General features: G+C 55.4%; 43 protein-coding genes. 18 read left to right on the forward strand and 25 right to left on the reverse strand.

What is annotated here, in order from left to right:
- Window positions 1-287: 287 nt before the first annotated feature.
- Window positions 288-2384, forward strand: coding sequence for a hypothetical protein (locus HZB29_04365; protein MBI5814826.1), 2097 nt, complete (start codon window positions 288-290; stop codon window positions 2382-2384).
- Between the two features lie 250 nt (window positions 2385-2634).
- On the opposite strand, the gene HZB29_04370 is transcribed toward HZB29_04365, so the two are convergent.
- The 11 genes from HZB29_04370 to HZB29_04420 all read right to left on the reverse strand — a co-directional run bounded on the left by HZB29_04370 (window position 2635) and on the right by HZB29_04420 (window position 14105).
- Window positions 2635-3462 (reverse strand): glycosyltransferase, encoded by an 828-nt coding sequence (locus HZB29_04370; protein MBI5814827.1) that lies wholly within the window; start codon window positions 3460-3462, stop codon window positions 2635-2637.
- Window positions 3463-3519: 57 nt separating this feature from the next.
- Window positions 3520-5397: a hypothetical protein gene (locus HZB29_04375; protein ID MBI5814828.1), complete on the reverse strand. Its 1878-nt coding sequence runs from the start codon at window positions 5395-5397 to the stop codon at window positions 3520-3522.
- A gap of 15 nt (window positions 5398-5412) precedes the next feature.
- Window positions 5413-6615 carry a class I SAM-dependent methyltransferase gene (locus HZB29_04380; protein MBI5814829.1) on the reverse strand — a complete coding sequence of 401 codons (1203 nt, stop codon included), beginning with the start codon at window positions 6613-6615 and terminating at the stop codon, window positions 5413-5415.
- 1 nt (window position 6616) lies between these two features.
- Window positions 6617-7492 (reverse strand): sugar nucleotide-binding protein, encoded by an 876-nt coding sequence (locus HZB29_04385; protein ID MBI5814830.1) that lies wholly within the window; start codon window positions 7490-7492, stop codon window positions 6617-6619.
- A 61-nt stretch (window positions 7493-7553) separates the two neighbouring features.
- Complete coding sequence (locus tag HZB29_04390) at window positions 7554-8735, reverse strand: class I SAM-dependent methyltransferase (protein MBI5814831.1); 1182 nt, start codon at window positions 8733-8735, stop codon at window positions 7554-7556.
- A gap of 483 nt (window positions 8736-9218) precedes the next feature.
- Window positions 9219-9407 carry a twin-arginine translocase TatA/TatE family subunit gene (tatA, locus tag HZB29_04395; protein MBI5814832.1) on the reverse strand — a complete coding sequence of 63 codons (189 nt, stop codon included), beginning with the start codon at window positions 9405-9407 and terminating at the stop codon, window positions 9219-9221.
- Window positions 9408-9460: 53 nt separating this feature from the next.
- Window positions 9461-10447 carry a GTP 3',8-cyclase MoaA gene (moaA, locus tag HZB29_04400; protein ID MBI5814833.1) on the reverse strand — a complete coding sequence of 329 codons (987 nt, stop codon included), beginning with the start codon at window positions 10445-10447 and terminating at the stop codon, window positions 9461-9463.
- Between the two features lie 6 nt (window positions 10448-10453).
- Entirely contained in the window at window positions 10454-11566 is a 1113-nt protein-coding gene (locus HZB29_04405; GenBank protein MBI5814834.1) for a glycosyltransferase family 4 protein, read from the reverse strand.
- A gap of 214 nt (window positions 11567-11780) precedes the next feature.
- Window positions 11781-13085, reverse strand: a complete 1305-nt coding sequence (locus HZB29_04410) for a hypothetical protein (GenBank protein ID MBI5814835.1) — start codon at window positions 13083-13085, stop codon at window positions 11781-11783.
- A 352-nt stretch (window positions 13086-13437) separates the two neighbouring features.
- Window positions 13438-13854 carry a molybdenum cofactor biosynthesis protein MoaE gene (locus HZB29_04415; protein ID MBI5814836.1) on the reverse strand — a complete coding sequence of 139 codons (417 nt, stop codon included), beginning with the start codon at window positions 13852-13854 and terminating at the stop codon, window positions 13438-13440.
- Window positions 13854-14105 carry a MoaD/ThiS family protein gene (locus HZB29_04420; protein ID MBI5814837.1) on the reverse strand — a complete coding sequence of 84 codons (252 nt, stop codon included), beginning with the start codon at window positions 14103-14105 and terminating at the stop codon, window positions 13854-13856. Before HZB29_04420 ends, HZB29_04415 begins: the two co-directional genes overlap by 1 nt.
- A 374-nt stretch (window positions 14106-14479) precedes the next feature.
- On the opposite strand from HZB29_04420, the gene HZB29_04425 reads away from it, so the two are divergent.
- The 3 genes from HZB29_04425 to nrfD all read left to right on the forward strand — a co-directional run bounded on the left by HZB29_04425 (window position 14480) and on the right by nrfD (window position 17319).
- Complete coding sequence (locus HZB29_04425) at window positions 14480-15145, forward strand: cytochrome c3 family protein (GenBank protein ID MBI5814838.1); 666 nt, start codon at window positions 14480-14482, stop codon at window positions 15143-15145.
- 10 nt (window positions 15146-15155) lie between these two features.
- Complete coding sequence (locus tag HZB29_04430) at window positions 15156-16067, forward strand: 4Fe-4S dicluster domain-containing protein (GenBank protein MBI5814839.1); 912 nt, start codon at window positions 15156-15158, stop codon at window positions 16065-16067.
- Between the two features lie 61 nt (window positions 16068-16128).
- Window positions 16129-17319, forward strand: a complete 1191-nt coding sequence (nrfD, locus tag HZB29_04435; GenBank protein ID MBI5814840.1) for a polysulfide reductase NrfD — start codon at window positions 16129-16131, stop codon at window positions 17317-17319.
- Window positions 17320-17374: 55 nt separating this feature from the next.
- On the opposite strand, the gene HZB29_04440 is transcribed toward nrfD, so the two are convergent.
- The 9 genes from HZB29_04440 to HZB29_04480 all read right to left on the reverse strand — a co-directional run bounded on the left by HZB29_04440 (window position 17375) and on the right by HZB29_04480 (window position 27381).
- The gene (locus HZB29_04440) at window positions 17375-18100 is read right to left on the reverse strand and encodes a hypothetical protein (GenBank protein ID MBI5814841.1); all 726 of its coding nucleotides are present in this window, start codon (window positions 18098-18100) and stop codon (window positions 17375-17377) included.
- A 51-nt stretch (window positions 18101-18151) separates the two neighbouring features.
- Complete coding sequence (locus tag HZB29_04445; protein MBI5814842.1) at window positions 18152-18733, reverse strand: hypothetical protein; 582 nt, start codon at window positions 18731-18733, stop codon at window positions 18152-18154.
- A 112-nt stretch (window positions 18734-18845) separates the two neighbouring features.
- Window positions 18846-20090, reverse strand: a complete 1245-nt coding sequence (locus HZB29_04450; protein MBI5814843.1) for a c-type cytochrome — start codon at window positions 20088-20090, stop codon at window positions 18846-18848.
- A gap of 30 nt (window positions 20091-20120) precedes the next feature.
- Entirely contained in the window at window positions 20121-21662 is a 1542-nt protein-coding gene (locus HZB29_04455) for a cytochrome ubiquinol oxidase subunit I (GenBank protein ID MBI5814844.1), read from the reverse strand.
- Window positions 21663-21676: 14 nt separating this feature from the next.
- Window positions 21677-22207 carry a hypothetical protein gene (locus HZB29_04460; protein MBI5814845.1) on the reverse strand — a complete coding sequence of 177 codons (531 nt, stop codon included), beginning with the start codon at window positions 22205-22207 and terminating at the stop codon, window positions 21677-21679.
- Window positions 22195-22806 carry a 4Fe-4S dicluster domain-containing protein gene (locus HZB29_04465; protein MBI5814846.1) on the reverse strand — a complete coding sequence of 204 codons (612 nt, stop codon included), beginning with the start codon at window positions 22804-22806 and terminating at the stop codon, window positions 22195-22197. Before HZB29_04465 ends, HZB29_04460 begins: the two co-directional genes overlap by 13 nt.
- A 9-nt stretch (window positions 22807-22815) precedes the next feature.
- A complete protein-coding gene (locus tag HZB29_04470) occupies window positions 22816-25395 on the reverse strand; it encodes a molybdopterin-dependent oxidoreductase (protein ID MBI5814847.1) in 2580 nt (859 codons plus the stop codon).
- A 1-nt stretch (window position 25396) separates the two neighbouring features.
- Window positions 25397-25609, reverse strand: a complete 213-nt coding sequence (locus tag HZB29_04475; protein MBI5814848.1) for a hypothetical protein — start codon at window positions 25607-25609, stop codon at window positions 25397-25399.
- A 566-nt stretch (window positions 25610-26175) separates the two neighbouring features.
- Entirely contained in the window at window positions 26176-27381 is a 1206-nt protein-coding gene (locus HZB29_04480) for a molybdopterin molybdotransferase MoeA (GenBank protein ID MBI5814849.1), read from the reverse strand.
- A gap of 214 nt (window positions 27382-27595) precedes the next feature.
- Here HZB29_04480 and HZB29_04485 point away from each other — a divergent pair, with 214 nt between their 5' ends.
- Window positions 27596-28231, forward strand: a complete 636-nt coding sequence (locus HZB29_04485; GenBank protein ID MBI5814850.1) for a molecular chaperone TorD family protein — start codon at window positions 27596-27598, stop codon at window positions 28229-28231.
- 11 nt (window positions 28232-28242) lie between these two features.
- On the opposite strand, the gene HZB29_04490 is transcribed toward HZB29_04485, so the two are convergent.
- Window positions 28243-30063: a radical SAM protein gene (locus HZB29_04490; GenBank protein MBI5814851.1), complete on the reverse strand. Its 1821-nt coding sequence runs from the start codon at window positions 30061-30063 to the stop codon at window positions 28243-28245.
- Window positions 30060-31250 (reverse strand): universal stress protein, encoded by a 1191-nt coding sequence (locus tag HZB29_04495; protein MBI5814852.1) that lies wholly within the window; start codon window positions 31248-31250, stop codon window positions 30060-30062. The genes HZB29_04490 and HZB29_04495 overlap by 4 nt, the downstream gene beginning before the upstream one ends.
- A 341-nt stretch (window positions 31251-31591) precedes the next feature.
- On the opposite strand from HZB29_04495, the gene HZB29_04500 reads away from it, so the two are divergent.
- Complete coding sequence (locus HZB29_04500; GenBank protein ID MBI5814853.1) at window positions 31592-32461, forward strand: P-loop NTPase; 870 nt, start codon at window positions 31592-31594, stop codon at window positions 32459-32461.
- Window positions 32462-32506: 45 nt separating this feature from the next.
- Window positions 32507-32878 carry a PCP reductase family protein gene (locus HZB29_04505; GenBank protein ID MBI5814854.1) on the forward strand — a complete coding sequence of 124 codons (372 nt, stop codon included), beginning with the start codon at window positions 32507-32509 and terminating at the stop codon, window positions 32876-32878.
- A gap of 33 nt (window positions 32879-32911) precedes the next feature.
- Here the strand turns inward: HZB29_04505 and HZB29_04510 are convergent, their stop codons facing one another.
- Genes HZB29_04510 through phnD form a run of 3 tightly spaced genes read right to left on the reverse strand, consistent with a single transcriptional unit; the run spans window position 32912 to window position 37052 of the window.
- Window positions 32912-34294, reverse strand: a complete 1383-nt coding sequence (locus tag HZB29_04510; protein MBI5814855.1) for a sigma-54-dependent Fis family transcriptional regulator — start codon at window positions 34292-34294, stop codon at window positions 32912-32914.
- Window positions 34295-34335: 41 nt separating this feature from the next.
- Window positions 34336-36171: a PAS domain-containing protein gene (locus tag HZB29_04515; GenBank protein MBI5814856.1), complete on the reverse strand. Its 1836-nt coding sequence runs from the start codon at window positions 36169-36171 to the stop codon at window positions 34336-34338.
- Window positions 36168-37052: a phosphate/phosphite/phosphonate ABC transporter substrate-binding protein gene (phnD, locus tag HZB29_04520; protein MBI5814857.1), complete on the reverse strand. Its 885-nt coding sequence runs from the start codon at window positions 37050-37052 to the stop codon at window positions 36168-36170. The genes HZB29_04515 and phnD overlap by 4 nt, the downstream gene beginning before the upstream one ends.
- 461 nt (window positions 37053-37513) lie before the next feature.
- On the opposite strand from phnD, the gene HZB29_04525 reads away from it, so the two are divergent.
- The 11 genes from HZB29_04525 (at window position 37514) to HZB29_04575 (ending at window position 46033) form a co-directional block, all read left to right on the forward strand.
- Window positions 37514-38164: a 4Fe-4S dicluster domain-containing protein gene (locus tag HZB29_04525; protein MBI5814858.1), complete on the forward strand. Its 651-nt coding sequence runs from the start codon at window positions 37514-37516 to the stop codon at window positions 38162-38164.
- 15 nt (window positions 38165-38179) lie between these two features.
- A complete protein-coding gene (locus tag HZB29_04530; protein ID MBI5814859.1) occupies window positions 38180-40786 on the forward strand; it encodes a molybdopterin-dependent oxidoreductase in 2607 nt (868 codons plus the stop codon).
- Between the two features lie 90 nt (window positions 40787-40876).
- Entirely contained in the window at window positions 40877-41518 is a 642-nt protein-coding gene (locus tag HZB29_04535; GenBank protein MBI5814860.1) for a molecular chaperone TorD family protein, read from the forward strand.
- A gap of 7 nt (window positions 41519-41525) precedes the next feature.
- Window positions 41526-42677 carry a 4Fe-4S binding protein gene (locus HZB29_04540; protein ID MBI5814861.1) on the forward strand — a complete coding sequence of 384 codons (1152 nt, stop codon included), beginning with the start codon at window positions 41526-41528 and terminating at the stop codon, window positions 42675-42677.
- Complete coding sequence (locus tag HZB29_04545) at window positions 42667-43269, forward strand: hypothetical protein (protein ID MBI5814862.1); 603 nt, start codon at window positions 42667-42669, stop codon at window positions 43267-43269. The genes HZB29_04540 and HZB29_04545 overlap by 11 nt, the downstream gene beginning before the upstream one ends.
- Before the next feature lie 196 nt (window positions 43270-43465).
- Window positions 43466-44071 carry a NapC/NirT family cytochrome c gene (locus HZB29_04550; GenBank protein MBI5814863.1) on the forward strand — a complete coding sequence of 202 codons (606 nt, stop codon included), beginning with the start codon at window positions 43466-43468 and terminating at the stop codon, window positions 44069-44071.
- A gap of 54 nt (window positions 44072-44125) precedes the next feature.
- The gene (locus HZB29_04555) at window positions 44126-44329 is read left to right on the forward strand and encodes a hypothetical protein (protein ID MBI5814864.1); all 204 of its coding nucleotides are present in this window, start codon (window positions 44126-44128) and stop codon (window positions 44327-44329) included.
- Between the two features lie 155 nt (window positions 44330-44484).
- On the forward strand, window positions 44485-44769 hold the full coding sequence (locus HZB29_04560) for a type II toxin-antitoxin system RelE/ParE family toxin (protein MBI5814865.1): 285 nt from the start codon (window positions 44485-44487) through the stop codon (window positions 44767-44769).
- Window positions 44770-44789: 20 nt separating this feature from the next.
- Window positions 44790-45080 carry a HigA family addiction module antidote protein gene (locus HZB29_04565; protein ID MBI5814866.1) on the forward strand — a complete coding sequence of 97 codons (291 nt, stop codon included), beginning with the start codon at window positions 44790-44792 and terminating at the stop codon, window positions 45078-45080.
- Between the two features lie 354 nt (window positions 45081-45434).
- A complete protein-coding gene (locus HZB29_04570) occupies window positions 45435-45665 on the forward strand; it encodes a DUF433 domain-containing protein (GenBank protein ID MBI5814867.1) in 231 nt (76 codons plus the stop codon).
- Complete coding sequence (locus HZB29_04575) at window positions 45662-46033, forward strand: DUF5615 family PIN-like protein (protein ID MBI5814868.1); 372 nt, start codon at window positions 45662-45664, stop codon at window positions 46031-46033. The genes HZB29_04570 and HZB29_04575 overlap by 4 nt, the downstream gene beginning before the upstream one ends.
- The last annotated feature ends 391 nt before the right edge of the window (window positions 46034-46424 follow it).

The following is a 46424-nucleotide window of genomic DNA, read 5'->3' on the forward strand; positions in this document are numbered from 1 at the left end:
AAATTCTACAGATTCTGAGCCTCACAATGTTCGAGAAAACCCCGTTGGATCAACTGCTTGCGGAAACTGTCATAAACGGATTTCAGCCGGTTTCAGACAATCAGCTGTTTTTGTTCGACTAACGTTGGGACACTAGTGATATAAACATATGGTTCTCGCAGCATGATTTATGGAGTACCGATGTTGCCAGTTCGGGCATGTTGGGCATCCCTCACACTATTTTACGGTTAATCCTTGTATGTTACCTGCTTTGGGCTATTTATTGGACTGGGGCGGCGTTTCTCCGATTGATGGAAAGTGGCGGGGAGCGCATTGTTTCAGGATTTATCGAGAGAATCATCATAGGTTTTTTCACTGGCGCGGCGATCTTCAGGATCGTTATGCTGCTTTTGGGATACGCCAATCTTTACTACCGGCCAGCCGTTGTCCTCATATTATCGCCAATACTGCTGTTGTCATTTAATTCCCTGTTGGAAATGGCAAGAGAAGGGTTCAAGAGGGCCGCGGATTTATATGCCACTAGCCGTTTTGGCGGGAAAACACAGCTGCTTGCGCTAGGAGGCGCGTGGGGTTTCTGTGTCTTCGTGTTGTTTGTTAAATTCAGCCTTTATGATGGGGATGGAGATTATATAACTCACTACGGCCCATTCTATGATGAGGTGATATTTAACCACGGAATAAAGCCGAATTCCTGGTGGTATCAATATTATTATTCCCGTGGAGCAGGCATCACATATCTGGGCATGTTATTGACAGACAAGATGGCGCCAGGCCTGATTTCTTTTGCTTTCACGACAATGGCGTCTCTGATAATGTTCTCGCTTACGAAGCGTTTTTCGGGCAGCGTTTCCTGGGGAATGTTGGCCTCGATCTGTTATTTGTCCGCCATGGCTGCGGCGACAACAGTGTTTCCCACAAAGCATCACGAAACTATCGGGCCCACCATCATCTGCCTTGTGTGGATGACGTTGTGGCTTGGGGCCGGAGCCATGAGATTGAGCGCCGCCACTATTATTTCTGGTGTTCTGGGCATGATGTCGCTCGCTATTTTATCGGCGGAGGCGTCCGTGTACGCGCTAGGATTTATGGGAATTTATTTCCTCTGGTTCATAGCCAGCCGAAATCGCCTGGCGGCCTTGGCTCTGGGTGGTTGGATCACCGCTGGAGTGGTGATTGTTGCCGTGAACCTGGTGTTAAATCACTGGTTAACCGGACAGTACCTTATGACGCCATTTCGGTTGTGGTTCCCTAAACATATCGGATGGGAAACATTCGGCCAATTGGTCAGCCCGTATATGCTTTATTATCTGTCAGAAGCCGCCGGGCCGGATCTTGGGAAATATCTAATCGCCGATGTCCCCAATATGGATTCAAAATTCTACGGGCTTGTTCTGTACCTTACGGTTCGCGCGGAGCGGCTTCTCATTCTTTTTCCCAATCCGTATTTATACGCTGTTGCCGGCTGTCTAATTCTTGCAGGGCTGGTTCGCGGCATAAAATCTCGAACTCATCTGACATTCGCCGTTTGGCCGGCTGCGGCCATTTTGTTCCTTGTTTTGGCCTCCTTGCTGGTTGTGAATCAGGCCCAGTCGGTCATACGGGCCAGTGGTTTCGCGGGATTTTTCCTGGTGCTTGCCGGTGTTGCCGCTTATCATTATGGCGCGCTCAATTTGGGGAAGGCGCTGTCAGGCGTTTTCGTCGTTGTTCTCGCTGGTTACGCCTGCGTCATGTCTGTGAAGCAGGGACATACAATAAATAACCGCATAGGCTTTATGTCCGGGCGGACAAACATGTGGGAAGCGGTTGCCGCAGACGGGTGGAAGGACGCCAAGCCCATCATTGAGATAAGGCGGGAGATAGGGATGGATCCGCTGATCGCCTACATGAGTATTAACGGCGCCATCGGCCCTGGATATCTCATCGGACGCGGTTTGCTGAATCCAATATCCTACGCGTACGGGAATAAATGGCACTTGCTTGCATTTGAAGACGCTAAAACGGCCAAAGCGGCATTCAAGGAATTGGGGATCAACTATTTTCTTTTGGATACCGGAGCGCAAATTTACGAATGCGCCGCCTATGCTCCATTGTTTTCTCCGGAAACGCTCAAAAGCTATTTTGACGTTCGATGGAGCAACGGGCAGTTTTATCTGTTGACGTGGAAGGCGGCGGAGGGAACATACACGCCTGTTACCGATTCACTGGTGGAGCAATGGTCCACAGAGCGTGGGAAAAGCGAAAATGTCGCCAAAAGTTTCTGTAACAAGCTTAAGATGATATACGACGCCAATCATGGCAGCGTGAAAGAAATCAAGGTCCCTGACAATTTGCCTTCCGCGACATCTCTGCCGGCGCATATTTTGCTCTACCAGCAGACGAAATGACATGGACTTTTCGATCTCGCCGTTTTTTCCGGTGTTTCGGCAAGCGCGGCTTATGGCGCCAATTGTCCATGATCGTGTTCTCTTTCCTCGCCCCCGATAGACCATTGGCAGAAGAAAATCCACGCATACCATCATTCCAAGGCGCCGCGGACTAAATCCAGCTTGGGTGGTAATTTAAAGATATTTAAGCGGTCCTGCGGCGTCTTTTGCGTCTCGCTGCGCAGGGGAGGGGAGTGGCGCGAAACGTTGTCTATGCGTTGCGCCTGTAAACACGGTTGGCGATCCGGCGGATCATTATGTCCAGTAGCGTGTGTCCCACGGACAGGAAATTCTTCATCGTCAGCGAGCGGGACGGCGCGCGGTTGATCGCCGGCACCGAGACCTCGATGTAGCTGGCCCCGGAATCCAGGAGCATGCACAGGATGTCCGCCTGAAAGCCGAAGCCGCGCGTGTTCGGATGCCAGCGCATGACATTGTGGCGCAAATGTATGGCCAGCCCGTTGTAATAGGTGATGTAGTGCCCGCTCACCATGTTCACAAGCTGCGTGTACAGCCGCGACAGGCGCTTGCGGAAGGCGCCCTTGCCGGGAACGCTTGCATGGTTGGGGATAATTGTGTCGGCCTTGCCGATAAGGCTGCAGATGCTGATTATGCTTTCGATCGGCTCCGGATTGTCCCCGCAGAACAGCCTGTAGTATTTGCCCTTGCCAAGGAAGGCGGCGTCGATATAGTTCTGGGCGAGCCCCTTGTTCACAAGGTTCCGCTTGAGTATCATCTTTTTGTCAGGGTGGCTGTCTATATACTCCCTGACAATGCCGGCCGAATCGTCGCTTGAATTGTCGTCTATCACGATTATTTCATACGTAATGCCAACCTGGCCCAGGGCGCTGGTTATGGCGTCGAGCGTATGCGCGATATATTCAGATTCGTTATAGCACGACACAAACGCCGTCAGATCCAGACGGGAACCGGCCGACGGGTCTATCAGCCTTCCCACTTCGTGGTCTTCAAGCGCCGCTTTAGATATAGTGATCTCGCAAACGGAATTTCTTCCGGACATGCCCGTTTCCATAATCATACAGCGTTCCTCCGCCGTTCGCCCGGCGCCGCTATTGTCCTGCTTTGCAACAATGCATCATCGTGCAAACCAGACCGCCCTGTCAATTTGAAAATCGCTCAACAATGGACGCTGATAGCAGCTGTAAACCACAAATTTGCTGTCGTAATGGCCGGGATCGAATTCGTACATTCCCTTGAAAGGACCGCTGATTCCGGCGTCCACCCTGCCGTTAAAAACATTTTCGCCCCCTGCAAACTCGCCCATGAAAGTCCCCTTCCACAGAAATCCTTCAATCAATAATACCGACTTGCGGCCGATATCACCGATTTTAATCTCCAGAATGTCCGCGCAATCATTCCAGTCCCTAGACACGCCTTCGTAAAATATCTTTCCGTCCTTCCTTGACGTCCTTTCCTTGTCCAGGATATTGATGTCCGCCGCCTTCACAACAGGCGGAACCTCAACGTTCTGGAAATTATAAATGTATCTTATGGAATTGACCGGGTGGTTTTCCCGCGAATACTGGTATGAATAAAGGACATTCACCGCCACCTCATAAACGGCCAGGAGCGCGATAACCGAAAAAACGGAAAGCCTCCATGCTTTGCTGAAATTCACGTTGGCAAGGACCGACACCCCGGCGGCGGAGCTTAGGACAATGAACGGGTACATGTCATGCAAATACCTGAAGTCCAGGGAGCCAAAGCCCAAAACAGGGGCCGCGCCGCAAAACGCCGAAAGTATGATCAGGTAGCTGTAATTGATGAACGACCTTAGCCGGTGATAAATTCCAGCCAATCCCGCAATTGCCAGGAGCAACAGCAACGGGGCGCTGGCGGTCATGCTGATAAACGGCCTGTGGGACGCGGACCATCTGTTCTCTGGAAACGGCGTGACGTTCCGGGCCGGGAGTATCCATGGATACTCCCGCGAGAACCCGATTTTGTCCGGCGCGAAATAGTTATAAACGTTGCTTCGCACGTTGTAGATAGTGATGGACTGGAAATTCTTGTCGTTATGGGCCGCCCTGAGCATCTCCGCGGAGGCCTTGTCCACCGGCTGACCGCTGACCGATTCCCATTTCAGATAGTTGACAAACATGAACGACGCCGGCAACGCCAGCGCGCAAAGCAACAGCGCCAGCGGCCGCAATGCCGCGGCTGAACGTTCCACGGCGAAAATCCTTTTGATGTCCAGGCCGGCAGGCATGTCTCTGGTGAAGAAACTTGCCTGCGCGTCCGCGGGAGGGCCCTTTTTCCTCTGGAAAAGTCCGCTCAACAGTCCAAAAAGCGGGATGGCGAAAAAGGCGGCGAAGATTCCCAGCGAGACGGCGAAACGCGTGTGAGCGGCGAAAAGCGCCGCCACGAACGCAAGAAAGACATACCTGCCTGGAGATGATGGCCTGGTCTTGAGCTTAAGCAAAAAGAACAAGGCAATTAAAGTGAAGGTTGAGCCAAGCAAAACGGCCTCGTTATGTATCTCCGGAAATGACAGGAGGAAAATGTTGGTGGATCCCAGACTCAGAACAAGGATATACACTGAGAAAATGAAGGCATTTTTCCCGGTATCGAACTGGCGGCCGAACAGGATCACATGGGTCGTCCTGAGTATACAAACCGCCATCAACAATGCGGCGGCGCTGGCCAGCAGAAATATGACCCTGGACTGGTTGAACCCGTATTCCGGGAACAAAGCGATTACCGGGACCCTTAACAAGGCTGGCGCCAATCCCCAGTATAAATAAGCATTGCCTTTATCATAGAAAGCTTCCGGACGGGCGGCTTCGTCCGGGACGTCCAGGCGCCCCTCCAAAAGACTCTTCGCCTGCGCCTCATAGCGCGGCTGGAACGCCACGGGGGCGAACAGCTTCCATTGCCCCTGGGTCACAATCCAGAACGAAGCGATGAATATCGCGAGGCAGACCGCGGCCAGCGCCGCTTTATAGTTTTTCAACCAGGCTCCCCTTCGTCAAGGCCGGCGCCAGCCGATTTGCAACGGAGGCGGGGTTATGAACCTGCATGGCAGTCCTGAAAGGCGGGCGGCTATGGACCCGGCGATTGAAGGAGCCAGCGCCACAAAGACATTCCCGCCGTCTGGTATTCCGCCGGGCAGGACAATAGGCCTTCCCATATGCTCCCTGCCGGCGCGGCTCTCATCCTCGTCGACGAAAAACTCTATCTTCCCTTCCATCTGGCTTGCAAGCCAGGTGGACGCGATGGACGTGCCGAAAATCCCGAAGGGGGCTTTATCGCCTGCAAGGCCCGTTGCTGTGTCCACCATGGTTTTCAGCCATGCTGTGTAGCCGGACATCCGGCGATTGACAGTTTCTCCCAGCCCGTCTTCCGTGATTACGGAGGAGTCTGCTCCGGGCCGAAGGGCATCCCCTGCCATAGCCAGCGCCGATATCTCTTTTGGCGCCCAATCCGCCGCGACGGAGACATTGGTGTATCCCGCGCGCTCCAGCAGAATTCTTATGGAAACCGGACTCAGGTGGATCAAATGGTCCGCGATAAGGATATCGAACGGATTCTCATCGATGTTGCACACCTCTATGAACAGCCGCCCGGCCCCGACAATGGGGCGGAGCGCGGCAAGCGCGTCCATGGGCGAGGGGAAATGCTCCAGGGAGTGGATCATGGTCACCAGATCAAATGAAGTGTTTATGGCGGCAAGGGGGCCTGTGTACAATTTTGCGAAACCGGGAACGTCCGGCAACTGGAGCGGCGCCCCCTCCAGTTCATGCCCGCTCAAGGACCATCCCTCAAGCGCGGCGCTCATGGCCCGGATTGTCGCCCCGTTTCCGCAGCCCACGTCGAGAGCGGTTCCTTTCCCGCCAAATCCGCAGGCGGCGGCAAGCCGCCCGATTATCACTTCGCTGCGCCGCCTCGGGACGCCGGAGGCGCGGTCGAAAACAATCTGCTCTTCGCCGCCGGACTGATAATACACCTTATACCCGGAGTAAATCTCCCTGATCTCCCGCAGCCATTCGCCGTCGGGAAGCTTCTGGACGCCTCCGCAGGCCATGCACACAAAAAGCCGGCCGCCGGCCGGATAGCCCCGGCAGTCCGACGTGATGCGGGGAAGCGAATCGAAGCCTTCCACCGCGCGCAGCCTTTGCGCGCCGCATATCTGGCAGATCGGGCCGCCGCTGTTTTGTGTCTGTCCGCCCATATTAATTTTCACCGGAAAGGTTGGCCAGCATCTCTTCCAGAGGCTCCGGCGGGATTCCAAGCGCTCCGCTCGTCCGTTCCATCCCAAGCGCGGGATACCTTGGGCTGAAAAGCACCTTTACCCCGGCGTCCGAAGACGAGCATTGCCGCACCAGGGATGGATCGGCCCCTATACTCGCCGCCAGCCTGCCGGCGAAATCCGCGTATGACAGTTCCTCCGAGCCGGAAACATGGAAGATTCCGGACAATCCGCTGGAGGCGATCGCCAGCAAAGAACCAGTCACGTGCCCGAGGGAGATGGGGGACATCAGCAGGTCGGTGAAAGCCATGCACGGATTCCCCGCTTGAAGATGTTTCAAGAATTCAGAGGCCATTCCAGAGCGCGCCGACAATGTTTTGGTTATTCTCACAATGATAATATTATCACCTCCGCCCATGGACAACAGCCCTTCTTCCACCTCGGCCTTCTGCCGCCCGTATTCGACGACCGGGCAACGGGCGCAATTCTCGTCCGGATGAGGCGTGCCGCCGTCGAAGACCGCGTTGCTGGACAAAAACACGACCTTTGCCCCGGAGCCGAGAAGCTTGCGGGCCAGCAAAAGGGTATTGGTGACGTTCACCAGGCGGGTCCGCCCCGGATCGGCCTCGCACGCCGCCAGGCTGGTGATTCCGGCGCAAAGGAAAGCGACGGAACACCGCCCGGATCCAATATCAATATTATTACCATCGGCAAGGTCGAGAAAACGGAGGCCCGTCCCGGTCCGCTCTTTGCGCCGGGTGGTCCCGGCCACCTGTGCCCCGGACTTTTTCAGGGCTTCGAACAGGCTGGATCCGATAAGCCCGCCGGCGCCGGCCACAAGATAAGACAGATCGCTCATATATTAATCCGCCATTCCATCGCCGCCGGATCCGGCGCTGACATGAAAGGCCTGGTCAAAGTCATCCTTCATGAGGGGAATCAGGGACGGCATTGGACCGGATCAGCGAGAAATACAAGGTCTCCCTGCCAAACCAGTGCTTGAAATTCTCCATCTCTGACAAGGCGGAAGGGGTGACCTCGGGGGAGTCCAGCGCCCGGATCGCCTCGTCAATGGCCGCGCCCATTTCTCCGGAGACGGTATTGACATTGTCCTTTATCCGCCGTAATAGAATTATGATCTCGTCATATTTGGCCGATGGAACCTCAGCCCGGCCCATTGCGTCAATTCCGGCCAAAGCGGAAAGCAACGCGGCGGCAAGTCCGCTTAATTGAGCGTTGAGCCCGGCGTCCCTTTCTGGAAATGTCCTCCGATAGTCCAGAAAATTGTGCGTCAACCGCTCATAGCATTCCAGGGCATTCTCGTTCTTTTTCTTTCCTTCGCCGGTGAGCTGCTTGAACCAGCGCCACTCCGTGATAAAACCAGGGCTGGACCCAAAGACCGTAAAGCCTTTTGGCGCCGCTTCCTGGAGGATCATTTCCAGGGTGAGCCCCTGGACCAAATAGGTCGGATTCACCATATTGTCCTTCACCCAGTCCTCATGGCGCCTGGTCATCCCGGCTATCGTCCGCAGGTGGGGGGAGAACGCTTCCAGCGCCATCGCCACCCGTGTTTGATAATCGTCCGGCTTTCCGGCGGACATCTTCTGGACAAGCCCGTAGCGGATAAGGTTTGGCAGCCATCCTGCGATGGACAGGGCCGTGAGGACCATTGCGCCGCCCGGGGCCACGAGGTCCGCTATTGTCCCGGCAAGGGAACGCTCATGATCGGAAGCCCCCAGCCAGTTCTCGCAGATCACCACGTCGAATTTCCCGCCGGAGCCGTATTCCTCCAGCGTCACAGGCAGCACTTCAGGCCGGGTATGCGGGAAATTAAAATCGGCGTATGTCCCTTCAATCTGCTTCAAGGCTGCCGGGTTAGGCTCGATGATGACGTACTTTGAAGGAAGCTGCATTGAAACATACAAGCTGTTCTGGCCTGATCCGGCAGCTATTTCCAGGACTTTTGCGCCGCGGAACATAAGTCCGGGCAAACCGAGCATGTCGTAGAGTGACTGTCTGCGCTCCAGATGCTCCTGCACGCTGGACGCAAGGTAATGCACCGGGGATATCCCGCACGCGGTGTAATAATTAAGTAAAGACAATATGCTTTCTCTCAAAAGTTGGAGATGCATTATAACATTTATTCTAAATTCGCCGACGCCATGTTCTTCGCCGCGCATTGTCCTGATTGACCGGGACTTAAGCTTCAGACGGCAATGGCTCCATGGATCGGACGGACCGTAAAATTGGAAAAAAGCGCCCGAAAGAATATGTTGGAAAATCAGGGCCGCTACATCAACCGCCCCTCCGGGTAAGATTTGCGGCGCCAAAATGAAAACGCGCAAAGGGGTTGAAAGGCAATAATATGGGATTAAAAGCCATTTCAGACTGGGTATCGCTTAAGCGTCAGGATTGGTTCCCCGGCGAGGGCGTCCGCCGGAAAACCTTCACGTTGAATTTCGATTCCTGGATTCGCAAGAGCGGGGGAAATGGATGCAAAAGCTTTCCTGGATCGGCCAATAGGGCGAAGAATTTTCCGCGGTTTGCCCGGCTGGAGTTGGAGCCGTTCCCGAAAACGAAGTTAATTAAGCGTTATCCTTTGCCTCAGGAAGCTTTTCCCGCTCTGCGTCCATGGATTTTGAACTTAGCTGTTCCCTGAAATTTTTTATGCCTTTGCCAAGCCCGCCGCCGATTTCCGGCAGCCGTTTGGCCCCGAATACAAGCAGGACCAAAAGCAGAATAACCATCATCTCAGGCATCCCCAAACCCATCATTGCGATATCCTTCCATGTTGATTTTTAGCAAGACTTGAATGGTTTAAGCGCATTTATCCTCCAACCCCGATCATGCGGGGCTTTAATGCGCTGTCGCCGTTGGCTCCGCCATGAGAGCTGTTTTTTTCGAGCAAAGCCGGCAGGACGGCGGACGCAATATCTTCATCATCCGCTCCGGAACGTATCATCTGCCCGATGTCCAGGGCGGTTCCGCCGAAAAGGCATGTTAAAAGCTTTCCGCCCGAAGTAAGGCGCATCCTGTTGCAGGCGCCGCAAAAATGGCGGCTCATCGCCGAGATAAAGCCAAGTTCCCCTTTTGCCCCCTCAAGCCTGTAAACTTCCGCTGGGCCGCTCCAAGGGCGGGATTCAACACGTAAAAGAGGCCCAAGCGGGGTGATGTTCCGCTTTATTTCGCTCGCCGGGATGAACTTGTCCTCGTTCCAGTAATCACCGGACGCGGGCATCAGCTCTATGAACCGTATTTGAGCGTTTATCCCCGTTGATAAGCGCGCGAATTTCATGACTTCATCGCTGTTGACCCCGCGTATCGCGACCATGTTGATTTTTACGGATTCAAATCCGGCGCGCAACGCGGCCTTTATTCCGCGCATGACATCACCCAATCCCTGACGGCCTGTCAGCCGGGCGTATTTGTCCCTGCTCATCGTGTCCAGGCTTATGTTCACGTTTTTGACACCCGCGGAAACCAGGCTTGCGGACATCGAACGCATCAATATTCCATTTGTGGTGAGGGCGACCCGTTCTATTCCTTCGGTCCGCGCAACCTGCTCTATAAAGTTGATTATTCCTTTTCGCGTCAGCGGCTCGCCTCCCGTCACACGTATCTTGCGGATTCCAAGCCTGGCGAAAACGCGGACCAGGCGGAGCATGTCCTTCAGGGAAAGCATGTCGCAAGGATTGGGTTTGCGGACGTCCGTAACGGGGCGGCAGTATGCGCATGACAGGTTGCACCTGTCAGTCACCGACAGCCGGAGGTACTCGACGCTCCTGCCAGAACCGTCAACAAGTTGGCCGCTCATGGACATCTACGCATGGCCGCAGGCGATGGAATAAGCTCTGCAAGTGTATGCGGCCACCTGATCCCAGGAAAGCGGGGGGGGTTGATCGCTCTTGCCGTAAGGCGCGCCGCCCCGGCCCGAAAGCGCTTCGGTCATGGCGAGGGCCAGCCGCGAGGCTGGATTTTCAACGGCGGTGTTTTCGGATAAATAATCAGGCGAAGTTTTCGCCATTTCAAGCGACACCACCGGCTTGCCAAAAGCGGCTGCCAGCCGGTGGACCGGGCTTTGCGAGATTTTGGAGTACGGCAACACCACAGCGTCGCAGGCCGCCAGATAACGCAACAATTCCAGGAAAGGCACATACCGCAAGTCGAAGTGGACATCCTTGTCCAGATTGCCACGCGTGGCCAGTTCCAACGGGTCCGCGCAACCCTCCACCGGTTGCCCCGCGATCACAAGCTTCGCCTCTGGCACCTGGCATTTGGCCATGGCGAAAGCGCTGACCAGGTTTTCGATGCTTTTTCCCTTGTTCAGGTAGCCGATGAACAGCGCGATTTTCTCCGAGTGGCCCATGCCAAGCGCCAAGCGGGCCTCCTCGCGGCTCACAAGGTTGGCAAGGGTGTCGAAACATACATAATCAGGCACAACCTGTATCCGGGCGGAATCAATTTCGAATATATCCGCAAGGACGTCCTTGCAATAGTCTGAATGGGCGATTATGGCGTCCATCTCATTATATATTCCCGCCCACCATTTGACGTGTGCGAACCTGTTCCTGTGCGGCAGGATGTTGCCGGGGGTATATACGAGCTTGGCCGTGGCCGCCCGCCTGAGCAATTTGAGGAAGGCAAAGCCGATTGCCGCCGATGGAAACCATTTGAAATGCACGATGTCCGGTTTTATCTTCCTTATCAACGCGGCGGCGGAAAGAAAGTCGAAATAAATCCGGATCGAGTTTTTGTCCGAGAAAAGCTTTACGATTTCAAATTTTGCGGGGAGATTGTCCAGCTCATAATCCTTGGCGGTGATGAGGGTGACGTCGCAACCATACTCGGCAAGAGCGCAGCAAAGGCTGTACGCGGACTGGGAAAGCTTGCCCTTGCCGGCGGCTTCCACTATCACCACCTTTTTGACCGCCATGTCAGATTCTGTCCCCCATCAGGCGTTTGCAAGAAAATGGACAATTAAATGTCCCGCCGCCGTTCCAAATCGAGGAGGTCTTGCGGTTATCCACGGCAGCGGGCGCTTTACATGAAAGAAAAATATTCATTCAAAGCCGCATCAAAAGAGTTTAATCGCCAGGGGAGGTATTAACGCCTCCCCTGGCACTTAGTGAGGGTATCAGTCCGTCAGGTCAGTACTCCAACTGCAATCTGGAGAACACAGTCGTGATGTTACGCGACTTGTCCGCGGCGACGGTCATGTGGGACCCGGCGCCCAAAGCGGCGTAATCAACTCCGAACTCAAGATTGAGCGCTTCGCCCAGCTTGTACTTGCCCTGGGCGTAAACGTCCATCCCGATATCCTTTGAAGCGTTCGCCTTGGCGTCGTTGCTCTGGAACCAGCCGGCGGCCAGATATACCCCCAGCTTGTCGCTGACGGGAATGTCCAGGTTGGCCTGCACGGTGGTAAGCCCCATGCCAAGGTTTGCGTTGCCGTAGGAACCACCGTCAATATTGACCGGATCGTCAATGCCGGTGTCCGTCGGCCCCTGGATGTTCAGCTTGCCGGTGTATCCCCAGTAGCCATGGTGCCCGATAAGAGACATCGGGGTGATAAACGAACCAGTGGTCTTTCCAGCCGTGCCGTAATCCTTGTCGCCGGAAGCGTACAGGCCCATGACGCCAAGGGTCATTCCGCTAACGGGAACCTTTGCCTCCACCTTTGCCGCGACACCGTTGGCCTTGTTGTCGCCACCGGAAAGGCTCAAGCTTGAGCCCATGACAAAAGCGTTGAGTTTCACGCCGCCAAGGTCGGTTGCGTAGCGCAGACCGTAAATGGCCAGAGACCCGTCGCCAACACCCTTCTGGATGTCCAGGTAATACACAGAGGCTCCAAGCCCGCCGGCGTCAACGTCGAACACATAGGCGTCCAAGTCGTCCTTCACCTTTGCGCTGTCGGTGGTCATATCGTTCTCGGAGTTTTCAATCAATTTGGCCACCCCGATGCGATACCCTATGCCGCTTATGTCGCCAACAAAGGCCACGGTCAACGGATTGAAGTCCCAATCGCCTGAAAACAGCGTATCGCCGAACTTGTCGGAGACCGGAACCAGTCCCGCCACGCCGATCACATTGTCGGAAAGTTTCGCCTGTATGACCGCGTGGCGAAGGCCCACCGCCGGATCTCCGCTGTTGTTATATCTGGCGTTGCTGGTGTTTTCCTTGATGTGGCCGATATTCAACTGCATGTGCGTAGAAACGTCCTCGTTGATTTTCACATCGAACGTCGGACGGAAGCGAAGCCTGGCGGCGGCGGCGTTCTCGTCGCCGAATGTTTCCGTTTCACTTCTCGAATCGGTGTAATAGTTGATCCTGAACTGGCCGTGATATGTAAGTTCAGGGGCCGCAAACGCCTGGCCTCCGCTCACAAGCAGCAATGCGGCCGCAAACAAAACGGGATAAGCAATCCTGAATAAGCCCTTTTTCGTTTTCATCATTTAATTCGCCTCATAATGTTGACATAATCCTCGTAACCCCTGCTCCTCAAAAAGCTTAAGGCCGCCATCGCTCTGTGTTTAGAGAACAAAGTCAGGCACACCCCCGCTTCACTGATACCCTTTGGACAAAGGACGGAAAAACAACAGCCTTAATAAGCAATGATGGCGCCATGAAGGAATATCGCCGCCTCAAACAGTCTGGTATTCAAATAGAAGCGCGATTATCAAAAGGTTATTGGCAAAATCAATGTGGCGACACAGGCTCCGGCCATCGTTTTACACGCTCGTGTGTTACAAAGAAGACAGGGCCTGTTCCTTTTGGGAACATCGCCGCCAGTTCATCAAGTGAGCTTTATGGATGATCCTCGACCCAATGGCTGCCGTCGGCTGAGAACTCTTTTTTCCAGATGGGAGCGCGTTTTTTCAATTCGTCTATCAACCATTCGCACGCGTCAAAGGCGGACGCCCTGCTTACACATGACGCCCCGACAAACACAATAGGCTCGCCTGACTGGATTTCCCCGATCCTGTGGATTATATGGCAGCACAACACTCCGAATTTTGATTTCGCCTCGCGCTCGAGCTCATCGAGCTTCTTGACGGCCATGGAGGGGTAGCATTCAAACTCCAGCTTGGTTATTTCCATTCCTTTAGAAGGGGATTTGACGGTCCCAACGAATACCGCGACAGCCCCGGCCCTGGCGTCCTTGCGCATAAGTTCGCGCACCTGATGGTTGACGTCGAACTCCTCGCGCTGAATGACAGCCATCACACGCCACCCGAAAGGGGAGGGAGCACCGCCACCTCGTCCGAATCACACACCTGAGAATCAAGCCCGGACATTTCACCGTTGATGGCGTAAAGCAAGCTTGGAGACTTTAATAGCGATGGGAGCAAAGCCGCATTCTGCGCGGCCTTTTGCAGAAAAAGGTCAAGCTTCACCGATTCGTCCAGCGGGACCGATAATGAATCCACGCCCGCACGCTCCCTGATTGAAGCGAAAAGCAGCAACTTTGCCAAAATCACCTCCCCCAATTATCAAGCTATACTGATAAGCCAAATCCGTACCTTTCCTGGCCAACCATACGATAAGGGTTGTTAAATTGCGCTGTTCAAAAAACGGCAAAGAGGAGCAGTGAGTCAATATGGAACACAAGGACTCCCTGCTGGCGCTTTCACATCCAGATGGAAATGAAATCTGATAAACTCCAAACAGCCAATATCCATTAATTAAATGGCGTCAATCAATATCGGGAAACTTTTGAATAAACGACATTGGATTTACAAGCGCAAGTGGCCTGCATTTTGCACAAACCCGGCGTATTCATGAAATGGAGAAGTTTGAATTGGTTGCGAATTTAAGATTTTCGTTCAGGTTTTTGGCCGTATTGTCCATGGCTTTGCTTGTTTATTGGCATTCCCCGGCGCTGGCGGAGATTGTCGGCGTGATTGTCGGTGTGGAGGAAGAGGCTGCCTTGGAGGGAGAGGCGCTTCCGGAGGAAAAGCTGATTCCGTCACCGGATTACCCCAACCTTTTCCTCAACCAGGATGGGGAGCTTGTGGACGATCTTGGCATAGTCCTGCGGCTCGCCAAGAACGCAAACCTTTGCATCAAGTGCCACTACGGGAAATCCGAACATGAGAAGCTTATCCTGAACTGGGATAAAAGCAAACACGCGAAACGCGGCATATCTTGCACGAAATGCCATGGAGGCAAACCTGAAGCGGCAGTCCTCGCCGATGCGAAGAAGGAGGGGACTGGGTTTAAGCATATAAAGGACTCCATGACAACCCTGACTGGAGAAAGGGTCAGGCAGGTGGCTTTCGAGTATTGCGGCCAGTGCCATGGGGAAAAGTTCCGGGAATGGGAAGCCGGGGTCCACGGCAAACGGCTTGGACAATGGAATGGCGAAAAGCAGATGTGGGTGTGCATAAAGTGCCACAATCCGCACAATCCGAAATTCAGGAAAATAGCGCCCAAACCGGCGCCGGTGGCTCCTTCCGAAATGAGGACGACCAAGGCCAAAACCTGGTCCGCCAATACCGGCCAGCCGAAATAGGGGTGTGAAAATGACGATAGAAAAGGACAATATGAAAACTGGCGGCGGCGTCGAACGCAGGAAATTTCTCAAGGCGGCCGCCGCGGGGCTTGGCGCGATGGCTTTGCCGGCCTGCGGCTCGTCCGGATTCCAGAAGTTTTTCCAGAGCCATTTCCGGGAGATGAGCCCGGGTGAGCTTGAGACCGTCCTGAAAAGGATGGAGGAGGAATATGGCGCCAAGTATGGCAAAAAGTTCTCAGTCAACGCCGAAAAGCCGATGGAAAACGTGCTGTTCGGCTATGGGCTGGACTTGTCCCGATGCATCGGGTGCAGGCGCTGCGTTTACGCTTGCGTGGAGGAGAACAACCAGTCGCGCGATCCGCAGATTCACTGGATATCCGTGCTCCGCTTCAAGAAGGGAGACAAGTGGATGGACCTGGAAAACTCCACCAAGTACTATAATCCCGAAAAAGTGCCGGAGGAGGGCTACTTCTATGTGCCTATAGCCTGCCAGCAGTGCGAGAATCCGCCATGCACCAAGGTGTGTCCCGTGCAGGCTACATGGAAGGAAAAGGACGGGATCATCGTTGTTGACTACAACTGGTGCATCGGATGCCGATATTGCATGGCGGCCTGTCCGTATGGGGCGAGGCACTTTAACCTCACCGATCCCGGCCTGCCGCCGGAAGAGGCCAATCCCGCCACCCATTACCTTGGCAACAGGCCCCGGCCCCGGGGGGTCGTGGAAAAATGCACGTTCTGCGTCCAGCGGACGCGGCAGGGGAGGTATCCGGCATGTTCGGAGATTTGCCCCACGGGCGCCAGGAAGTTCGGGAACATGCTCGATCCGGAAAGCGAGATACGGTACTTGATAGACAAGAAACGCGTGTTCAGGCTCAAAGAGGATTTGAACACGGTACCCAAATTTTTCTATTTCCTGTGACCGGGAATAGCCGGGCCATGATTGGAAGGAGCGCAGGTTGAAACACAAAGTAAAGAATTTCATGTTGGCCCTTTCGGAGGTCAAGAAAGGGAGCAATCTGTATTATGGCTGGGTGGCGGGTCTTTCGGCTGTCATCCTGCTGGGGGTGATATCGTACGCCGTGCAGATGAGCAACGGCTTTATCGTCACCTCGATCAGGGACCAGGTCTCATGGGGCTTTTACATCTCAAACTTCACATTCCTTGTCGGCGTGGCGGCGGCGGCGGTGCTGCTGGTGCTTCCCGCGTACATTTATCATTTCAAGCCCATCAAGGAGATCGTGTTCCTTGGAGAAATGATGGCCATAACGGCCATTTGCATGTGCATCATGTTCGTCACGGTGGATTTGGGGCATCCGGAGCGGGTTTGGCACATGCTGCCGTTATTCGGTTCGCCAAACTTCCCCCGGTCAATGCTGACATGGGACGTGCTGGCGCTCAACGGTTACCTTATAATAAACGCCACTGTTTTCTTCTATATCATGTACAAGTTGTACGAGGGGGCGGACTATGACAAGATCATGCCCCTTGTGCTGCTGTCCATCCCATGGGCGGTGAGCATCCACACCGTCACCGCGTTCCTGTACAACGGCCTTGGCGCGCGCCCCTTCTGGAACGCCTCCATTCTGGCCCCCAGGTTTCTGGCTTCGGCGTTCTGCTCCGGCCCGGCGCTGATGATCATTGTCCTTCAGGCCATGCGCAAACTGGCGAAGGTGCCCATAGACAACAAGGCCATCTTCAAGCTGTCGGAGCTTATCGCCTTCACCATGGCCATCAACATTTTCCTGCTGGGGTGCGAGGTGTTCAAGGAGGTCTATTCCGACAGCATCCACCTGTACTCGCTCAAGTATCTTTATTTCGGGCTTCACGGCCACAACGGCCTGGTTTTCTGGATGTGGACCGCGCTTCTGTTCAACAGCGCAAGCCTGTTTTTGTTTCTATACCCCAAGACCTCGCAGAATATAAAATACGTCAACGCCGCATGTGTCATGACATTTATCGGCGTTTACATAGAGAAGGGGTTTGGACTGATCATCCCCGGGTTCGTGCCGGACACTCTAGGTGAGATATACGACTATTCACCTTCGTGGGTGGAAATCGGCGTGACGATGGGCATTTGGGCGGCGGGCGCGTTGATATACACAATGCTGTTCAAGTTCGCATACCCCATTTACAGCAAGAATTTGCGGGGCGTGGGGGAGGAGACCGTTTAGACGGAAATCCGGAGCTGAAGGGCGATTCTCCGGTCCGCAGGCCGGCAACGCACTTTTAATCAGCGGCCGGCGCGCGTTTTCCTGTCACCCAGATGTTCGCAATAAAGGCGCTGGAGGCGGCGTTAAGGCCCCAATCGAAGCCGCATCGCATATCAAAGGCTTCGATTGGAATTATCACTCCAAATCCGGCGTATGCCTGACTCTCACCGGATTCCGCGCCTTTACCGAAAATCTCGGCTCCCGGCCTCAATACACCGAAATCATTTTCGATGATATAGCCTGCTTTCCAGCCACGTTCAGGCCTCGCCGGCCTTTCATCGGAGAATCCGCCAGCGTTCATATGCATCGCCCATGACCCCCAATAGACCGACGCCAGGTACACGGCCTCCACTCCCGCGCGGTTCTCACCTTCGAGAGGCGGCGCAATCAATACTTCAACACCCATATTGACAGCGCCATGCAAAGGGACCCATTTCAGGCCCATGCCCATTTCATCTAGCTTTACAGGGGCGCCGCCGTATTTGAATTCCGAGATAATTTCCAGATGCGATGGAAGCCCAACGTTAAACCGGGCCAGGAGGCTGTTGGCGTGGTTTTCTCCGTCATTGTCAGACGAATGAGACGAACCGAGCCTCCATTCAATAGCCCATGTATCCGCGGTGCCGGCGTCAGTGGAATTATACGGCGGGAAAGCGTACGAATTCTGCGCCGCTGCGCATGTCAGCGACATGAAAGTGATAAACACTGGAAACAGACATGAACGGTTTTTAATGGCACTCATGCTCGCCGCCCCATGGCAGACATATGTGGAAACTATCGTGACGGAGCTTGATTATTTACCCTGTGGCGCAATGGCGTCATATGTAAAATCGTCAAACGAGGTGGCGCTGTCCGCTTTTGTCCATACCCCCACGGCTCCGGGCCCTTTTATGCTTTCATCTTCAACCCGCAGATACTCCTTGCCGTCCAAGGTGACGGTGATCGTCTTGCCGGAAAAACTCGCGCCCAAAACGGCCCATTTGCCTTTCTCCACCGTGGCGTGGGCGTACTTGATCAAATGGCGCAAGCCATCCTCCATATAGAACAGCCCCAGGTTCTGTTCAAGAGCGTTGACCCTGGCCACATAATAGTTGCCGCTGTTTTTCCAGCGGAAAATCACGCCCCCGGCCTGGTCCTCCCTGCCGGCGATGGGCTTTACCTTCACTTCAACATGGCCATCTTCGATATGGACATCTTTCTTGACACACCATGCAAACACGGCGGAGCCTGACTGATTCAGGACATTTTGGCGGCTTGGCGCCGTGGGGTCTTCTTTGACCGACCATTTCGTTGAGATCGAGCCGGTTGCCCCCGCCGTCCAACCGGCAGGCGGGGCGCCGGCCGGGACGTTGTCGAATGAATCCGTCTCGCTTATTGCGGCGGAGCTTAAAACAGCGGCAAGGGCGAAAGCAAAAAACGCCATTTTCATGATCTTTAAATCCATGCATTTGTCAAAATGCGGGACAGGAGACCGTCTCCCCCCCTCTTCAATCCCAATATTTTTCTTTTGCCTGGATTGCCGCCGTTCCCTCAGGCTTTGGCCGCTCAACAGGATCGGCCTTCCCAAGCTTTCCTTTTGAGTAGAAGGACCACTCGTAGGCGGCAACTTTCCAAATCTGCTCATCCGACAGCATCTCGCCCCAGGCGGACATCGGATTGTCCTTTGCGTACCCATACTTGATAATCTGGAACCACCGGGCCTCTGTGAGGTTCTCCATGTCCGGCGATTTGGTGAAGTCCGGCGCTCCCTCGAAAAGCGGCTTTCCATCCTTGCCGTGGCAGACATGGCAGGCCACGTCCGGATTGACCACCCCTTCGTACAGCTTCTGTCCCTCCGCCACTATCGCGGCGTTTGTCCACCATCCTTCGGGCATATTCTCCGTGGAGACATGCAACGCGCTTTTCAGGTTCTCAAGATAAGTGACCATCGCCACCAGCTCATCCTTTGAAAGCTGCTTGCCATAGTAGTCGGGCATGGAGCGTGCGACCTTTGGGTTGTCCGCGAAAGGCTTTAGCACTTCCTTGTACGGGTCCACTATGGACTCCGTGATCTTCTCCGGCTTGCCCATGTCTATTTCAGACAGGTTCGGCCCGCGTTTCACCTCGCCCCCCGGGGCGTTGTTGTGGCAGTTAAAGCACTCGAAGTCCTTGAACACCTGGGCGCCGGCCTTGATGACCGTCTCTTTGTCTGCGCCGGCCAGGGAAAGGGTGGCCTGCTTGAGCTTGGCTATCTCGTTCTCCGGCTCATATTGCGGCAGGACCGTGGACGTGAAAAGATACAGCGCCGACGTGCCGGCGTAGAGGATGAGCATGTTGTTCAAGCTTTTAAGCCCGGTGGGCTCGGCCATGTCCGGCTTGAATTCAAGGAAAATGAAAAGGAACAACCCAAGCAGGGCGAAGACTATCATGGTGGCGATGAATATGGGCGGGAACTTTAGCAGGCTGGCGGCGCCCCACAATGTCACAATCATGGCGGCGCCGGACAGCACGAAGTAATATCCAATGACCCTCGGCACGGACGTCCCCCCGGTGGCGGACCGCGCCGCGCCAAAGTCGGACAGGGCGAAATAGACGAGATACGGCAGCGTGAAAGCGGAGAACATCACGCCGAAGCTCGACGGCATTTTGTATATGGTGAAAGTCAGGGCCCAGACCAGGACATTGGCGGCCAAAAGTCCGATGGCCTTTTGTTTGAATTTATTCCTGGACTCGGCGTTCACGGTGAAACCCATTAAAATCGCCTCCCGGCATGCGGTCTTCCTTCAGTCATGCTTTTTCGCCTCCACGTTCACCCGCAGGCTGAACCAGATAATGAAACTGAACACCGTGAAAAAGCCGAGCGTGATCAGTGTGGTCATGGCTCCGGAATATTGCAGCGTGGGCGTGTAGGACTCCAGCGTGGTGTCTTTGACCTGCAGGTAAACGTGGTTGGACTTGCGCACAAGCTCCCTTACGGCGCCCATGAGGTTCATCAGCCATATGTCCGAAAACCCAAGGAAAATAAGGATGTATTGCGCCAGGGGATCCACCTTGCCCCAGGCCACCTGGCCTGTCTTGACCGACCGGTTGTACAGGAAGAAGTTGGCGAACGTGCAAAGGCAGATGATCACCGCCGCAAGGTTCTTGGCCTTCATGAGCGCCAGATAGCCCAGATGCGACGGCAGTTCCGTCCCAATGACCCTCATCCCCGGCTCCGGAACCATTGTCGCGAAATAGTGGCGCGGAAGGAACCAGATCATGGCCCCAAAGAAGATGAGGACATAGTTGACCTTCATCCACCCCTCAAACCTTTCCGCCCCGGTGATGCGCTTCATGGACAGCCACATGTACAGGTTGGAGGCCACAAAAAGAAACCCGACAAGCACCGCCTGCGCCTCGAAATACATCGAAAGCCTGTCGGACATCATGTACATGCCCAGGCTGGCGTCGTACATGTAAAACTCGTAGGCGTAGATATAGCCCATTATCGGCAGCGGGATCATGGCGCCAAGCCCGATAAGGTTTCCGATGTACCCCTGCCAGTCATAGTATTTCTTGTCCTCCACGTTCCTGGACATGAAGTACATGTATGCGGATATGATGCACACCATGTATCCGCCGAAAGTGATGTTGCCGATGAGCCGGTGGAAGTTCAGGGGCATCCATGTGAAGTTGTGGATGTTGTCCCACAGGGTGGGGTTGTCTATTCCCCTGGGCGGCGTGTTCATATAGCTGGACGGAGCGTTGAGGATAAAGAGGGTGAACACCCCCACGCAGTTGAGCAGGAAACCGATTCCGATGTGGGCCAGTTTCTTTGTTTTAGTTCCCGACAGCGGGCCCCAGCTGTAATAGTACATGTACATCAGGATGGTCTCGGCTATGAACGACGCGGGATATATGACAAGCCATATCAGGTCGAACTTGTAGAAAAGGTAGTATGTGATTTTCGGATAAAGCCCGAAAAGAAGCAACGCGAAAGACCCGCCCAGAAGCGCCGTGAGCGAGTAGCAGAACGCGGTGACCTTGATCACTTCCTTTGCCAGACGCTCGTACCTGTAGTCAGCGCTCCACAAATACAACGCCTCGGAGACGAGCACGAAAAAAGGCACGCCAAGTATGAACGAGGCGAAAAGAATATGCATCTGGGCGGCGATCCATATGATAGCCCTGTTGCCCATAAGGGGAAAATCAATGGAAGGCATGTGCTCCGGCACCGGCGGCACCTTCTGCGCCCACGCAGTTTCCGGAAACATCAACGCCAGCCCCGCCAGCGCAACTATGGCTCCGGCGCCAATCGCCATAGCGGCGGCGCTGCCTGCCCTCATCCCGTCCCCGGATTTCATAATCCCCTGTGCATATAAAGTTCCAGCGGCGCTCCGATGTCGAACGGGACCTTTTTCAGGTGCCTGTCCTTGTAGATATACTTGACCGTGGGCGTGTCTTTCTTTTCCGTGTTGCTTAACAGCAGCAAGCCGTCCGGTGTTTTCAGCGGAACATATTTCAAGAAGTCTTCCATGCCGTAAAAGAAAGTCCCCGGCCCTTCCTCCTGATGGCATTTAAGGCAGGGATCAGGTTTATAATAAAACACCGTCTTGACGTCGGACATTGTGGCCCTGCGTTGCGTGATGATGAGGAATGGCGCTTCCAAGTCAAACCAGTCGTCATCCCATGCCGAGCCGGCCGGCGGCTTTAGCACGGAGGCGGGAACCCTCTGGCCGAAAACCGGCGAGCCGCTGGCAGTGACCTCGTCCACCTTGTCGGGAACCATCAGGGCGCGGAAATAGTTGTCCGAATTCCTGATAAACAGCCCGTACCACAATACCCCGCCGAGGAAAACCGCGGCCAGGCCCGCGAATTTTATTTTTTCCATTGGCTCCTCCTGGGTCTGGGTTTGAGGAATATGTTGCTCGGTCCGGTGCCGTGGGTGTCCATGTCGATCATTTGCCGCCCTTCCGCCTCCACCCTCTTTAAAAGCTCCTCGCGCGGGCCGAAATCCAGCGCCTGCGTGGGGCATTTCATCATGCAGGCCGGCTTGGAGCCGCCGGGAGCGCCCGGCTGCCTGTCCACCTTGTGGACGCAGAACGTGCATTTGTCCACCACCAGATAGCCGTATTTGTTCTTCTGCGGCGAAAGCCGGATCGCCCCGTATGGACACGCGAATTCGCAGAACCGGTCCCCGTCGCACTTGTCCGGGATGATAAGAACGCGCCCGTCGGACTCCCGTTTTTCTATCGCCTTCCCCTCCACCGGGCAGGCGGCGATGCAGGCTGGCTTTTCGCAATGCTGGCAGTTCATGTACACCGGGAACAGGGCCGGGTCCTTGCTCTGGTCCGGCCCCATCAACACCACTTCGTTGCGCTGATATTCCGCCCGCACATGGTTCTCAAGCTTGCATGCGATCACGCAGCTGCGGCAGTACATGCACCTTTCCGTGTCCACAAGAAAGGCCATTTGCTGTTTTACCGCCATGGTCCGCTCCTACTTTCCACCAGCGCCGCTTCCGCCGCCAAGTTCCTCGGCCGGGTGCCCGACCTTGTATATCTGCAGGCCGGGATGGGAACTGATGGCGCAAAGCTGCGTCTTGTAGCACACCTGGCCTGAAAGGGTGTCGTAATACGTTTCCGTGAGGTTGTTCACCGAGTCCCAGACGCGACGGTCCATGGCCGTTCTCACAACCTGCTTGAGGCCAAAACCCATGGGAACGAAAACAGTATTCGGCTGAATGCCGTCCCACACCACGGCGGGCCCCTCGATGAATCCCCGGGGCGTCTCCAGCTTTATGTAGTCGCCGCTTTGGACGTTCATCTGCTTGGCCACGTCCGGATGTATCTGGATGTACCTGTCGCCGGATTGCTGCACAAGCCCCCACGCCCAGTGCGTGATGCTGTGGAAGTGCAGGGCGTTCGGGCGGCCGGTGGTGAACTGGAACGGGAATTTTTTCCTCAATTCCTCCAGTTCCTTCCCCGGCGCCACACCGATTTTCACTTTATGCACAAGGTTGCCCCCGGCGGTGTTGGCCACGGTGGGGCTCAAAATAAACTCGTCCAGGTACTGCAACGTCGGCAGGCCGTCCAGATTCTCCGGGGATGTGTAGAAAACGGGGATCGCCGAATGCCCGGTCGGCTCAAGGCGCCCCTGAAGCTCCTTGGTGTATATTTCCACCTTGCCCGACGGCGTGAGAAACCGCTTTCCGCCGAATATGCCGCGCCATTCAGGTTTGTCCAGGTACATGACGGAAGTGCCGGGATGGGAAGCTGTCGGGCAGGGCCACCGCAGCGGCGTGGACATCTTTTCCATCCGGTCGGCGGTCATTCCGGCGGAAGTCTTGTCGTTGGCCGGATTGACCGTGTTCCACAAAGAGCGGGTGTCCAGCCATTCGGCTTTTAAGTTTTCCTTCCAATAGGCGGGAGGATGCTTTTTGTCCAGTTCCGCCATTTTCTGCCCCATCTCTATCCATATCCGCGAGTCTATGCGGCTTTCACCGACAGGTTCGACAACCTTGCTGTTCCAGCGTATCCCGCGGTCGCACCGGCGCATGCCCACCGCCTCCACCTCGTAAAATGTGGTGGTGGGAAGGATGTAGTCGGCGAAATAGCAGTCCTCCTGCGGGAAAAGATTGAGAGAGACGAACAGGTCGAGTTTTTTGAGCGCCTCCTGTGTCCGCTTGTTGCTGGCGTTCTGCGTCATCATGTTTCCGGCGTATATTATGCCGTGTATCTGGTAAGGCTTGCCTGTAAGGACCGATTCCACAAAATAGTCCGGATGGGGCGGAAGCCCGGGTTCCGTGATAGGTTCGGCCCCCTTTATGGGAGGGAGGGTGAGGCCCACCGGGCTGTTGTGAAGAAAATTGGCCCCGCCGCCGGGAATTCCGATATTGCCGGTTATCGCGGCCAGAAAAGCGATAACACGGTAAGTGTCCACCGCGTTTACCTGGTGGGCGATTCCGGCGTTGGTGATTATCGCCGCCGGCTTGGTTGTGGCGTACCTTTCGGCCACTTCCCTTATCGTGGCCTCCGGCACGCCCGTGATCCTTTCCGCCCATTTCGGGCTGTAGCCCTTGCCCAGCACATGGCTTTGAAGCTCGGAAAATCCAAGGACCCACCCGGAAACGAAATTCCTGTCATAAAGGCCGCGTTCGATGACATGGTGGATCATCCCGTAAACAAAGGCCATGTCCGTTCCACACTTTATCGGTATCCAAAGGTTTGCCCCGGCGCCTGTGAACGTCATGCGCGGGTCCACCACAGCCCATTGCGCCCCCACCGCCTGCCTTCGCAGCTGCATATACCCGTGGAGCACCGGATGGGTCTCCGCGTGGTTGGAACCGAGCCATAGCACGAATTTGGAATCACCCAGATCTTCCGTGCCGGTTATCGGATCGGGTCCGTAACCGTTGGTCTGGCCGGTGTTCCCGAAAGTCATCTTGAGGGCAACCCCTCCGCCATCGTTGCAAACGATGCCTTCATGCGTGGTGTTCGGGCTTCCGAAAAGCTCCATAAACCGCCATTGCAGGGCCGGTGTGTCCCTTGTCTGCCTGCCGGTGGCCTTTGCGGCCACCGCCTTGGCGCCGTGTTTTCCCTTTATCTCCAAAAGTTTCGAGCATATTTCCGTGTACGCCTGCTCCCAGGAGATAGGCTCGAAATTGGACGTGGGTTTGTCCCCCACGCGCTTCATCGGTTTAAGTAGACGGTGTTTGTTGTAGATAAGCTGTGGTATGGACTGCCCCTTGGCGCAAAGCCTGCCTCTTTGAACAGGATCGTCCGGCTCGCCGTAAACGTTATAGACCCTGCCCTCCTTGATATGCACATGATGCCTGCAACTCGAAGGGCAGAACGAGCATCCCGATTTCACGACGCCGTCTATTTTCTGTCCGTCTTCAGGCCTGTGTATCACATTTTCGGTGAATGGATAAGCTATAAGCGGATCCCCGACTCTTGCCGCCAGCCCCCTGCGCTGCAGGCTGCTTTTCGGCGCGGGATAGCATCCGGCCCCCGCGGCCATCGCGGCGGGGGCCAGTTTTAAAAACGTCCTGCGGCTTAATTGAAACTTGTCCGCCATCTTAATAATCGCTCCCCGGCATGGATTTCATGCCAAGCCGCTTTTCAAGTATCCATTTTTTCTTTTTCAGCGCATCAGAAGGGGCCATGGAAATCCCCTCTCCGCAAAACGGGGATCCGCCGTTTGAACCTGGCCGCGCTTTCAGGCCAAGCATGGCTCCCGCGATTCCCAGTCCCGCCAGAACAAGCGACTTGAGAAAAAAGATTCTTCGCATCCGCTATCCTTGCTGTTAATGTCCGACAACTATGCGGAAAAGTATCCGTGTGATTTTTTCCACGGACATATAGCCGATGCGGGAACAAATCAGCAGCGCTCTTAATGGTATTCTCGCGGCAAACCCGCCCAATGCCGTCACAGTAAAGAATGTCGCTCCACAATTAATCCCCCACATCATGGATTCAAAACATACGACTTAAAGTCATCAAGCAAATATCAAGCCATGCATTGCCGGATAGCCCGGTTTTCTCAAATTGGCCGGTTCTTTACGAGCATAACATTCATGCGCCCAAGCTTTCACAAGGCCATGAAAAAATATTGCTTAACCTCATTATTTCTTTTCCCGGCGTTTGATTGGGAGGTAATTTCATTGATGTTTCAATTGGTTTTTTTATTTATTTGACCGGTGCGCTTTACTTTATCATTAAAGAGGCGTGTTCCATTTTTTAACACCTTTATTAAAATCCAGTCGCCTGCATCTGATGTTTCACTGATTCAATAGCTAATCGCAACGCTACAGCTGCCATTAAGGTATTGAGGCGTCAACGTTATGGGAGCAAGTCATTACAAGTCGAAAAACCTCGCGTCAACGTTTGACCCGGCCGCGACTTCCGAAACGCCGATGGGGATTTTTATAAGCCCGTTTGCCCCTGAGAGGGCGTGGAAATGGCCGGACCCGTGATATGAGATTCGCCGGGCCGCAAGACGTTCCCCTTCCCATGCCAGCGACACCGGGACGTATTCCTCCCGCTCCGCGTTCTTGCGCTTGAATTCCTTGTCCAGTACAGCCTTTATCATTGGAGCCGGGAGGGCTGGCGCGCCGGAAAAACGGCGGAGCGCCCCCTTTATGAACAGTTCGAAAATTACCGCCGTGGAAACAGGGTTGCCCGGCAGGCCGAAGGCGTATCGCGGGCCGTCCGCCACGGCGAATAGCATCGGTTTTCCGGGCCGGACGCGCACATGGTGGACGAGAATCTTATATCCGGCCCGCTCCAGAACTTTCGGGACGAAATCCCGGTCCCCCTCAGAAACGCCGCCGGAGATGAGCAGGAAATCGTGTTCGCGCCCCTTTGCGGCCTTCGCCGCCAAATCTTCTTCGTTATCCTTGGCGATACCCAGAATAACAGGAGTGATTCCCAATCCTTTCACCTGGGCGCAAAGCGAGTATGTGTTGGAGTTTCGTATCTGGCCCGGCCCCGGTTTTACGGACGGGGCCACAAGTTCGTCCCCCGTCGCCAATACCGCCACCGACGGCAGGCCGCGCACTTCCACAGGATCGGCCCCCACAGCCGCCAGCGCGGCCATCTGGGCAAAGCCGATGACGGCGCCGCTCTTAAGGACGGTGTCCCCTTTGGCCACATCCTCCCCGCGTCTGGCCACGTTTGTCCACTGTTTGGCCGATGCGTTGATTTTCGCCTTTTGCCCAACATCAACATAGCCGCCGGTCTTTTCCACCTGTATCACCCCGTCCGCCCCTTCCGGCAAAGGGGCGCCTGTCATAACCTTGCTCACCTTGCCGCGCGTCAGCGCGATTTGCGGGAAAGCCCCGGCGGGGACATATTCAACGACCTCGTATTCCCCCGGCCCGTCCGGGCTGATGACCGCATAGCCGTCCATGGTCACCCTGTTGAACGGCGGGATGTCCACATCCGAAACGGCGTCTTTTGCAAGCGTCCTTCCCAGCGCTTCCGCCAGGTGGACCATGCCGGTGGACGCGGACTGCATGATATTATCCGCGATGATTTTCAATGCTTCTTCCACGAGGATCATTTTATGCGCCTGCAAGCCGGGTTATTATTTTTTATAAACGATCTGTCCGGACATCATATCCCATCCCCGGTGTCCCCCCCCAAAAATTGGTCCCAATGCCGCGTTGATGCGTTATACTTCATTGCCATGGCCGAGTTCAATAACCAAGCGCTACGCCCAGGCTGCCATGAATATATGGAGGCATGAGCGTTATGGAACGGGAAATTGCGGGCACATGAACGTGGATTCTGACGTTTCCGAAATATTTCATACTCTCTCCGAGATATTCAAGCCGCCTGAAGAAAGTTTCGCGGGCCAGCTGTTTTCTTCGCGGGTCAAGATCGCGCTGGACGGATGGGCGCGAAAAGCCGGGTTCGATCTTGATTGCCCGGCGGTCCCGGAGGGCGCCGCGGTGGATGAATCATCTTTCTTCTCCGCGATGAGCAGAGAGTATTTCTCCATCTTCGAGGGGCCTATGAGCCCTTTCACCCCCCTCATAGAGTCTGTCCACAAACCATGGGATAAAAGCGGCCAATCCTCGCTCGGCCCGCAAACCGGCTATTTTTTCGGCGACCCGGCCATTGACATGATGTCCCGGTTCACGCAGGCGCGGATGGAAATCCCTGGAGATTACAGCCACGCGCCGGATCATTTGTGCCTTCTTCTGGAGTATTACGCGATGATGGGCGGGGATTTTTCCGCCGGGGCCAGGCAAGAATTCCTGGCGGGCCATTTCGACTGGCTCGGGCAGGTGTGGGAGGAGGTAACCTCAAACCCCTCCGCCCTCATCTATCCACCCATGCTCAAGTACGCGATGGGTATCATCGCCGCCGAAACGGCCAGGGTGAGCGGGCTTGCCGGCGGTTTGTAAGGCCGCCATCATCATTTGGCCGGGAATCTGGCGAACGGCGAGTTCTCCATCGCCCGGTCAAGCGCTTCGCCGGTGACATATTTATAACCATTCTCCCTGGCGAATTTCTCGATGAAACCGCGCGCCATCGGGCGGAACGCCTCCGGAGCTTTCTCCAGCCTTTGGCTCGCCTCGGGGGTCCATCCCATTTTCTCCCCGGCGCCGTCCGAAAAGAAGGAACCGAATTTAGCCATGATGCTTTCGTTCTTGCCTGTCCTCCCCTCCAGCATCGTCTTTATGTTTTCGATGACTTCCCGCTTGCGGCTGTCTTTTCCGGATTTGCCCCCGGCCGCGTCCCAGGCTTCCATGCTCAAGCTTTCAAATCCCATTTTCCTCATCCGGCGGGTCACCAGCATCATGGACTCGTCGCGTATCTCAGAGAGGAATTCAGACGTTATCCTGTCCACCCCCCGTTCCCGCGCGCGGATGGGCATGAGCTTGAGTATGCCGGGGCGCACGAAATCAGGCGCGTTTTCCACCCTGGCCCGGGCGTCTTCGTCCCATTCCACCTCGCCGCCTGCATTTGCATTCTGTCTGCGGCCGAACATCGGCGCTCCGGACGGGGCGGGCGCGGCCGCCCGCAAAAGATCGTTGGTGACGGTCTTCGCGGCGTGTTTGGCGGCGTATTCCTCCACGCGCCGCCGGACGATGGCCCGGGCGAACACCGGTATCTTCTCCATCGTTTTAAGCGCTTCGGCCGACCACTCCACAGGCGTGGCGGATTCTTCCCCGAACTTGCTGCGCGTGTCGGCGCATACCAACGGTTCCTCCGCCCCATCTGGCTGATACAGGCAATACGGGTCCTCCCCCATTTCATCGCCGTTGGACGCCAGCGCCCTTGCCCTGCATCCGCCGCAAAGCAGACGATATGCGCAATCGCCGCATTTGCCCCGGTATTCCGGAATCCGGAATTTTTCAAGCTCCGGCGAGTGGCTCCAGACAGACTGGAACCCGCTCTCCCTCAGGTCGCCGGCCTCTATGTCCATATAAGGGCACGGTGTGACCTTGCCGTCCGGCTTTATCCTGCAATAATGGGTTCCCGCCCGGCATGCGGCGATGTATGTCTTCAGCAACGGGTCATCCGCGTTGGACTGGGCCAATATCCGCTTGAAGTGGGGGGCGCATTTGGGGCGGATCATCATGCCCGGATACTCGTTTCGCGCCCGCGAGGCCCATTGAAGTATCCGTTCATATTCTTCCGCGGATATGTCCGCCATCTTTTCCCCCCGTCCAGTGCAGATCAGGAAAAAGATGTTGAACGCCCTGGCGCCCATTCTATGCGCCCACTCGGCTATTATCGGGATTTCCGCCGCGTTGCCCGCTCTTGGCGTGGTTTGAACCTGGATGTCCAGTCCCGCTTCCCTTGCGTTGGCAAGTCCTTCAACCGATCTGCCCCACGCCCCGGGAATACCCCGGAACTCGTCATGACGCTTCGGGTCCATGGAATCTATGCTTATCCCCACGCCGCTGACGCCGGATTGTTTGAGCGCCGCCGCTGTCTTGGCGTCGAGGAGAGTTCCGTTCGTCCCGATAACTGTGATAAGCCCATGCCCCGCCGCGCGGGATGCGATATCGAAAATGTCCGTTCTCAGCAAAGGCTCGCCGCCGGTCAGGATGAGCACCGCGCCGGGATTTACCCGCGCGATCTGGTCCGTGACCGCCAGGGCCTCCTGCGCGGAAAGCTCATATGTGTCCCTGGCGGCTCGTCCTCCCGCGCTTATGTAGCAATGGGAGCACGCAAGGTTGCACCGGGAAGTGAGGTTCCACGATACCGCGTAGGGGATGAAACTCACCTTCCCGGCTCCAGCCGCGCCCGCGCCTGTTTCATCATTTCCGCGGTTATTACCCTGGCCCCGGCGCGCCGCGCCTCCGCCTCCATATGGGCGCGTATCATGTTCCGCACGAATCCAGGCGCGCGGCCGAGCATTTCAACCGCTTCGTTTTCCCACTCAACCGGATCGGAGCGCGGTTCGTCCTTCGGCCTTGGCGTCACCGCGCGGCTTACCAGCGTCACATTGCATGGAGCGCCCCGCAGCAGCGTCTCCGCGTTGGAGCCTATGTCCAGCCCGTCGGTGGAATGGACGCCAAGCTTGCCCAGGATCAGCATGGCGATGTCCTTGCCGCCGAGCCACTTTAGAATCTCGTCGTAAGGCTTTCCGGCCAGAACGATCCCCTCGGCCTCCACCCCCTCGTCAGCGGCCATTTTCAACGCCGTTTCAAGGTGATTGCGGTATATTTTCTCCAGGCCCGAGTCAATTATTTCCTCGTGAAGCTTTTCCTGCTCCTCGAAACGGAACACCTGCCTGGCCTCTTCGGACAGCGCGCCCGCGATGCTTTTGAACGCGCGATAGTGGAAATGGGGATCATAGACTGTCAGCGCGGTTATCCGGCATCCCAGGTGTTTTGCCATGGAGATCGCGGTGGACATCGCCGCGAAAGACCACCCGCTCCCGTCTATCCCGGCCACCACGCGCCCTCCCCGCAACGGCCTGTCGTTCTTCATCACCACGGCGTCCACCTGGATGCGCCGCGTCACCCGTTCGCAAACGCTTCCAAGCTGGGTTGACGTTGTTTCTCCGATCCCCTTGGCGCCCATCGCCACAAGGTCGTAGCCGGAGTTTTCAACGTCCTTTACGATCTCATGGTAATTCTTTCCCTCCATCGTCTTTCGCTCGCAGGGGACTTTGCGCTCCTCGCACTTCTTGCCCAAAATGTCCAGAAACGAGTCCGAGACCACCTTCAGACCTTTTTCGATGAGCGTGGAATGTATCTGCCTTTGCCGGACAAGCTCATCTGGATTCTGGAATTGCTCCGGAAGACCCGGCTCCATCTGTATGAACCTGTTCTCGTGAAGGCGGGCGGCGTAAACATGGTTCCCGGTGACCTTCGCGCCGAAAACGCTGGCCAGGTCCGCGGAAAGGTCCACAGCCCAATCCGAATACCTGGAGTTGTCCACCATCACCAGAATGTTCTTGTACATAGGCCATGTCCTTTTTGATTGAAGTATCGCTTACATTGTAATGACAAGCAATGGATATGCCCAATCAACCCAAAAGCCGCCCTGTATGCGGCGGCAACGCAATGGACTGAAAATCCGGCTTTTATAGTGCATGTTAAGGCGCCGTGATTGATTAGGGGATTTTCGCTTTCTTGCGCTTTGCCAGTTCATTGGAAACCATGCGCCAAAATGGAACTGATTTAGCCGTACGCTTGAAGCATAATCCGTGGCCCTTTAATTCAGGCGCGCAGGACTTTGTAATCCCGTTTCTTTTAATTAAACACAAATTGGAGCGATAATTGCTTTCACAGGCGAGATATGACATGCAAACCAAATTGAGGGACGCCAACGTGAAAAGATATTCGGAAGTGGCGGGAGACGGGGGATCGGGGATACTCGAGCAAGTCGCCGGATGGATGGCGGCTCTAAATAAACGGGTTGAAAAAATCCGCCACATAATCGTGATCGTCAGCGCGAAAGGGGGCGTGGGCAAAAGTTTTGTCACTGCCATGCTGGCAAAAGAGCTTGCCGGGCGGGGTCACCTGACCGGCGCGCTGGACGCGGACATCAACGGCTCTTCGCTGCCATACCTTTTGGACGCGGAGTCCCACCGGGCGTCAATCGGCGAAAACGGCGCCCTTCCCGCCCGCGGGAGCTTCGGCGTGAAAGTAATGTCCCTCGATTATTTCATCGGCCTCGACGGCGCGCCCGTTTCATGGCAGGGCCCGTCGGCCACCTATCCGTGGCTTGGCTCCATGGAAGCCACCGCGATAAGAGAGCTGCTCGCCGGTTCGGACTGGGGCGAACTGGACTACCTGTTGATAGACACTCCTCCTTCCCTCGCCCGGCTCACCGATCTGACGGGGATGCTGCCATCAATCAGCGGGGTGGTGGTGGTGACCACTCCGTCGAAGGTCTCATACCGGGTTGTGTTAAAGTCAATGGAGCGGATTTACGATACCGGCGCGCCGGTGATAGGGCTGGTGGAGAACATGGGCGGCATGGTGTGCCGGGAGTGCGGCGCGCGTTCGCCCGTTTTCAACGGAGAGGACATGGGCGGAGCCCTGGATTACATTAAGCTTCCACTGCTGGGCACGGTCCCGTTCGTCAGCGAAGAAGGCATTGGGGCCGCCAAGGCCGCCATAAGCGGCATTTGCGGTGAAATCATACAGCGGGCCGGCGCGGCCGCGTGAAGGAGGATCCGGATGAAGTTCGTTTGTTTAAAATGCGATGAGGCCATGGCCATAAAATCCGTGAACGGCGACAGCGACGGCTCCGCCGGGATAACGTTCACATGCCCCGCGTGCGGTGGCGGCGCGCTGATGCTGATAAATCCCATGGAGGCGCAGCTTGTAAAGGGGATGGGGGTGCATGTGGGGCTCGGGGCGGCCATGACGCCGCGTGGCCCGATGGAGACAATCGAAAGCTCGCTGCAAAAAACCGCGCCAGACGAAGAGGTGGAGTGGGCCATGGACGCGCGGGAACGGCTGATGCGCGTGCCGGCGATCGCAAGGCCGATGGCGAAAATGGCAATAGAGCGCCACGCGCGCAAGAGCGGCGCGCGGCGGGTCACCATCGAGCTTATGGACGAGGTCAAAAAACATATGTGACCACGTCTTGCTGCTGGAAGCCCCGCCCGCGGGTCAACCGCTTTTCGCGGCGCTCTCGGCCATGGCGGGCATCTTGATCTTGTACCGCTTGATTTTCCTCCATAGCGTGTTGCGTCCGATGGCCAGCAGGTCGGCGGTCTTTTTCTGGTTATAGTTGTTCGACTTGAGTATCTCAAGGATATACCTTTTTTCCAGCTCGTCGAGGGTGATAGGGTTTTGCGCGGCGGCGTAGGCCAGGCTCACCTCCACGCCGCACAGGGATTTTGGCAGGTCGTCCGTCCCGATTACGTTCCCCTTGCACAGCGCCACGGCGCTTTCCACGCAATTTTCCAGCTCGCGCACGTTGCCTGGCCACGGATGCTCCAGCAGCTTGTTCAACGCTTCGCTTGTGAATCCCTTGATGTCCCTGCGCATGGAGGACGCGAATTTTTCAAGAAAATGGTTGCACAGCAAAAGCACGTCCCCCCGCCGTTCGCGCAGGGGCGGAATGCTTATCTCCACCACGCGCAGCCTGTAATAAAGGTCCTCCCGGAATTCGCCGGTCTTGACCATTTCGGCCAGCTTCCTGTTGGAGGCGGCTATGATGCGGGTGTTTATCTTCACGATCTCGTTGGCGCCCAGCCGCTGGATCGTCTTGCTCTGCAGCACCCTTAAAAGTTTTGTTTGCAGCGACAGGGGCATGGACCCTACTTCATCGAGAAACAACGTCCCTCCGTCGGATTCCTCGAAAAGCCCCACCCGGTTGGACACCGCTCCGGTGAAAGATCCCTTGACGTGCCCAAAAAGCTCGCTTTCAAGCAGGTTTTCGTTTATCCCGCCGCAATTGATGGCCACGAAGGGGCCCGACGTGCGCAGGCTGGAGCTGTGGATCGCCCTGGCGATAAGGTCCTTTCCGGTGCCGTTCTCCCCCTCCACAAGCACGGCGACGTCCGTCTCCGCTATCCTTTGCACGACGTCTAGCACGTCGGCTATCTGGGTGCTTTCGCCCAGGATGTTGTGGAACCCGTATTTCCTGCGGAACTCCTTGCGCAGATTTTTCACCTCCGCCACCAGGCTCTTGTGTTCGAGCGCCTTGGAGACGGTGACAAGCAGCTTGTTGGAGTCTATCGGTTTTATGATGTAGTCGAAGGCGCCAAGCTTGATCGCCTCCACCGCGGATTCGAACGAGCCGTATGCGGTGAAAATTATCACCTCGGTCCTGCTGTTCATCATCTTGGCGTATTCGAGGGTTTCCCTCCCGTCGCCGTCCTTCAAACGCAGGTCGGTGAGCACAAGGTCGTATATTTTCCTGTCCAGCAGCTTTTTCGCCTCGGCGACGCCGGAAGCGGTGTCCACGTTATGCCCCTCGTTGCTGAAAAGTATCTGGAGCGTTGTCAGTATTGACCGTTCATCATCGGCAATTAGCAGATTACTCATCGTTCCCAGACCGCTGAATGCATTGTTTCAAGCCTCCGTTATCAGTTGCGCGGCAACAGGACGCGGAAATCGGATCCTTTACCCGGGTTGCTGGTCATTTCGATTTTTCCATTGTGCAGTTCCACGATTCTTTTGACTATCGCCATTCCAAGTCCAAGCCCGCCGCTTTTCTTCGTGTAAAACGGGGTGAAACAGTTGTTAATCTCCTCATTGGTCATCCCCACGCCGGTGTCGGTCACGCGGAAATACACGAAGCCGTCGTCAACCCCGCTTGAGACCTTCAGCGAGCCGCCGTTCTCCATGGACTGTATGCCGTTGATGACAAGGTTCCAGACGATCTGCTTTATCTGGTTTGCGTCCGCGTGGATGGACGGCAACTCCCCCGCAAAATCCTTCACAAGCTCGAAAGGCGCCGCCGACCCGTTGCGGTGGTGCATCGCCAGGTTGAGCGCGTCGTCGAGGATGTGGTTGATGTCGCACAATCCTTTGCGCGGGTGGCGCTCATGGGCGAAGCCGAGGAAATCGTTAAGCGTGGCGTTGAGCCTGGCAGCCTCCTTTTCAATGACCGAAAGCAGGTTTTTGCGCTGTTCGTCGGTGATCTTGGACGAGCCGCTGGAGACAAGCTGCAACGCGGTTATCAATGCGTTCAACGGGTTTCTTATCTCGTGCGCCAGGCTTGCGGCCATCTGCCCCATGAGCGCCAGGTGCTCCTTGCGCTTGAGGTCTTCTTTCAAAATGGCGTGGGTCGTGGTGTCCAGCGAAAGCTCCAGGGCGCCGATCACCTGGTTGTCCGAGTTGTGGAGAGGCGCGGCCATTATCTGGAAAGTCCGCTCATCGCCGCCGGACACCGGCTTTTTCGATTCGCAAGTGATTATTTCGCCGTTGAGAAGCGCCTCCTTGGCGGGGCAGGAGGGGCAAGACGTGAAACTTGAGTCCCCTTTATGGAGGCATCTGCTCCCCAACGTGTCGCCGAACCATTCGGTGTGGATACGGTTCTGCCAGATGACCGTCATGGTGGTGTCCACCACGATCATCCCGGCCTGCATGCCGTGGAGGATATTGTCCAGCTTTTCCTTCTCCAGCCGAAGCTCGCTTAAGACAGAATCGTAGCGGCCTATGATGGCGTTGACGAAATCGTTGAACCGGGCGATCTCGTCCTTGGTCGAATAATGGCTGATGTGTATGTCGTCCAGAACACTTGTGCGCATCTGGCTTATGCGGTGGACCGTCCTGTCTATCGGGCGGAGTATCCGGATCGCGGCAAGATAACCGAGCAACGCCGCCACCGAGGCCAGCGCCACGCTGATGCCTATCACTTTGAGGCGGAGCTTTCCGATGGTCGTGACGTACTGCCTGTCGGACACGCCGGTGACCACGGTGCCTATCCGCTCTCCGTTGATGGCGATGGGGGCCGCCGCCACGAACACCCTGGACCCCACCGGTTTGTTATCAACCCGAAGCTCCACACCCTGAGGCATTTCACCCGTGGAAACGCCGGGAATAACCAGGTCCGACCCTATAGGATACTCCAACGGATTCGAATGGGCGGCGATTTTTCCGGCGGCGTCGAGTATGGCGGCGTATTCGATGAAGTGCAGCCCTTCGAAAGGAGCCGGAACAACCCGCGTGGCGTCACGCACGGCGTTGTACATTTCCCATGTGTCCTTGCGGATGAGCGGAGTGGCGCTCCTGTTGGAAAGGTTTATGGCGGTGTGGACGGCGTTGTGCTTAAGCTCCACTTCAAGATATTTCAGGCTCTCCTGGTAGATGAAAAGCGACAACAGGGCGGAGCAGGTAAGAATCGAGCCGATCAGAAGGAAACTTATTTTCCCGCCTACAGGGGCGTCAAACCTCAGTCTCTTCAACGGGGAGATCATTTCGGAGAGGCCACTTTTTGAAATGACACCGACCTGCGCATCCTGCGGATCGAATCATAGTCCGAGTCCTTCATCCGCTCGAATTTCTCCAGCGCCATCGAGTTTAGCGCCGCCCGGCCCTCCGGGTCGTTATGCAGGGTAAGAAAAATATCCTGAATGCGCGCTTTAATCCGCTTGTCCAGTCCGGGCCTGATCACAAACGGGGTGAACGGCATGAAATCCGACTTCTGGATTATTTTGGTCTGGGATATCAATTCCGGATGTATTTTGCCGACCCATTCCCAGACATAACTGTCCACGTTCGCGGCGTCCGCAAGGTGTGAGGCCACCGCCTCAATCGAGCTTGAATGGCTGTATGTGAAGAACCGCGTCTTGAAAAACGACTCCGGAGTCTCCTTTATCCTGCTCAAATTATACACAGGCACAAGAAATCCGGAATTGGACATAGGATCCGAAAACGCGAATATCTTTCCGCGAAGGTCTTCCAATGAAGCGGCCTTGCTGTCCTTGTGGACAATGAGGAGCGATTGGTAATAAGGCTTTCCGTTGAAAACGGGGGCGGCCAAAAGCTCCAGCCCGAATTTTTCATGGTCAAGAACGTATGGCAGGCCGCAAACAAAAGCCACGTCCACCCCGCCGCTTTCAAGAAGCGAACTCATCTCCTGGTAAGATTTTCGGTAGATCGTCTCCACCGGAATGTTCAGCCGCTTTTCGATAATGTGGATCAGCTTTTTATGCGTCGCCACGTCCGACTCAACCGCAACGGCCGTCAGCCCGAACCGCAGCCGCGTCTTGCCGCCGTTTTCCTGATTGTCCGCCCATGCCTTGGCCGGCGTCAAAAGCCAGCCAGCCAGGATGGCTGCAAATGCGAGCTTAACCATCAGACATGAATTGTGTCTTGAAAAAAAGAGTTTAGGCCACCAAACCTTGTTTGAATACTCTAGCATAATTCCTCGCGCAAGAATTAAGTACACAGCAAGCATGGCGCCACCATGCGCTTAAGATGGGCGTTATTGTGCGCTTTAACTGAGGGAAAATCAGGTGGTTATAACAAAGGATTGCTAGGTTAATTAGCAATAATTCAACAGTTCAATAACTGGCTCCAATTTGGAACGCGAATGTTCCAATGTCGGCCCCCAATCTTCCCATATTCTTAACCTGAATTGACATCCACCTCGTCAATACCTGCGTTATTAAAGCCGCGTTCCGCGATTATTCGATGCGGGACACAATTAGGCATCCGTATTGCTATATGGGCTTTGGGGGTATCCATGTAGTCATCCCTCCGAATGGGGCGCGTTGTTACAGGGCTTTGAGTATTCCTAGTAACAGGGGAAAAATTATGGCAAAACAGATGGTGATGGTAATTGACTTAAGACGTTGCATCGGGTGCCAGGCTTGCACAGTCGCCTGCAAGACCGAGAACAAGGTGGGGCTTGGGCGGTGGAGGACAATGGTCCGCACGTATGAAAAGGGGCAGTACCCGAACGCCAAGAGGTATTTCTTCCCCACATTGTGCAACCAGTGCGGCAGTTGCATGAAAGCGTCGAAGAAATCCGGAGGCGACATGTTCTTCAAGAGGCCGGACGGGATAATTGATTTCGACCAGGCCAAGGCCAAGAAGGACGCTTCCGGCGTTTATGAGGCGGCTGCGATCGAGGCATGCCCTGTGGAGGCGGTGTCGTGGGACAAGCACACCGGCCTGCCGGACAAATGCAATTTCTGCGCTCACAGGGTGGACGCGGGGCTTATGCCCGCCTGTGTGCAGACCTGCATAGGCAAGTCCCGTGTTTTCGGCGACTTGAACGATCCGGACAGCGAGGTGAGCAAACTTATCGCGCAAAACGGAGTGGCGCAGGCCAAGGAGAAGGAAAAGTGCCCCGGTGTTTATTACATTGGACTGGACATGTTCTTCTCCATGGGCATGGAAGGCTTCCGCGAGGTTACTCCTGCCGAATTCACGTCCGGCAAATACAAGATGCAACAGGCATAAGGGGGAGACGAAAAAATGGAATTCAGCAGAAGAAGATTTCTTCAATTCGGCGCCGCCGCCGGCGCGGCCATGGCCGCCACGGGCAAGAAGGCCCACGCCATGGAACTTACTCCCGGCGGGAAATCGGTGACAAAGAAAGGTGTGGAGCGCAAGGCCGTGCCATACACCTGCATGACCTGCAACATAGAGGACGGCGGCATCGCCTATGTCGAGGACGGCCGCATTGTCAAGCTGGAGGGCAACCCGAAGCAACCGGGCAACCGAGGCCGGCTTTGCGCCAAGGGGAACGCCGGCTGGCAGCACGTCTATGACCCGGAGAGAATACTTTTCCCGCTAAAGCGCGCAGGCAAGCGCGGCGAAGGGAAGTGGAAGAGGGTGTCTTGGGACGAGGCGCTCAACGAAGTGGCCGGCAAGATCCGCGATCACATCAAGAGCGGCAAGGAGCGGGACGAGATATGTTTCAAATGGGGCCGCAACCGGACCCATGGTTTCATAGACAGGTGGATGAACGCCCTTGGATCATCGGCCACCATGAACCACACCTCCGTTTGCGAATCTTCAAAGAAGATCGGCATGCAGGCCACCTGGGGGCCGGACATCGAAACGCCGGACTTCGCCAACACCAAGTACATCATCAACTTCGGAAGCAACATTCTGGAGGCCGCCTATTTCCACAACCCGTACGCGCAGAGGATCATGGACGGCGTGGTGGGGAACAAGGCGAAGATGGTGACGTTCGACGTGCGTCTTTCCAACACCGCCGCCAAGTCCGACGAGTGGCACCCGGTTTTCCCGGGGACCGATGGCGTGATAGCGCTTGCCATGGCAAACGTGATCATGCAGGAAGGGCTTTATGACGCCGAGTTCATAAATGACTGGGTGAACGTATCGGCCGGCGAACTGAAGTCCTATCTGGCGAAATACACGCCGCAGATGGCGGAGGGGTACAGCGGAGTGAAAGCGGCGGACATCGCCCGCATCGCCCGTGAATTCGCCATGGCCAAGCCGGCGACCACCTACACCTACCGCGGGCCTTGCAAGCATATGTACGGCTCGTACAACGAGCGCAGTTGCATGCTGTTGCCGATCATCACCGGCAACGTTGAGCGCAAGGGCGGCTATTGCCTGCCGCGCGGGATGGGTTGGGACGGCGTTGAGCCAAACCCGCCGAAACCCAAGGGGCACAGCCTCCTCCACCAGCCTCACGATTATCCGCTGGCGGGGCACCATGTGAGCCATCACGTTCCCTTCCTGATAATGGAGGGAAAGGCGAAGGTGTCCATATGGATGGATTATTATGACAACCCCGCGTACTCCTTCCCTTCCTCCCATGTGTGGAGGAAGATTTACCAGGACGAGAAGATGATCCCGTATTTCGTCACTTTCTCTCCGGTGATCAGCGAGACTTCCCAGTACGCCGATATCATCCTTCCGGACGTCAGCTATCTGGAGAGGCACGACCCGGAGAACATGCCAAGCGACCTTCTGCCGTGGATAGGGATCCGCCAGCCGGTTGTCAAGCCGTTGGGCGAGTCCAGGGAGTTCCGCGACGTGATACTCGACCTTGCAAACCGGATAGATCCGGACGGCAGCCTGGAGATAAAGAAGTACTTCTCTTATGGCACCACCGAGGACTATATGCACAAGCACTTTGACAACGTCAAGGGGCTAAAGGAAGTGGGCGGGTATGAATACCTGAAGAAAAACGGCGTGTTCCCCGATTACGGCAAGTTGGATCCGGCGGACTACAGGTACTACAAGGACGGCAAGCTTGTGGAACCGGAGTATGGCCTTCACATGAAGGAGGATCCGAAAGGTGTGGAGGTCAAGGGCAAGAAGAGGGCCGGTTTTGGCACCCCTTCGAAAAAGATCGAGATAAAGAGCGATCTTTACGCCAAGGCCGGTTTCAACCCGATGCCAGTGTTCAAGGAGCATCCCTGGCACTGGGAAAAGGGGAAGAAGAAGCTGAAATCGGGCCAGATGATCCTCACCACTTTCAAGTGGAACGTCCATACCCAGGCCAGGACCTCCAACCTGCCGCTGCTGTCGGAAATTGTCCACAAGAATCCCGCGTGGATAAACTCCAAGACCGCGGCGAAGCTTGGGATCAAGAACAACGACCTTGTGAGGATCACCTCCGGCGTGGGTCATATGGTGACCCGGGCCAATGTGACCGAGTCCATCCATCCCGAAGTGGTGGCGGTGTCCACCGCCGTGGGCCACAAGGTGGGCGGACGGTTCGCCACGGCCAACAAGGACGCCAAGGCGCACCAGTGGGCCGGGGACGACGCGGAGCTCAAGCATATGTGGTGGGATGACGCTGGCGTCCATCCCAACGACATCATCCCGGTGAGCACCGATCCAATCGGCGGTTCGCAGGGATGGTTCGACACGGTTGTCACTGTGGAGAAGGCTCACAAGGGGGACAAGTATGGCGATGTGGTGGCCGATTTGAAGAAGGCCGTGGACTTCTACAAAGAGACCCTCACATACAACGTCGCCGGGCCAAACCACAAGAAGGTACATCCGGAGCTGGCGTCCAACACCGGTACGGAAAAGAGCCGTGTGGCAATGAGCAAGGGCAGAAAGGACTATAATGATTTCGACCCTGTCATTGTCTAGGCCTGGCGGTCTGGCTATGTGTGGCTGATTTTATTCCCTGGCCGGCGGATTTTCCGCTGGCCAGGGGCTTTTGATAAAGGTTGTGAATTTATGTCGGACGATACGATTGAAGAGCTTGAGTCATTACGGAATGTTTACCTGATATTAAGCGATTTGCTGATTCGGGAAGTTGACCGGGAATCGCTGGCCCTTCTCAGAAGCGGTCAGATGCCGGGATTCCTGAAAAATATCGGCGTGGACTTGTCTCCAGGGGAAGGGGAGGGGGACGAAAAGCTGCTCGATGAACTTGCCGCGGAATACTCCGCGCTCTTTGTCCAGCCGGGTTCGGCCCCGCCGTATGAGTCCGTGGCGTTGTCCGGCCGGCTTTTGGCGCCTGAGGCTGACAAGGTGGAGATAACATACCAGAAGAACGGCTTTGATTACAGAAAGGCGCATCCAAACATCTTCCCGGATCATGTGGCCATCGAATTGGCATTTATAGCCTCCTTGCTGGAGGCCAGGTCAAAAGAGATGAAAAACGGGAACAATGACGCGGCTGGCGAGCTTGAGGGTGAAAGGATTTCTTTTATTTCAGCCCATCCCGCCAAATGGATGAGGGATTATTTCATTAAAGTATCGTCAAAAGCCAAGGCTCCTTTTTATGCCGGGTTGCTCGATTTCGCGGGGGGATTTATTGAAAGCGAGGCCGATGAGGCGGCGGCGAAGGGCGCGCAGGCCGCCGCACGGCCATGATATCGCCATGAACGAGACTGACGCGGCCGCAGGCCCGGCCGCCCTTGCGGTGAATCCATCGGCCTGCATAGACGCCAGGTCGGAAATGGCGGCATGCGCAAAGTGCGCGGATGTATGCCCGGAGGAATGCCTCAAGGTGTCCGGCAGGGCCATACATGTGGACGAGCCGGCCTGCGTGGAGTGCGGGTTATGCGCCGCCGTTTGCCCCTCCTCGGCGATCACGCTTGGGGCTTATCAGGAAGGGCGGATAGGCGATATCCTGGAAGCGGAGCTTTCAAAATCGGAAAACGCCGTCCTGTATTGCCGGAAGTCGGCCCTGGATGGCCATGGTCACTTCAAATGCCTCGGCGCGCTTACTGGCGCGAGGATGGTCAATCTGGCGCTGTCCGGGGCCGCTTCCATAACGTTGAAGGGAGCCTGCGGCGAATGCGGCATTTATTCCGGCAAGGCGCAAATCCAGAAGGCCGTTGACGCGGCCAATTACACCCTGGGCAAGATAGGAGCCAGTCCGGCCGTCGTTTTCGAGCCGGACGCCGGGAAAAGCGTGGAGCGGAAGAAAAGCGCCGAGATATCCTCCCGCCGGGGTTTCCTGGCCGGTTTCGCGCGGATCGCCGTCAAGCAGGCGGTTTCAAAAATCAGGATTTACAATATCGTGGCGGCCCCAAACGGATGGCTTGCCCCGATCCAGACGCCATCGCGAAAACGCATGCTAAACAGGAACGTGAAGGCGGCCGCCGGCGAGCAGGCCGTATTCAGCGAATCAGAATCACTTTTCAGGATGGTGGAGGTCGCGGAAAACTGCTCGCTTTGCAACGCATGCTCCGCATATTGCCCCACCGGCGCGCTTGCAAGGAAAGATTATCCAGACAGGATAGCGATCGAATTCACCGCCGCCCTGTGTGTCAAATGCCACGGGTGCGCCGGGTTATGCCCGGAAAAAGCCATAAGTTACGCGGAACAGTTCAGCGCTTCGGCCGCCCTGGCTGAAACGCCGCAGACAAAGGCGGAGAGAGGAAAATCGGAGTGCGTGTCCTGCATGAAGCCGTTTGTGCCTGTTGAAGACGGGCAAACCTCGTGCAAGGCGTGCATGAAGGTGGACAAGTTCCAAAAACATCTTTTTTCAATGTATGTATCAGAGAGGAGGAGTCATGAAAGCTAGATTTTTGGCGGTGATCATCGCCGGTTTTTTCATGGTGGCAGGATACGCCGCCCTTGCCTCGGCCAAGAATCCGCAGTATTCCGGCAACCTGGGATGCAAATGCCACAAGGCGGAGCAGGACGAGTGGGCGAAAAGCCCGCATGGAAAGGCAATGGAAGCCCTTTTCGCGGCCAAGCGCACCAAGTCGCAGAATCTCGCGCTTAAAAACGCGAAGCTCGATTACAAAAAAGATTATAACAAGGACGACAAATGCCTGAAGTGCCACGTGGTGGGCTACAGCAAGCCTGGCGGCTACGAAGATGAGAAGAGCGCGGCGGACCTCATAGGCGCGGGGTGCGAGATGTGCCACGGCCCCGGCTCGGAATACAGGAATCTCCATAAGGAAAAAGAGGAGACCTTCACAAGGGCCGAGGCAAAGGCCGCTGGCGCCACTTATGGTTCCGATGACTCAGGCGTGTGCCTGAAATGCCATGACAACAAGGATTCACCCTTTAACGCCAAGACGGACAAGAAGTACGCGTTCAACCATGGCGAGATGATCAAGCTTGAGAAGGCGTGGCACAAGGTGTATCCGCTGAAGTTCAAGCATTAAACCGGCGAACATTCAAATCAGCCGGCGGCCTGACTTTCAGCCGCTGGCGCGGATTTGCCTTCCGGACGCCTTTTGTCACCCCTATGGTTCGCGGACCCGCTGAAATTAACTCACGCGGGACCGTGCGGCAAAAGGCGTCTTTTTTTTGCGCGCATCGGGTGTTAGCATGTTAACAGGCTGAACGGATGACATTGCCATGACATTTTTCATAGCGGTCCTTCTTGCCGCCTACGCTCTTGGCATGTGGAGCATGCTGACCCACTGGAGCGCCCTTACGCCGAAATCACGTAAAATCACGGCTTTTTTCACACTGGGCCTTTTCCCGTTTTTATGGGTGATGGCGGTGGCCTACCAGGACCTGGAAAGGGTCAAGCATGTGGGCTTCTGCGAAAAATGCCACACCATGCGGCCATTCGTGGACAACCTGAAAAGCGAAAACCTGGAGCCTCTCTCCACGCTGCATTACCAGAACAATTGGGTCCGTCAGGAGTCAGCGTGCTATGAATGCCACACGTCATACACGATGTTCGGTCCGCTGACCGCCAAATTCAAGGGGCTCAGGCACCTGTATGTTTATTACGTCCAGGGAGGAGAGGGGGCTCCGAAACTTTACGACAAGTACGACGCCCGGCAATGCTTAAGGTGCCACGGCCCGTCGCGCCGCTACCTTAAAATGAGGAAGCATACCAGGGACGAAAACCTTCTTAAAGACCTGGTGGAAGGCAAGCGCTCTTGCATAGAAAGCGACTGCCATTCGCTTGTGCATTTGAAAGAAACGGGAGCCGCCAATGACAAGGGGTGAAATGGCCGTAACTGTTAAAATGCCCGCCGGCCGGCGTGGCGCCGGAGCGGGAACATGAACGGACTGGACAGGTTGATGAAAATGGCCGTGATCTTCAACATCGCGGGAGTGACGCTTCTTTCGATCTCACTTTTCGTGGAAACGCCGTTTCAACTGACGTTGACGATGGCAGGGGGCTGCGCATCGGCGCTTATCGGCTTTGGCATATGGGTCAAGATGGTGATAGACGAAGCGTTAAGCCGCGGCATGCTTGAGTAAGGCGCCCCGGAAACGTCGGCAAAACTGGCTCCCCGGGGGTGAAGGAAGTGGGCAATGGAGAGTGAAATTGGCAGCCTGTAAACGGCTTTTGTAAATTTAAAAGTCCCTGTCCGGACTCCTTGCATGATATAATGCATTCCATTATAATATAAACCATGATAATGACGTTTGCCTGCAAACGGACCGAGGTATTTTTCCGAAGAGGAAAAGCTATGGGATTCCTTTCTGGACAAATCCGGGAGATCGCGTCCAGAAAGTTGCAGATGCTCCATTTCGCCGCTGAAGTGATCGACCTGAGAGTTCCGCCGGGCAATCAGTTGGAAACGTTAAAAGGAGATCGCGCTGGGCAATATAGTATCAGGATCAACAGGCAGTATCGAATATGCTTCCGGTTCGAGGGGGGCAACGCCTACGACGTGGAAATAGTGGACTATCACTAGGCCATAAGGAGACAAGAGAAATGATCGGATTGAAAGTCGAACATCCGGGGATCATTCTTCGGGAAGAGTACCTGGAGCCGCTGGGCATCACGCAAACCCAGCTCGCCAGGGAAACCGGTATAAGCTACCTGCGGGTGAACGAGCTGGTCAACGGCAAACGGGGAATCACCCCGGACACCGCCATGCGGCTGGCCCGATATTTGGGAACATCGGCGCAGTATTGGATGAACTGGCAATCTGCCTTTGACCTTCAAAAAGCAGAGGCCGAGCATCACAAGGAATACGAGAGGATACCCGTTTTTGCGCAGTAGGCAGACCGCCTTTTGAAAATGAAATAAAACGGCATGCGCTGGATGATTTCAGCCGTATTTTGAAAAAGAATTGCGCTGAGAGAAACGAAGTTAATCTTGCGATGGCATGTAACGCCGTAATGTTCAACAAGATAAGAATGGCTCCCCGGCGCGGACGCTCGCCGAAAAACAATCACACTGATTTTCCAGTTCTTGCATTGGCAAGAGAGGGGGAAATGGTAATTCGCAAGCACCTTTAACCACGACAAAATATACCATTCCTGAATCGTTTGGTGTATCGTATAACCATGTTAAAAAATCCATATGGAAAGTGTTCTGGCGCCTTCCAAAATGATTGCGGAGGTAGATAAAATAATGCCTCAATTTGACCGGATCACTCAACAGCCGGAAGTTATGGGCGGCAAGCCCTGCATCCGCGGGATGCGGGTTACTGTCGGCATGATTGTCGGCCAGATAGGAGCCGGCCATAGCATCGAGGATATCCTCAAAGACTACCCATACCTTGAACGCGAGGATATTTTTCAAGCCATCCGATATGCCGCATGGCGCGCCGAGGAACGGGAGATCATGCTGACACAAGCATGAAACTGCTCGTTGACATGAACCTGTCCCCGCGTTGGACGGGGCTTTTGAACAATTCTGGATTTCAATCTATTCACTGGTCGGCGGTTGGGCCATTCAACGCGCCTGATTCGGAGATCATGGCCTATGCGGCAAAGAACGGTTTTGTCATCCTGACTCACGACCTGGACTTCAGCGCGATACTTGCCGTTACCCATGGAGAAAAACCAAGCGTTGCGCAAATACGCGCCGATGATATCAGCCCGGACGTAATAGGGATTCTGGTTATTTCCGCTCTTAAGCAAATGGAATCCGAATTGGAAGCAGGGGCGCTGTTGACCATCGAACCGGAACGCAGCCGCTTGCGCCTGCTGCCGTTGAAAGACAAATAAGGCTAATAGCTAATAAGGTTTTTCAAAGAACGGCGCCATCACCAGCGGTAAATGCTCCAGAATTTCAAAGTGCGCGGGCATTTTTTGGAGAGCAACGAGAGCTGCATATATATCATTGAATAGCAACGAGATATCAATGGCTCCCCGGGAAAGTAGGAAATGGGCAATGGGAAATTGGAGTGATAATTAAAAAAAAGACAATCGCGTAAACCGGTCATAATTTCCCGCCAAATTGTGGATATACGCTCGAACACTAGTGTCCCAACGTTAGTCGAACAAAAACAGCTGATTGTCTGAAACCGGCTGAAATCCGTTTATGACAGTTTCCGCAAGCAGTTGATCCAACGGGGTTTTCTCGAACATTGTGAGGCTCAGAATCTGTAGAATTTCG

It is taken from the genome of Nitrospinota bacterium (assembly GCA_016235255.1).
Taxonomy (GTDB): domain Bacteria; phylum Nitrospinota_A; class UBA7883; order UBA7883; family JACRLM01; genus JACRLM01.

Coding starts and splice junctions, on each gene's coding strand:
- HZB29_04370 (MBI5814827.1), bottom strand. CDS start 3,462: ATGATTATGGAAACGGGCATGTCCGGAAGAAATTCCGTTTGCGAGATC.
- HZB29_04380 (MBI5814829.1), bottom strand. CDS start 6,615: ATGGGCGGACAGACACAAAACAGCGGCGGCCCGATCTGCCAGATATGC.
- HZB29_04385 (MBI5814830.1), bottom strand. CDS start 7,492: ATGAGCGATCTGTCTTATCTTGTGGCCGGCGCCGGCGGGCTTATCGGA.
- tatA (MBI5814832.1), bottom strand. CDS start 9,407: ATGATGGGTTTGGGGATGCCTGAGATGATGGTTATTCTGCTTTTGGTC.
- moaA (MBI5814833.1), bottom strand. CDS start 10,447: ATGAGCGGCCAACTTGTTGACGGTTCTGGCAGGAGCGTCGAGTACCTC.
- HZB29_04405 (MBI5814834.1), bottom strand. CDS start 11,566: ATGGCGGTCAAAAAGGTGGTGATAGTGGAAGCCGCCGGCAAGGGCAAG.
- HZB29_04410 (MBI5814835.1), bottom strand. CDS start 13,085: ATGATGAAAACGAAAAAGGGCTTATTCAGGATTGCTTATCCCGTTTTG.
- HZB29_04415 (MBI5814836.1), bottom strand. CDS start 13,854: ATGGCTGTCATTCAGCGCGAGGAGTTCGACGTCAACCATCAGGTGCGC.
- HZB29_04425 (MBI5814838.1), top strand. CDS start 14,480: ATGGCTTTGCTTGTTTATTGGCATTCCCCGGCGCTGGCGGAGATTGTC.
- HZB29_04430 (MBI5814839.1), top strand. CDS start 15,156: ATGACGATAGAAAAGGACAATATGAAAACTGGCGGCGGCGTCGAACGC.
- nrfD (MBI5814840.1), top strand. CDS start 16,129: ATGTTGGCCCTTTCGGAGGTCAAGAAAGGGAGCAATCTGTATTATGGC.
- HZB29_04440 (MBI5814841.1), bottom strand. CDS start 18,100: ATGAGTGCCATTAAAAACCGTTCATGTCTGTTTCCAGTGTTTATCACT.
- HZB29_04450 (MBI5814843.1), bottom strand. CDS start 20,090: ATGGGTTTCACCGTGAACGCCGAGTCCAGGAATAAATTCAAACAAAAG.
- HZB29_04455 (MBI5814844.1), bottom strand. CDS start 21,662: ATGAGGGCAGGCAGCGCCGCCGCTATGGCGATTGGCGCCGGAGCCATA.
- HZB29_04460 (MBI5814845.1), bottom strand. CDS start 22,207: ATGGAAAAAATAAAATTCGCGGGCCTGGCCGCGGTTTTCCTCGGCGGG.
- HZB29_04465 (MBI5814846.1), bottom strand. CDS start 22,806: ATGGCGGTAAAACAGCAAATGGCCTTTCTTGTGGACACGGAAAGGTGC.
- HZB29_04470 (MBI5814847.1), bottom strand. CDS start 25,395: ATGGCGGACAAGTTTCAATTAAGCCGCAGGACGTTTTTAAAACTGGCC.
- HZB29_04475 (MBI5814848.1), bottom strand. CDS start 25,609: ATGCGAAGAATCTTTTTTCTCAAGTCGCTTGTTCTGGCGGGACTGGGA.
- HZB29_04480 (MBI5814849.1), bottom strand. CDS start 27,381: ATGATCCTCGTGGAAGAAGCATTGAAAATCATCGCGGATAATATCATG.
- HZB29_04485 (MBI5814850.1), top strand. CDS start 27,596: ATGAACGTGGATTCTGACGTTTCCGAAATATTTCATACTCTCTCCGAG.
- HZB29_04495 (MBI5814852.1), bottom strand. CDS start 31,250: ATGTACAAGAACATTCTGGTGATGGTGGACAACTCCAGGTATTCGGAT.
- HZB29_04500 (MBI5814853.1), top strand. CDS start 31,592: ATGCAAACCAAATTGAGGGACGCCAACGTGAAAAGATATTCGGAAGTG.
- HZB29_04505 (MBI5814854.1), top strand. CDS start 32,507: ATGGCCATAAAATCCGTGAACGGCGACAGCGACGGCTCCGCCGGGATA.
- HZB29_04510 (MBI5814855.1), bottom strand. CDS start 34,294: ATGAGTAATCTGCTAATTGCCGATGATGAACGGTCAATACTGACAACG.
- HZB29_04515 (MBI5814856.1), bottom strand. CDS start 36,171: ATGATCTCCCCGTTGAAGAGACTGAGGTTTGACGCCCCTGTAGGCGGG.
- phnD (MBI5814857.1), bottom strand. CDS start 37,052: ATGGTTAAGCTCGCATTTGCAGCCATCCTGGCTGGCTGGCTTTTGACG.
- HZB29_04525 (MBI5814858.1), top strand. CDS start 37,514: ATGGCAAAACAGATGGTGATGGTAATTGACTTAAGACGTTGCATCGGG.
- HZB29_04530 (MBI5814859.1), top strand. CDS start 38,180: ATGGAATTCAGCAGAAGAAGATTTCTTCAATTCGGCGCCGCCGCCGGC.
- HZB29_04535 (MBI5814860.1), top strand. CDS start 40,877: ATGTCGGACGATACGATTGAAGAGCTTGAGTCATTACGGAATGTTTAC.
- HZB29_04540 (MBI5814861.1), top strand. CDS start 41,526: ATGAACGAGACTGACGCGGCCGCAGGCCCGGCCGCCCTTGCGGTGAAT.
- HZB29_04545 (MBI5814862.1), top strand. CDS start 42,667: ATGAAAGCTAGATTTTTGGCGGTGATCATCGCCGGTTTTTTCATGGTG.
- HZB29_04550 (MBI5814863.1), top strand. CDS start 43,466: ATGACATTTTTCATAGCGGTCCTTCTTGCCGCCTACGCTCTTGGCATG.
- HZB29_04555 (MBI5814864.1), top strand. CDS start 44,126: ATGAACGGACTGGACAGGTTGATGAAAATGGCCGTGATCTTCAACATC.
- HZB29_04560 (MBI5814865.1), top strand. CDS start 44,485: ATGATAATGACGTTTGCCTGCAAACGGACCGAGGTATTTTTCCGAAGA.
- HZB29_04565 (MBI5814866.1), top strand. CDS start 44,790: ATGATCGGATTGAAAGTCGAACATCCGGGGATCATTCTTCGGGAAGAG.
- HZB29_04570 (MBI5814867.1), top strand. CDS start 45,435: ATGCCTCAATTTGACCGGATCACTCAACAGCCGGAAGTTATGGGCGGC.
- HZB29_04575 (MBI5814868.1), top strand. CDS start 45,662: ATGAAACTGCTCGTTGACATGAACCTGTCCCCGCGTTGGACGGGGCTT.